Raw genomic sequence first — 57,671 nt, 5'->3', positions numbered from 1 at the left:
GGTGGCGCTATGGGACTTGGTAATTGGACACCATCAGTCGAGTTTAATATTTTTGTTGATCCTGAAGCCGCCAAGATCGTATTAAATGCGGGGATCCCATTGGTGATGGCACCGTTAAATGTGACTCATCAAGCACAGATCTTAGAAGATGAGATCAAACAAGTAGGACAGATCGATAATGAAGTAGCCAAAGCCTTTCATGGGTTACTGGAGTTCTTTGGAATTTACCATAAAGATCCTAAATGGGGCTTTGATGGCGCACCTTTACATGATCCATGTACGATCGCTTGGTTGATCGATGAGACGCTGTTTGAAACCAAGAAAATGAACGTGGATGTTGAAACAACGGGTGAATTGACTCGCGGTGAGACGGTTTGTGATTACTATGAGTTGACGGGTAAAGAAAAGAATACGGAAGTCATGTCAGGGATCGATCGGCCAAGATTTATCCAACTTATCATGGATTCATTGCGCTCATTTGGGTGAGTAAATCAGGTGGTGAAGTTAGAGCCCCCACCTTTTTTGCGCACTGTAATGAAGTCGTGCTCCGAATTGCAACTCCTAGGAAATAACAATATCTCATCCACGAGGCAAAAAGCGCCTCCTGACTGAGATATTGTTATTTCCTAGGAGTTTACCGCAATTCTTTACACTGTAATGGTATAATTGAGCTAATGACATTAACGGAGGAGATTTATTTTGGCAACTAAGCGGGAACAAGAAATTTTAGCACTGATCAAGCAAGATTCCTTGATCACGCAGGCACAATTGGCTGAAAAAACCGGAACGACGCGCTCAAATATCGGATCGCATATCTCTAACTTGATCAAAGAAGGCTTGATCGTTGGTCGGGGTTATGTCTTTCCAGCGGAAAATGAAGTAACTGTGATCGGAGCTGTCAATTTAGACGTATTGGGGGCTGCCAAAGCCCAAGTAAGTACTACAGGATCGACTCCGGGCCGAGTATATTCATTTATCGGAGGGATGGGCCGTAATATTGCTACGAACTTGGATAATCTAGGGCTCAAGACAAAGTTGATCACGGTGTATGGAAATGATACTAACGGTGATCTGTTCCAAGCTGAAGCCCAAAATAATGAGTTAGACCTAAGTGATGCTTTGCGGGTCGAACGTCCGACGGCTACGTATGTGTATTTAAATGATGTCGATGGTCGCCGGATCGCAGGGATCGATGATATGCAGATCAATGAATTATTGACACCGTAAGTGATCGTAAAGCGTTTGCCTAAGATAAATGCAGCTAAAGTAGTGGTGGTCGAGTCTAATTTACCAGCTGAAACTTTGAACTATATCTATGAAAACGTGACAGTTCCGATCTTTGCTAAAGCAGTAGGGATAGATAAAGTAAAAAATCTATTTAGTGCTAAAACTAAGATCGATACTTTAGTCATCAACGGTGTGGAAGCTAAATTGCTTACTAAGATCGAGATCACGGGTGAAAAACAAGCTCAAATGGTCGCAGATAAATTGCAGTCATGGGGCTGTGAACGTGTCTGTGTCTATGTCGATGGTCTAGGGATCTATTATCAAACCCCGACGGCAGCTAAGTTTATCGCCTACCATAAGGCAAAATTAGTCAACACAAACGGTACTGGCGCAGCGATCATGGCGGCTAGTGTCTACACTAAATTGCAGGCCAAAGATCTTGACCAAACACTAGCTCTGATGCAAAGCGCCGATGCACTTACAGTCCAAGTCAATGAGGCAGTGACACCTAAATTAAGTGAGATCATTGAAAATTAAGGATATTTTGGGGAATTTAACTTTTTGTAAAGTGAGGTCCTTAAAATTGTAAGCGTAATCACGTTTGGCGGATAATAAGGGTATAATACTAATGATGGAGGAAGTGCAGATGAGTGTAAATCGAATGATATTAAACGAGACTTCGTATTTTGGTAAGGGTGCGATCAAGGAAGTCGTGACCGAAGCCAACAAGAACCATTTTAAAAAGGCTCTGGTAGTGACTGATAAGGACCTCTTGAAATTCAACGTGGCAACGAAAGTGACGGCGATCTTAGATGAAGCCGGTCTTGAATATGAGATCTTTGACGAGATCGTGCCTAATCCAACGATCGAAGACGTCCAAGCTGGGGTCAAGGCCTGCCAAAGTGCTCAAGCCGATCATATCATCGCGATCGGTGGTGGTTCGGTGATCGATACAGCTAAAGCAATCGGAATCATTGTGACTAATCCCGAATTCAGTGATGTCTTGAGTTTAGAAGGGGTCGCTGATACTAAAAATAAGACGTTACCGATCCTTGCTGTTCCTACAACTTCGGGAACCGCAGCGGAAGTGACGATCAATTATGTGATCACAGATAAGGCTAATGAGCGTAAATTTGTCTGTGTTGATCCCCACGACATTCCAGTAGCTGCGTTTATCGATAGTGATATGATGCTGGGGATGCCTAAAGGATTGTGCGCAGCAACAGGGATGGATGCTTTGACCCATGCGATCGAAGGTTATATCACTAAAGGGGCTTGGGAAATGACAGATATGTTGCATCTGCAAGCAATTGAAGTGATCGCTAAATCTTTACGTGATTCGGTCGCTGGCTCAGAAAAAGGTCGTGAGCAGATGGCATTAGGGCAATATCTAGCCGGCATGGGCTTTTCCAATGTCGGTTTAGGTCTAGTTCATGGCATGGCGCATCCGTTATCAGCCCACTATGATACACCTCATGGGGTGGCTTGTGCGACATTATTGCCAAAGATCATGGATTACAACAAAGAATATACCGGTGAACGCTACCGTGAGATCGCGCGTCGTTTTGGAATCGCTGATGCTGATAAAATGCCATTGGACCAAGTACGTGAAGCTGCAGTTCAAGCGGTCAAACAATTAGGGATCGATGTTGGGATCCCACAGAATTTGCGTGAACTGGGAGTTAAGGAAGAAGATATTCTCCAAATCGCGGCTGATGCCTATCGTGACGTTTGTACTCCGGGTAATCCACGTGAGACGACGTTAGAAGAAATCAGCGAATTATATCGTTCAATGCTATAAGAAGTTAGTTGGATCAAGGCTACTAGTGTGTAGTTTTGATCCAATTTTTTTGTTGAGCATAAGTTTGTAACTAGTCAAAGTGCTTTTAGTATACTTAGGCTAGAAAGGACAGCGATGAAGATGGATAAGGCTTTACGACAAAAAGCTTACAGTTTAGTGAAGTTACTGGCAGATAGCTGTCAACAAACATTTGTCCCGACTAAGTACGAACGTGAGCTGCTAGAAATTTTGGCGGATACTTTAAAAATTTTGAATAATGATGGTGCCAGTTATAAGGCATCCGATTATGCATTGCTTCGGTTGTATAACTTGTTTACGAGGTTGATCGGTTTTAAGGCAGTGACCTTAGCTCCGGAAACAGAAGCTTGCTTTTTAAATTTGGAGACTTTTATCCAAGGTGAAGCCTTAGCTGATCTACGGGGTGTCGGTGGGCCAAAATTTTAATTGTTAACGGGGTAAACGAGTGCTATACTCCACTTAAATCAAAGAAGGTAAGTGGATGGATAAGTATCAAAGTTTACGGATCTGGAGCTATCAGCATCCTAACGAAGCACTTGAAAATGAGTATTTAGCACGTTTTAGGGGTGTGACGACTTTAAAAACGGGCTTATACTTGAATCCCATCAAACATGGACAGCGGACTTTACAAACATATGAGTTATTTTTAGTTCTACTTCCTAAAATACTGAAGATCCAAGATGAGATCTGGTTAAATTGGATAAGATTTATCAATGCTAAAAGTCTCCCGGAGCTTATGAAGGCCTTTATAGCCCACTACTATTTTGAATATATTCATCCATTCAAAGACGGAAATGGCCGGCTGGGCCGCTACTTGACTTGTGTTTATTTGGGACACGAATTAGATCCGCTGACGGCGATCACCTTTTCAAATGAAGTTGATCATGAGCGACCTAAGTATTATAAGGCTTTTGTCGAGGTAGAAGAACCCAAAAATCACGGTGAGATCACGTTTTTCGTGCGCGATATGATGCAGATCTTACTACAAGGTCAACAAAAAATGCTGACTGAGCTTGAAGAAAAATGGCAACTTTTAAATCACGGACAAGCTCAGATCACAAAAGATATCGATGATCCATTTATGCGCAAGCTCGTATTTTTATATTTGCAGGCTGCGTTATTTAAAGTGAATAATAGAGCACTTAAGGATGATGAAGTAAAACATTATCTAAAAGATGAAGTTTGGTCAAAAATATGTTCATCACTAGCTATTTTGACTAAACGTGGAATTTTGGTCAAAATAAAAAATGCTCCGTTGACGCGATGTTTAGCGGATAATTATTTGGATAAACTATTGGGTTAAAGCTGGCAAAAATGATTGAGATAGCACATAGATAAAAATACACGATCAGATACTATGCCTGGTCGTGTATTTTATTATATATCTAATTTATCTTTCAATGCTTCAGTTAATGTAGCGGAAAAATTGATTTGTTCATCCTTAGCTAATTCATTTAGGTATTTTAGGATCACTAGCGTTTTTTGAGCAAAATATTTTCTTCACGTTCCCGTGCTAAAGTTGTATCAACTTCGATCGGAATCAATAGCGAATTTTTGGGAACTGTGATTTTTCCAGGCGGGGTCGTAGGTGGCAGAGAGTCATCAAGATCTTCTAGGACTAGCAAGTAGCCACTCAAAGCATCGCGTGCCATTTTAAGGGCGTCAGACATATTATCCCTGCTCATTTTCTGTAAATAGTGCGTAATATAAATACTTCATAATAATTACCTCTTATTTTAGACCTACTTGTTTTATTCTTTAGAAAATATTAGGTTGAATTTGATAATAATGGCGATGATAACGAATTTTTAGTGTGACTATGATTTTATATTAACACTTGATCGATGGAAAAAAAGATATTTGCTTTTAAATGTCTTTTTGTTTAAATATCCACTTCTAGTGTAACTACCAACTAGTAGTTGCTTCAAACAATAATTGTGAGTAAACCCTCATTTACTGGTGATCAGATGAATTTGAACTAGTATCTAATTACACAAAATTTCGTTATTTAATCAAAAAATATAGTTAAAAGTGTACGAAAATAAAAAGAAAAAATGGCGGTGTAGCGGGGATAGAAGCCAAAATAAAAAGATAAAAAAAGAAAAACAGCGAAAAATAGCAAAAAAGGATGAAAAAAATAAATAATTTGATTTATATACCAAAATTAGCTAAAAAAGTAGGTAACTATGTATTAAAATACCATTGATTTCATGACCCAGGGAGCATATCACCGAATTCATTTTCAATATCTTTAGAGTGATAGCGGTAATGGCGCTCACCTTGGATCGAGTGAAGCAATCTTTGGGCTTCTTTAGCGCGTTCAACTGTGATCGTGACATCATCTTCAGCAGAAACTAAGAGTAGAGATCAATTGGAGCCGGTCCTTTTCACAGCGCCGTTTTTGCCGACTTTGTTTAAGTTTTTGGGCCAGATGATAACCAGTTTTTGGATCAAAATCGCTTAATTCGATAGTATGTAGATAATCTTGAAGAATGACTGAATCGGCGTATTTAACATCGTTTTTGAGAACATTTCTAAGCTCTGGCAGTACCATGATGATATGGGAAATATCATCGATCAGTGCTAAAAAATCAGCTTGATCCATTTGCAATAATTCGTTTAGTAATTCATCTTCAGGTGTTGGCTCTGAAATACTCAGCATCGTTTGGGTGAGGTCAAAATCTTCAATGTAATCGACACAGCCGACTTTCAGCTTAGGTAATGCTAAGATAGTTTGATTAGGTAAAGCTTTTTTATCCAAGGAGCGCAAAACTTTCTGAGCCTCTTTTTTCGTGTTCCACCGACTAGCCCGTTCAAGATCATCGATCAGTGTGAGATCTTTTTGGCGAAAATAGAAAGTTCCCCCGTCATCAGTTTGATAATAGATGACTTGTGTATTCAACATATATACTCCTCCATTTCTTACACTATCTATGATAGTTAATGGGATCAGGGAAATATTCCACCAAATTTAAAAATCTAGTGGCAAATTCTGCCACTGAGTTGTGGTAGAATCTATGCGTATTAGGAAATGAGGGGAAAATGATGACGATAGACAAAATAGTTTATAGTGAATATGGTTGGCTTGGGTCCGCTGAAGCTTACACATTGGATCTGGTTGAAGGATATATGGAAATAATTGAGGGCGAGAGTTTAGTTGATGATAAACCAATTATCACTAAAGTTACTATTTCAAATGGTCAATTTGAACAAATCAATACTGTTTTAGATAGGTTAGAGATAGATAAATTTCAAGAATACTATATCTTTCCTGGAGTATGTGATGGTACACAATGGTCATTTACTGCTTATTTAGCTAGTGGCAAAATCCTAGAGACAAGTGGGAGTAACGCTTGGCCAGAAGGTTTTGAAGAATTTATTCGTTTATTTAAAACTGTTAGGGAAGATAAAGAACTTTGTGAAGAAGATGATTGAAATATATTTTATGTTGCTTCATAAGGTAGTGGCATATTGATGAGAACACAAAATAATATATGGGGGAATATTTATGGATGGATCGATCGAAAAAAGCTCAATTACAAAATCGAAAAAAAACTGCAAAAAGTGTCCTTTCAGATGCAGGGTCATCACCAGATAATATGGAATTTGTGGATAAAAAGTGGGTATGACAGATCTAGTTTCATTGAGCAAAAGTATTCCAACCGTTACGGTAGATAATGAAAAAATACTGACAGATTTTCTATACGATGATGGGGGATATTAAATGGAGCCGTGCTCTGTGTTAGCAGACAGCGGTAATAATAGTGGGGAGAACGTTCTGCAAAAATGGGGATCCAACTGCTAAGATATGCCTAAAACTAATTGAGATCAAAGAATTAGTCCAAAAGTATTATTATATGTTAGTTGGTAGCGCTTTAGTGTAGAATAGGGACAGATGCAATAGAAGGTAGGAATATTGTTATGGATATTAAACTGATCGCGATCGATATTGATGGGACTTTGGTCAATTCTAAAGGGAAGCTAACGCCAAAAGTCAAAGAAACCATCAAGCAAGCCACTGCTCAAGGGATCAAAGTCGTCATTTGCACAGGACGTCCGTTAGCAGGAGTGACTGATTTCTTGGCCCAGCTAGATCTAGCGGACCAAGATGACCAATATGTAGTTTGTTTTGGTGGGGCAGTCGTTGAGACCACGAGTGGTAAGCTGATCTTCCAAAAAGGGATCAGCTACGACGAGACGATTTTGTCGATTTAGAAGCGATCGCTCGCAAATTGAATTTGCATTTCCAAGCGATCAATACCGAGCGAATCTATACGTGTAATAAGGATATTGGCTATTACACACTCTACGAAGCAAACTTGGTGTCGATGCCGGTCTCATATCGGACGCCCGAAGAAATGCGCGAGATCCCGCTTGTTAAAGCTATGTATATCGAAGATGCTGAAATTCTTGACCCTGCGATCGCCAAGCAGGAATATTTTGAACCTGTCAAAGATCGCTTAGACTTGATGAAGACAGCACAATTTTATTACGAAGCCTATGCAAAAGGCGTCAATAAGGGTAATGCACTTGTTAAATTGTGTGAGATCCTTGATTTGACGGCGGATAATGTGATGGCGATCGGGGATGAGGAAAATGATATCTCAATGCTCAAATTTGCAGGTACAGGTGTTGCAATGGGGAATGCGATCCCAGCGGTCAAAGAAGTTGCCACACACCATACCGTGGATAACGACCATGATGGAGTAGCCCAAGCAATCATGGAATTAGCACTGAAAAAATAACGATAAATAGAGGACTTAGACCTATGCTGAACGGTGTAGGTCTATTTTTGTTGTGCAAATTATAAAAAACATCGGATATTAGTGAGTCTTAGTGTGGATGAAACTTTATCTCAAACCAAAGATCTGGTCTAACTCTTTGAGTCACCAGTGAGCCAATTCGATACTGCATTAGGTTACGCTGATTATATTCAAAAACGCTATCCTAAAGCAAAGATAACTGTAAAAAGCATATGAACAGCAGCAAGAAGAGCTTGCCATGCTCGACCACAAGTTGGCCCAAATCTATTATGAGATAGCTGATGTGACCTATCAGTGTTTACGCCAAAACGATGCTGAGCCACAGGAGCTTTCAAAAGTGGAACGATTGCATGCAAGCTTAGCCGAAACCTCGCATGATGCTTATCGAACAAATCGCCAAAAATTAGAGCTTGAATGGGAAGAATACCGTGTGGACGATCGGAGGCAACAGGATAAATTAGAGGTGGAATTTTTACAGCAAAGGAGGCGGTCATGATGAACACTTTAGCTATCTAAATGGCACTTCAGACCCAGACTCAGCTGGTATACAAAGGAACTTTGGCCAATGATCATACGGTGGTCGCGACTGCGTTAAAACAGCTCAAAAAATTAGTACAACGTTTGATGATATTGGAAACTGTAGCTCCAAGCAAGCTAGCTAAGAAAGATACGCTTCTTGAAAAAGGGATGACTGAGCTCGATTCATATATCAATGAGATACAAGAAAATATTACCCATGACATTGAGATCTTGCCTGAAGCGATAGAAGGCGAGCTGGCCAAAGCTGTGAGCAAGTCGGCTAAGCAGATCTGCCGGGAATTTGGGGAAATAGCTTATTAAGAAATGCATCTTCAGTAATTGAAGGTGTATTTTTTAATATTTTTAGAAATAATATTTCGTAGTATAAAATAAAAATACTTTTTGTTTGAAATTATAATTCAAAAATCGTATAATGAAACCGCAAACATGAAATGATATTTCATTAGGAAGGAGTAAGCATGAACGGTTTTTCGATTTTTATGGACCAAGATCTCACCCCACAAACAGTAAAGTATATCGAACAGATGGCACAGGCGGGATTTGAAGGGATATTCACCTCGCTTAATTTGCCTGAAGATGATGCAACTAAATATGAAGCTAGACTGATGGCTTTGGGTGAGCTAGCCCAGCAAAATGGGCTAGCTCTGATGGTCGACATTTCAGGCCCAGCTCTGAAGCGAAGTGGGCTAGAGTTAGAACAAATGAAGCAATTTGGTGTTACCGGTCTGCGGGCTGATGATGAGCTCGAGCTAACAATGATCGCTAAATTAAGTCATGAGTTTACGATCGGTCTGAATGCCAGCACGATCACAGCAAATGATATTATAACTTTGACCAAAGCAGGGGCTGATTTTACTCGCCTAGAAGCTTGGCATAATTACTACCCGCGTCCAGAAACGGGACTAGCTAAAAATTATTTTTGCGAACAAAACGCATTTTTGAGAGCACATGGTTTGAAGATCAATGCCTTTATTGCTGGAGACAAAAATTTGAGATATCCCCTGTATCAAGGGTTGCCAACGCTAGAAAAACAGCGGTATCTTGATCCGTTGGTGGCTTGGGTCGAGTTGAAAAATTTAGGTGTTACTGGCGTCTACTTAGGTGATCCAGGACTCGAAGCCAATACACTGGAGCGCTTAAAGGTATATTTTGATAGACAGGTGATCACTTTGCGTATAAAACCAGAGATACCGCTGTGTCTTCAAGTTATGGGTGAGCATGAAAATCGGCGGGATGTAGCCGAGTTAGTCATTAGAAGTGCCAATGCGCGCAAACATGTGCTCACACAGATCGTCCCTGAAAATACGCATCCTCGTAGTCGTGGGAGCTTAACGATCGATAACTGTAAATATGGCCGTTATATAGGAGAAGTTCAACTGGTCAAACAAGATCTGCCAGCTGATCCTAAAGTTAATGTTTTAGGAAATGTAAGCGCTGGCTATTTAGGGCTGCTGGAATATATCGGTTCAGGACAAAAATTTAGATTAGTGGAGGAATAAGAAATGGATCTAGCAAAATTAACAACTGAAAGAAGAAACGAAGCGACTTTGCATTTGGATGAAATGAGTATCCAAGAAGCTTTACAAAAAATGAATCTGGAAGATCAAAAAGTAGCTTTGGCAGTCCAAAAAGTGTTACCGCAGATCGAACCTGTGATCAAAGCAGTTATAACAGCATTTAAAAATAAGGCACGTTTGATCTATTTGGGAGCTGGAACGAGTGGGCGTTTAGGCGTCTTAGATGCAGCTGAATGTGTGCCCACATTTGGGGTACCAGCCTCCCAAGTCGTTGGATTGATCGCTGGTGGAAAGAAGGCGATGACCCTAGCAGTCGAAGGGGCAGAAGATGATCGAGGATTGGCTAAAAATGATCTTAAAGCTTTAGATTTGACGGCAGATGATGTTGTTGTAGGGATCGCCGCAAGTGGGCGCACGCCATATGTGATCGGCGGTTTAGAATATGCCCAAAGCATCGGAGCAAAGACTGCCAGTTTAGCCTGCAATTTAGACGCCGAGATCTCTGAATATGCCGATTTTCCGATCGAGGTAGACTGTGGACCGGAATTTTTGACTGGCTCGACACGGTTAAAAGCCGGGACAGCTCAAAAATTGATCTTAAACATGATCTCAACGATCTCAATGATCAAGATCGGTAAAGTCTATAATAATTTGATGGTCGATGTTAGACCAACAAATGAAAAATTAGTTGAACGCAGTAAACGGATCATCATGCAGGCTACCGATTGTAATTATGAATTAGCTGAACAAAAATTTGCCGAAGCTGGGCAAAATGTTAAATTAGCGATCGTAATGATCTTGACGAATTGTTCGGCTAAAGCAGGGTTAGAGAAATTGCAACAAGCGGATGGTTTTGTCAAAGATACACTAGATAATTGATGAAAGGAAGTAAGCAAGATGACTGAAGATAAAGTAACGCGGATCGCCCGTGAGATCTATACTAATGTTGGCGGACCAGAAAATGTTTTAAAAGTGATCCACTGTATGACACGGGTCAGAATGACGATCATTGATAATTCTAAGGTAAATATAGCTGGTCTAAAACAGATCAAAGGGGTCATGGGTGTAGTTGAAGATGAAACTTTGCAAGTCGTTGTTGGCCCTGGAACCGTCAATAAAGTTGCCCAGGCAATGGTCGATATGGTCGGAGTAAAGCTAGGCGAAACATTTCCTCACGCTGATCAAGAGTCAATGGATGAATTGATGGCAAAAACTAAGGCTGATGCTAAAGCTAAGTACAATAAACCGTCTGAATTCAAAGCTTTGCTCAATACGATCTCTAAGATCTTTGTTCCTTTGATCCCAGCCTTTGTTGGGGCCGGTTTGATCGGGGGCTTGGCTTCGATCTTAGGAAATTTAGTCACAGCTGGAACGCTAGATGCAGCCACCTGGACTCAGATCATCACAGTACTCAAGATCATTCAAGGTGGGATCTTCACTTATTTAGCGATCTATGTCGGGTTGAATTCGGCACAAGAATTTGGTGCGACCCCAGCACTCGGGGGTGTCATCGGGGCCGTCTCCTTGTTGAGCGGGATGGATCCGAATGCACCACTGAAAAATGTTTTTAATGGTGCGGCGCTTTCCCCTGGACAAGGTGGGATCATTGGTGTTATTTTTGCAGTTTGGTTGCTATCATTATTTGAAAAACAAATGCATAAGCTCGTGCCTGAATCACTTGATATTATTATAACGCCAACTATCAGTCTATTAGTTTTAGGTTTGATCGAGATCTTCTTGATCATGCCAGTTGCAGGGGTGATCTCGGCCAGCTTAGTTGGAGCGATCAATTTTGTATTGAATGTTGGTGGTGGCATTTCCGGCTTTATCCTCGGGGCCTTGTTCTTGCCAATGGTAATGTTTGGATTACATCAGATTTTGACACCGATCCATTTAGAAATGATCTCTAAGACAGGTTCGACTCAATTATTGCCAGTTTTGGCAATGGCAGGGGCTGGTCAAGTCGGAGCAGCGATCGCTTTGTGGATCAGATTGCGCAAGGATAAAGAATTTGTTGAACGGGTCAAAGGTGCTTTACCCGTTGGGATCTTAGGGATCGGTGAACCTTTGATCTATGGGATCACTTTGCCATTAGGCCGACCGTTTGTAACGGCATGTATCGGTGGTGGTATCGGCGGTGCAGTCATCGGGGCTTTAGGCAATGCTGGTGCGATCGCGATCGGACCGTCTGGTGTAGCCTTGTTGCCTTTGATCGCTGATGGAAAATGGTGGATCTACTTATGTGGGTTACTAGGTGGTTATCTCGGTGGCTTTGTAGCAACTTATTTCTTCGGGATCCCAGCCGACGCAAAAATGAAAGCGGATAATTATGAAGCTGATGGCCCGCAAGAGATCATCGAACCAACATTGAAAGTTCAACGACCAGCTGATTTTGAAACAGCTAAAATCGTGGCACCAGTTGCCGGAGATGTTAAAGCATTAGCAAGTGTCAATGATCAAGTATTTTCTAGTGGTATGATGGGCGCTGGTGTAGCGATCGAACCAAGTACAGGTGAGATCTGTGCGCCTGTTTCTGGGACAATAACTTCACTGTTGCCAACTAAACATGCCGTCGGGATAACAAGTGATGCTGGAATCGAAATATTGATCCATGTCGGAATGGATACCGTCGAACTTCGGGGGCAAGGCTTTGAAAGCTTTGTCGCTGTAAATGATCATGTAAAAGTTGGCGATCTGTTGTTGAAAGTTGACCTTGAACTTTTAAAAGCTAAGGGCTTCGAAACGCTCACTCCGATCGTCATCCCTAATAGTAGTGAATATCAAGCAGTAGAAGTGGTGGCTGACCAAAATGTTACACAAGGAGCTGAGTTATTAGAGATCAAAGCGTGAGTTTGGGGAAATGGGACCGACTTTGATATAATCATGGGTAAAGAATGGAGACGAATCTATGGATGCTTTACTAGTGATCCGGCAAAATTATTCAAATTTTACGCCGGTCGAGAAAAAAATAGCGGATTATATCTTTGAAGTCGGCGATCAGATCTTAGATAAGAGTGCACAAGAAGTAGCCCAAGAGATCGGCAGTTCCTCAGCTGCTTTGGTCAGATTTTCCCGTCGTTTAGGCTACGATGGCTTTTCACAATTCAAGCAAAAATTAAGTGCGGCCTATATCGTGCATAATGATGACGGAAAATATTATGAGGAAGTCAGTGATACTGAGACGCCTAAGACGATCAAGAATAAGTTAAAAGTTCGGATCAATCATATGGTCGAGACGACAAATAATGCTTTAAATGACGAAACGGTCGCACAAGTAGCCAAACTGATCAAGCAAAAAGAGATGATCTTTGTTTTTGGTATCGGTGCTTCGGCGATCGTAGCCCAAGACATCTTGCAAAAATTCAGTCGGATCGGTAAAAAGGTGATTTTTTTACAAGACACACATCTATTTGTTTCAGCATTAGCGATCCATAAGACCGATACGATCTTCATCGCTATTTCGATGAAAGGTGAGACTAAAGAAGTCCTAGATCTTGCTGAGATCGCCCGACAGATGGAAGTTCCAGTGGTCGCGATCAGTTCCCGCGAGGACTCTAAGTTAGCCAGTTTGGCCGATCACTTATTATTCTCGTTGTCAGGTGAAGATTATCAGATGCGGACGGCTGCTACGATGAGTTTGATGTCACAATTGTATGTGGTGGATATTTTGTTTTACATGTATGTCTCTGATAATTTTTCCGAGAGCTACCAGAAGCTAGAACAGACGCGTGATGTGATCAGAATGTTGGAAGATAAGCATAAATGAGAAGGCCCCAGCGAGGTTGCTGGGGTCTTTTTGTGGTGAAAAATTAATATAAAAAACTCAACTTGTAAGTTGGGTTATTTTAGCTAGAATAAGGCTTGTGGTGACGAAGGAATGGATTGCTGTGGCGGTGAAGTTTTAGGTTGATGACATGAGTAACAAAAAATTCACACATAGTATAGTAAATGATTGACAATATTTCACAAAAAGTGATAGAGTGTAGATGAAAAGAGATCAATCCCTCCACATTGGAATTTGTAGCTTATGCTCAGAGACCGTACGTGGGGGTTTTTTATTTGGGGAGAAATTAAGATGAAAAAATATGAGCAATTGAGTTATAAAGAACAGCTAGAGTTGTTCCATAATAGAGGGATGAAGTTTGATTACAGCTTTAATGAATTAGATGAAACTTTGCCGGTGTACTTAAAGAATATACAAACTATTAGCACTTTGGGATATTATCAGTTGAAAGATTATGCTTATCCATATTTTGTCGATGGTAGGTACGATAATGTAGATTTTGCAAAAATTGTTGCCCGTTATTATCGAGATAAACACTTAAGAAATGCAGTAGAGCATGCAATCGAGGATATAGAAGCAACGTTAAATACACGAATTGCATATTTGTTGGGCGATAAATATGGTCCTTTTGGATATTTGGAATTTAGAAATTGGTGTCAAAAAGAAGGTAAGAACAAATATATTCGAAATAAAAAAGTTAACAAATATTATATTGCTAAGGAACAAAATAAATTTTTAGGGAAAATACCGGGGAAGGCGAGAAGATCAAGTTCAAGAGATGTTAAAGCATTTGATAAAAATGATGACGATCAGGTTTATATGCCAGTTTGGTTAATGATGAATGAATTAACATTAGGTGATTCAATTTATATTGTTAAGTTAATGTCAAATAGAAATAGAAGAGCCATTGCTGAAAAATTTGAATGTAGTGTTGATGAGTTGATCAGTTGGTTAGAATGTATAAATTTGGTGCGAAATATTTGTTGTCATAACGGCAACTTAGTTGATATCAAGTTAGTTACTCAGCCTAAATTGCCAAAAGATTTTGAAGATGTTTTGTATTTAAAAAGTGAGAAAGAAGACAGTGCAAACTATACAAATAGACTTGCCATTGTTATTTGTATAGTTGTTAAACTGATGAGTAGCATCAACATTCGGTATCGCTTTGGTAATTTAATAAATGCATTGAATCATTTATTAGATGAAACTAACACGCCCGAAGTATATGGATTTAGGGATAAAAAGGCAATATATGAATGTTTTAGCAAAGAAAGAGAACTGATTTTTAAGGAGTAACTTGGATCTCTTCTTTTGTTCGTGTAGGAGCATCGGCAGGTAATTCATAGATTTTCCTAATTAACAGGGGAAGCAAGGTTATGTCTTGTGCAATGTTTACTAAAGGAGCATAACAGTAAAAACTGTCCCTAACTCGCATTAAGCTAAGGATAGTAAAATTTTACTCTAAGCTATCTTTAGTATTAAATTGTTTTAGAAAAGTGATATATTAAGTCATAGTTATATTGCGCAAAATATTTGTTGATCAGTAGTGGTGTGTTGATTTACGAGGAGGAGTTGGATATGTTGAAATTAAGAACTCTTTTTTCATATGGCGCATTAATTTTTGTACAGTATTTGTTTTTTCTTTTAATGAAAATGTAAGCGCAAACGAATTGGGCAGAAGTAGTGATAACTCTCAAATATCGTATGAAGAGAAATTAGAGAAGAAAGTAACCATAGAAGAGACAAAAGAGCAGGGGATAGTTGTTACAAATGGAGAAACAGCCGACGTAGCTAGGTGGGATAGCACATGGAATTATACACACATTGCTGTGAGTACAGGTGTTCTAGCAAATGCGATCAATGCTGCGTTATATACTGGTATAGGGGCAACGATCAGTCCATTAGTCCCTATACCAGGTTGGGCTATTCATGGAATGTTACAAGCTGCTAGTTGGACAAAATTAGGTAGTAAACCTGGAGAAGCTGTGGCTAAGCAATGGGACACCAATAAAAATGGCTGGGTCGGTTTTTATTTTCAAAATGGCTATGACGCCCGAGAAAATGTTGTTGCAACAAGATATTCGACCCGCTAGATCGAGGTGATCATTGTGAAGAAAGATGAAGATTTCACGACAAAACACCCATATATCACAGCCTTATTGGCAGTGGTGATCGGTGGTATCTTTGGAATAACAATATCTCTAGTGTTTACGGGTGATTTTAACCGCGATGGTATCTATGCTTCGCTTTTTTCTATCATAATATTTTTTATCGGTATCAAGATAAGATCTTTGAAAAATAAAAAGAAATAGTTTGCAAGAGATCGCACCTGAGGAAGTCAGATATTTTTGGCTTCCTTTTTGTTTATTGCAGATAGTAAGGTCATAGATGATGAGCGCAAGGCCTTTATAAATTTTAAAAACAGTGTGGGACAAAGAGAAAGTTTTAGTAGCACTTTGCGAGCTTATCAAGTGACTTAAGGCGGATCGCACTCAAAAATGTGTCTAAATAGATAAGTCTGCCCCTAGGGGTCAGTGAATTTTGCTGAGATCGCATATAAGAAAGCAGTATTTATGGGGATGGAATCGTTGCAAGGGTACCGGCCTAAAAGCATGGCTGTGGAATAGAAAAAACTGCGCTGACTTCGGATGAAGTGCGCAGTTTTTTGTGTTAAATATAAGTGTCGCTCAACCCACAGTATGCATCAACTGGACTTGTGCCTCTAAAGCTATCTTCTCCTATCAATTTATCTACTAAACTTTCAAGTGTTTCTTGTTTTCCGTCGTAGGTGTTGATATAGGTCTTAACTTGTGGCACATCAGCTAAGTGGAATGGACATTGGACTGAAACAAAGATCGTTGGAATCTCATGGATATAAAATGGAATGTCTGGCGTCCCTTTACTTGCAGGCCAAACGATACGTTGCACTGTTCCTGGATTGACATTAGCCACATTGATGATCAGATCATACTTATCGGTCAATTCTTTGATCGGACGTTTAGCAGCATAGATACCGGCGATATTTTTGATTTTTTCTTCGGCTGAAAGTCCCTTGAGTGAATCTTCAGGCGAAACGTGTTTTTCAACTTCAAAGCCTTTTTCAAGTAAAAGATCTTTTAATAGATCGATCGCTTGTGGGCGATTGCCTGCAACTAGTTCTCCAAAACCACCTTTGACACCATGAACATCAACTAAGAGGATCCGAGGATATTTTTCCGGTGTGATCGGCCAGATAGCTTGTTTATCTTTTACTAAAGTGATCGCTTCATCAGCTACTTCACGGAATAACTTTTTGTTTTCTGGTAGACCGATCTGTTTCATAGCAACTTCTTTAGGCGGTAGAATTTTTTCTTTTGGCGTTTGATGGAAGCCAAGTTTAGTTTTTAAACCAAGGATCCGGCGTAAAGCATCGTGGAGACGTTCATCAGTAATGATCCCGTTTTTATAACCATCCAGCATGTATCCAAAATCTTCATCTGGATCATTGAAGAATAAGAAGAGGTCACACCCAGCTGCGATCGAAGTTGGTAAGAGTTCAGAGCGCTTCATTGCGCCAGTCAAGCCAAGCATATGACTAGCATCTGTGACGACTAGACCATTGAAATTTAATTTGCCTCGCAAAAGATCAGTGATCAGTTCCTTGGATAGGGTAGCTGGTAAGAAATCTTCATCTTTAAGCTCGGGATCAAAGTATTTAGAATATGCTGGCATATGGATATGCCCTGCCATGATCGAAGGTAAGCCTACATCTATCAAGCCTGAATATACCTTTCCAAAGGTCTTATCCCACTCTTCAGTTGAAAGGCTGTTGATGCTAAACGAGAGATGTTGGTCACGTTCATCGATACCATCACCAGGGAAATGCTTAGCTGCTGGTAGGATACCACTTTCTTGGATGCCTTTCATGTAGGCTAGACTTAAAGTTAAAACTTTATCAGGATCTTGGCCAAATGACCGACTAGAGATGATCGGGTTACGCCAATTGCGATCGATATCGACGATCGGGGCAAAACTCCAGTTACAACCGATAGCTGAGGCTTCTACACCTGAGACACGCCCCATTTCGTAGGCATATTTTTCATCATTGGTCGCGCCGATCTTGACCTCGACACCAACTTCGGTCCCATCGGTACATGCACCATTTCCACCTGCTTCGGTATTGGCTGCGATCAATAAAGGGATCTTGCTTTCTGTTTGTAAGATGTAGTTTTGATCGTAAACCTCTGTCGCTGTCCCGGGATTATAGCGGACTGCCCCAATATGATAGCGTTCGGCCATATCAGTCAAATACTGCTTATCGCGGCTAGATCCCATATTAACAAATAATTGGCCGATCTTTTCTTCGATGCTCATGTCAGCGATCGTCTGTTCTACCCAAGCGATTGCGGTTTGATCTAGGTTATAAGGTTTTTTGGTTAAATCAACTTTGGTGGGCATATTTTTTCTCCTTTACTTTGTTTGATCTAAGTTATTCCAAAATTTGGTGAGATAGTTGGCTTCAAGCTCACTACTTTGATGAACTAAAAATCGTGGTAAAAAAACTTCTTGTAGTTCTTGCCAGGACCGAGCTTCATGCCCGACTAAGATCGGATAGAAGTGAACATTATTTTGTTCTGCCGCGGTCAGATCTCCAGCAGCATCTCCGATCATTAAAGTGTTTTGTTCGGGATATCCTTCCAGTTTTAGTTGACGAATGATCTCGGCTTTTTTTCCGCGATCTTGACACCAGAGTTCATCAACAGCCACTAATAAGCCGTGACGTTCCCATTCCGCTTCGATCGCATCTCGATTGGCTGAACTAACTACCGCAACTTTACCATACTTTTTCAAAGCCTTTAGACCCGCAAGTGCATTTTCAAATGGGCGATCAAGGCCTTTTGTTTGATGGATCCCAGCGTTAACTTCTTTTGACCATTGGAGTGCTTTTTTTAGATCATCAGTCTGATATTTATAGATTTCATGTGCTAAAGCGCGCTCAGAAAATTCGGGGGTAGTTTGGACCCAAGTATCAAGTCTTTGGATCCCCTTGATCTTGTGTGCTTTGAGTGTCATCAATAAGCCCACGAAACGATTTACCCCGCGCGTTTTAGAATAGAGATTGATCTGGTTCCAACTCTTTAAAAAGCGTTGTGTCTCTTGTTTTGGGATTTCAAATATTTTTGCTGCTAAGGGGCCAAAAAACTGCTGATGTTTGTAAGTCATAGTGTCCATGACACAGCCATCAGAATCAACACAGAATAAATATTTTGTCATTTAGTTCACCGACTTTCTTTTTGCTTAGTAAGTTCAGCCACGATCTGGGCATGTTTTTCATCGGTAAGGTCATAACTAAAGTAAAAGATCACACAAGAGATCACAGCAGCAATCGCGGGGAATAAAAAGTAAACGGAGGTGATCCCGGCTAAGGTGCTAGCGCTTTGAGCTTGATTAGCTACATAACCGATCATAGAGAGTGCAAGCCCTGGGACAAAACCCGCGATACCTTGTGAGATTTTACGCACGAAACTGTAACCAGAATAGACGATCCCTTCTGAGCGGATCCCCGTTTTTAACTGATTATATTCGATCACGTCGCTGACAAAAGCGAAGTCAACTGTATTGCTAAAGCCAAGAAACGCAAACGAAAATGTATTAACGATGAGATAAGGGATCGTATTATGCCCAAAAATGAAGTAATTGAGAAGCTCAAAAAGCGCAAACCCTAAAGTTCCCATGATCGCGACGTTCTTTTTTCCGATCCAACCAACTAATTTAGTGGAAAACATAACGGCTGGAATGATCGATAGGGCACTAAGAATGCTTACCAGGGTAACGAGACCTTCATTTCCTAGCACATATTGGAAATAGTAAAGTTGCATCCCTGTTTTTAGAAACATTGCTCCAATACTTAATACTGTAAAAATAGATAGGATCAAGAACGGACGATTTGTAAAAAGGCTTTTGATCGAAGTAAGACCATCCCCTTTTTTAGCGGGAGTTGTATCGATAATATTTTCTTTTGTCCCTTTGTAGCAGAGGATCTGGGAGATCACACCTGCGATTGAAAAGAATGTGACTGTGATCAAATATCCTTTAGCAGGTGTGGCAAAAAGGCCGACCAATGGGATCACGGCAGCACCAGTGACGAAAGCATCAGTTTGGGCAGCTAAATTACGGAAAGCTGATAAGGAAGTCCGTTCTTCTGAATCCATATTCATCGCTGCGGCTAACGAGCCATAAGGGATGTTGACGATCGAATAGCAGATACCCATGACGTTGTATGAGATAAAAGCATAGATGATACGACCGTTTAGGCTTAAGTTAGGTGCTAAGAAACACGCTATCGTTGATATTCCAAGGAAAAATGAACCATATAGGATAAAAGGCCTGAATTTTCCTTTGGGACTGATCTTCTTTTGCGTGTCGACGTAAGTACCAACGCCAGCATATACAAAAGCATCAAAAAATTTAGTGACTAAAAAGATCAAGCCACCCCAATAAGCTGGGATCTGTAAAATATCCTTATAAAATTTTAATAGAAATAGCTGGGCAAGTTGAAACATCAAGCCGTTGCCCAGATCCCCTAAACCATAGGCGATCTTTTCTTTAGTTGTTAATTTTGCATCCATAATAAACTCTCCTTATCAAACGCCGGCATAAGCATTGAACCCACCATCGATCGGCAAAACGACACCATCAATAAAACTTGATAAATTGTGGTCAGCTAGGAAAAATACTCCACCCGTGAGTTCATCTGCTTTTCCAAAACGTCCCATCGGAGTATTACCCAAGATCTTTTTCGCCCTAGGAGTTGGTTGGTGCTGTTCATCAAAAAGTAAATTTCCATTTTGCTTTGTAACAAGAAATCCTGGTGCGATCGCATTACATCTGATATTCGTTTTGGCAAAGTGGACCGCTAACCAAGCAGTTAGATTGCTGATGGCAGCCTTAGCACCCGAATAGGCCGGAATCTTGGTCAAAGGCGTAAAAGCATTCATGCTGGAGATGTTGCTGATGGCAGCATGTTCTTTTGTTACCATATCTTGGGCAAAAACTTGGGTCGGTAGCAAGGTCCCTAAATAATTCAGGTTGAAGACAAATTCGATCCCCGCTGGATCAAGATCAAAGAAGGTTTTGGTCTCTTCGGGCAGGTCATTTTCATGAAATTCATTATCTGTTGTAGCTTTAGGGTTATTGCCCCCAGCACCATTGATCAAGATATCGCACGGGCCAAAATCTTTGTTTACTTCTTGGTGGACGTCTTGGAGATGATCTTTGTCTAAAACATTTGCTCGGTAACCTTTAGCGTGTCCACCAGCAGCTTTGATCTCACTGGCAAAGGCTTGAGCAGCTTCAAGATTTAAATCTAAAAGAGCAACTTTAGCTCCTTGTTTGCCAAAGGCTTTAGCGAGATCACCACAAATAACGCCTCCAGCACCTGTGATCACAACAACTTTATCTTTAAAATCAAAAATCATGTTTATCCCTCATTTCTTTGTTTTTGAGTAGCTTCCCATAATCCATTGAGATAAGTGGCACCAAGTGCCCGATCATATAGACCGTAGCCAGGTTTGCCAGTTTCACCCCAGATCATTCGGCCGTGGTCTGGTCTGATCGGACCATGGTAGTTAAAATCGCTTAAAGCTTTGATCACTTCGTACATATCGATCGACCCCGCACTGGAAAGGTGAGCTGCTTCTTGAAATGAACGTGGACCAACGAGCTTAACGTTACGCGCATGTACGAAATTGACCCGCTCCTTATCTAGGAAATAACGCAACATTTTAACAAAATCATTGCTTGCGATCGAACCTAGAGAACCTGAACACATCGTCAAACCGTTGTAAGGACTATCATAAAGCTGGATAAAACGTTCAAGGCTGTCTTGATCAGTGATGATCCGTGGAAGCCCAAAGATGCTAAATGGTGGGTCATCGGGATGGAGCGCCATTTTTACATCAGCCTCGGCTGCGACCGGGATGATTTTTTTAATAAAATATGCGAGATTTTCCCACAATTTTTCTTCATCAACGGCTTGATATTCATCTAGTAGTGCATTTAATTCGTCCTTAGTATAGCTAGTGTCCCAACCAGGAAGTTCAAGTTCACCTGTGCGTGGATCCATTTTTTGTGCGACTGCTTCTTCAAAGATCAAAGCATTTGACCCATCAGGTAAGTCAAAAGCTAGATCAGTACGCGTCCAATCAAAAACGGGCATAAAGTTATAACAAACGACTTTGATCCCTTCAGCTCCGAGATTGCGCAAAGTTTGTTGGTAATTTTCGATATATTTTTCACGGGTAGGGTTACCGAGCTTGATATCCTCATGTACGGGAACGCTTTCGATAACGGATAACTCAAGCCCATGTCGTTTGGTCGTTTCTTTTAGTTCCCGGATCGTTTCACGTGGCCAAACTTCGCCGACAGCAATATCATAAATTGCGGATACGATCCCTTTCATGCCGGGTATCTGACGGATATTTTCTAAGGTCACGGGATCACTTTTTCCGTACCATCTAAATATCATTTCCATTTTTATTTCCTCCAAAGTATGTTTGTGCATTGCGATATGAAATATTTTTAACTAACTCAAAGACTGTTTCGTCATGAGGTGCTTCGCCAGTTTCGACCCAATCGCCGACCAAGTTGCAAAGGATACGGCGAAAATAATCATGACGCGGATAGGAAAGAAAACTCCGTGAGTCGGTCAACATCCCAATAAAGTGAGCTAGAAGGCCCTGTTCCGCATAGGTCTCAAGTTGGTGTAACATTCCCCGTTTAGTATCGTTGAACCACCAAGCTGCGCCAAATTGAAGTTTTCCGGCGATGTTAGCTTCATTTGCTTGGAAATTAGCTAATGTATTAGCTAAAAGCTCGTTGTAGGCTGGGTTTAAATTATAAAAGATCATTTTGGGCAGTTTATCTTGGCTTGCTAGATCATCTAGTAAACGATTTAAAGTGGTTGCCAGCTCTGTTTGTTCGTTCATCGAATCAAATCCACTATCAACGCCTAATTGTTGGAAGAGGCGACGATAATTATTGCGCAAGGCCCCAAAGTGAACTTGTACAACAAGCTGATGTTGGTGATAGAGCGAGCAAAGATCAGCAAAAAGTTTACTTTGCCATTGAAGCTGTTCGGTCAAAGTCAGTTCTTGTCCCATTTTTAATTTTTCAAAAAGTAGCTGAGCGTGCTCAGGTTCTAAATGATAATGAGCTAAAGTTTGAAAGCTGTGATCACTAGCTAAACAACCATGGGCGATAAAGTATTCTAAGCGTTTATCAAGAGCAGCTAGAAGATCTTGGTAAGTGCTTATATTTAGTTCAGTTAACTTAGCTAATGTTTTCAAGCTGTCCTTAAATTTAGGAGTGGTATCAAAAAAGATATCTGGTCTAAAGGTCGGCACTACCACGGTAGAAAAACTAGGATCATTAGCGAGTTTTTCGTGATAACTCAGCGAGTCAAGGGGACCGTCTGTTGTTCCGATAAGTTCAACGTTGAAACTACTGATCAGTTTACGTGCTGAAAGTTGGTGCTCGTAAATGAAGTGATTCAGATAGTTGTAAGCTGCTTGCCAATTTCTATGTGAGAGGGGTCCTTCCCAACCAAAGACCTGTTTTAGTTCGAGATGAGTCCAATGATAAAGCGGATTACCAATTAAGTTTTCGACTGTGTCAGCCCAAGCGGCAAATTTCTCCTCAGGTGTACTGTTACCAGTGATCTTTGCTTCAGAGATCCCGTGAGCTCGCATTGCCCGCCATTTATAGTGATCACCTGCTAACCAAAGATCAACGATGTTATCAAACGGCCGATCTTCATAGATCTCTTTTGGAGATAAATGGTAGTGAAAATCAATGATCGGATCTTGACTGATACTTTGATAAAGTTCTTTTGCGGTCGGGGTGTGTAACATAAAATCGTCAGTAATAAATGTCATATTTCACAACTCCTTTATTTGAGCGACAAAGGCTTGAGCATTTTGGGTAACTGCGGGATAGCCTTTTGTTTCAATGCCAGAAACTAAAGTGTTCCCTAAACCAACAGCACTTACACCAGCGTTACACCAAACTTTAAGATTTTTGTGATCCACCCCACCAGAAGGCATGAGTTCTACATCTGGAAGAGGCCCCCGGAGATTTTTGATAAAGTCCGGCCCAAGAACGCCACCAGGGAAAATTTTGATCAATTTGATACCACTTTGCAGGGCTGTGATGACCTCTGTGGGTGTCATGCAACCTGGAAAATATAAGGTATCTTCTGCATGACAGACCTCATTGATCGCTTTAGAGAAATGAGGGCTAACGATGAACTTAGCACCGGCAGCAATGGCTTCTTTCGCTATTGTGGGTGTCAAAACGGTGCCAGCTCCAACGATCACATTTGGATCTGTTTGATATTTTTGGGACAAATGTTTAATGACGGCACTAGCATCTGGAGTGGTATAGGTTATTTCCAAGTTAAAGATCCCACCAGCCACACTAGCTTCAGCAATTTTTATCGCATCATCAGTACTATGTCCACGAATAACAGCAAAGAGAAAATTCTCTTTTAATTTTTTTAATAACATAATATTTCCTCCAGTAATAACAGCATTAGTAACGCTTTACATAATGATAAAATGTAACGTATAATTTTATATGGAATATATTTTCATTATTTGTAATATCTTGGTTTTTTTAGAAAGAAGTGAGCAAATACAATGGAAGAGAAGGGATATTTAGAACAACTACAATTAGCCCGCTTGATAAATTCATTGACAAATTTAAACGTTTTCTTAGTCCATGGTCGTAAAGTCGTTCTAATGTTAGAAGCGCATGTATATAGTCATAGTGATATCAAATTACCAACATTACTTGAGAAACTCGAACAAAATCCGATCGCAGTTGGAGTCCCATTTAGGCTCACAGTTGGTCAGGGGATGACCTACTGTATCATTAAACTTCCTTATCGAGAAAATCTAGGCGCTAGGCTTATAGTGGGACCTTTTTTGCTGAATGACCCCAAGCAGTTACCTAAAAAGCGTTCTTTGAAAAAGGAGCATTATAGCTTACCGGTATTAGAAACCATAAAATTAACTGATATTGAGCTTTTGATGGCCAATTTAGTAGCTAATCCATTAGTGAAAGTTGAAGCAATTGAAGTTCCTGAAGCAACTAGAACAGAGGAAAAGTCATCTCAAAACTATGAGATATCAGAAACTGATCTCTTGAGCATTGAGGCGCGATATAGTGAACAAGCTAAGATCCGGCATGCGATCGAAATAGGCGACCTCACTACTTATCTTGAAATGGCCGAAAAATTTGAGAATTATTATTTATTATTTAAAGATCGTATTGTCGGTAATCCGCTACGGGTGGCCAAAAATATTGCGATCATTGCTAATGTTTCTGATCGGATCGCAGCTGAATATGGTGGAGTGCATCCATTTTATTTAGATAGCATCTCTAAAAAATATGCAATTGAGATCGAGAAGTGCAATACTATCGAAATGTTGAATAACTTGAATCATGAAATGCCACTTGAATATTGTAAGTTAGTGCGTAAATACTCTAGTAAAGGTCATAGTCCCTTAGTGAATCGCATCATTGAATATATCTATTTGAATTTAGCTAAGCCGATAACTTTAGCTGAGATCGCCGAACACGTGAATTTGAATAAGACGTATATGTGTAAATTATTTAAAAAAGAATTGCAAACAACGATCACGAAGTTTATCACTGATGCGAAGTTAGGCGAAGCTGAATATCTGATCAAAGAAGGAAGTATGACCTTGAATGAAATTGCGTATAGTTTGGGATATTATGACTATGGCTATTTTTCAAAGGTGTTTAAGAAGAAGTTGGGGTATTCGCCTAAAGAATATTCAAAACAGTAATATCATATGTGTTAAGTCAGGCTATACTTTTTACCGCCATTTTACTTGGTCGATAGAAAAGCTATAATGGAAATTTTACAAACTACAAGGATAATATAAGTTTTTACCGTTGCTTTACCCCAATGCTTAAGATGACATAATAAAGGCATCCTCAGGGATAAAAAAATATTGCGAGGCATTTCAAAATAGCAACAAGTAAAATCGTAGTTAACACATGGTACATTATCGAGACATTTAGCTACGCGTGACATACTTCGACGCACCGCGTAATCTGAAGTCATTCGGACATATTCTTTTGAGGTGTATTGTGCTCCACGATCACTGTGTAATAACAGATCATCACCATTTAGTGTCTTAAAGGATTTCTCCAAAGTCCGCATGACAAGTGGATTATCATTATGTTTACCGATCTCAAAACTTACGATACCCCCATCGTATAAGTCTTTGATGGCACTTAGGTAAACCTTTTGAACCAAGCCATATTCCAAATAAGTTACATCAGTCACCCATTTTTGATTAAGGGCTTTCGCTGTAAAATCTCGATCTAAGATGTTTTTTTCATAGTTTGAATAATCTGTCTTAGTACAACCTTTGCGTTTTCTTCTGATCGGTGCTGCTAGACCTAATTTGCGCATTAAACGTTTGATGCGTTTTAGATTATAATGTTTACCGTATTTTCGCTCGATCAATATTTTGATATGCCGAGCCCCGTATATGCCCTTTAAAGCATGAAATTCCTTTTTGATGATCTCACTTAGCCCTCCGTTTTCTAGACATCGATTCGATTTAGGTGCACTTAAATAGCGATAATAGCCAGAACGAGAAACTTTTGATATTTTTACACAGTATTTTAACGTTTAGTTTGAGCTCATTATCTAAGACTTTCTTGATAGCTCTAAACCGAATCTTTTTAGGTACTTGAATTATCTCCTCCTTCCGAGCTCGTCCAATTTTTTAAGATGACATTTTCAGCTTCTAAATATTCGTTTCTTTCTTTTAGGTGTAAGATCTCCAGTTTGAGGCATTCAGTTTCGGATAGCGTTTCAAATTCACGATCCTTACCGCTCTTCAATCGTGTGTTTAGTACTTCTTTTAGACATTAAAAATCTCTCCTAGAATAGAATCACAGAATTTTTATTATTTCTGTGTCTACTCTAAGGGGATCATATCAAAATGTAGGAAGTGTTTTTTGTGAAAATACAATCAATTAGTAAAAAATTGATGACTTCTAAAGTCACAACAGCTCCGGCTTGGTAGCAGCATTCGAGTAGTACCTTTCGATCTTCCGGTTGAATAATTATATTTTTGATATAATATTTGATTTTTAAGTTGTAAATAGCTGTACCTAGCTCTAATTACCAAGAAGTTTGGTTAATTCAGTCAATTATCCCGAGTTTTTTCTTTAATATCTAACATTTTTAAGATAAAATAATTATAGGACATAAATGTCACACTCCTTTATTGATTGTTTGTGGTGAATTAATTGGATAACAGGAGGGCATCTAATGTCCTTTTTTTGCGCAAAAATTTTGCTTATATCTAAAAATGTACATCTAGATAAACAGGGGATGGAGGGCTTGAAGTGGCAACGTACACTGTAACAGCAGGAAATAGAATTGAAATAAATTTTAATGGTATTATTCCGGATGAAGTTACAAGAGATAAGATGAAAAGTGTTAAATTCAGATGGGATCCGGGGCGAGGACTATGGCATGGGCTGTATAATGTTGAAACATTGGCTATTGCAAAAGAAGTATGTGGTATTGAACCAGTAAAAGATTTTAGCGCGAGTAAATTTTTAAAAGGCTATGCTTTAAAGCTAAAGATAAGAGATATTATATCTGCTGATCAGAGGCAATTTGAAATATGGGTGAAAACGCTTAAAGATCATGTTAATGATGTGATGAGTGAGGATAACTCATCACGCACAGGTAATTCTGTAAGCCAAAGTCAGGAATCTGTATGGATGGATTGCTTTAAATTTATCGCACGTACACTGTCAGATTTGAATATAGCTGTTAAAGAATTTGAACTAGTCTTTGAATATAGTCTCCCAGGAGCAGTCCATGAAAGGCCAGATGTATTTTTACTTACTGATAAAAAGGTAATTTCTTTAGAATTCAAACGAAAACCTACTCCTCAGGTTGATGACAATAAAGATGATGTAGCTCAGGCTATTAGATACAAAGAATGGCTTATGAATCATCATAGAGTAACAATAGATAAAAATTTAGAAGTTAAAAGCTATCTCGTGTGTACGTATAGAGATGCTCAGCCTGGCGAATTGAGAGAAATAAATATTCTTACAGCTGATAATTTTTGCAGTACTATAGAGCAGGAACTTAATGGAGAACGCCCATGCCAATTTATTGAAGAATGACTTTCCTCTTCTAAGACTGAAATGCCCGATATGCTTAAGGCGATTGAAATAATGTATCGTGAAGGAAGAATTCCATATATTTCAGATGTTAATAAAAATTGTCTTAAGAAGGTACTTTGGTATATCAGTGGTGCAAGCAAGAAAAATAAAAAATTACTTATTTTGATAAATGGTGTACCAGGTGCTGGAAAGGCTGCGGTTGCTCAGAGCGTAGTCTATGAAGCAAATAAAAATGGAAAAGCTAATGCGGTATATATTTCTGGAAATGGCCCACTTATAGAAGTTCTTTAATATCAAATTAATCAGGTTGGAATTAATAGACATATGGGGGAGAATGCAATACAAGGTATGAAAGAATTTAAAGCGACCTTTTTTTCTCCTAAAGTAGCAGTCCCTGAGCAATCTATTCTTATTTTTGATGAGGCACAAAGAGCATGGGACGCTGAAAAACTTAAAAGGGGATTCACTGAACCAGAAGGTCTATTTGATATTGGTGAAAGAATTTATAGTAGGAGAGGCTATACGGTACTGATTGGTTTATATGGCAATGGACAGGTAATTTATACTGGAGAAGAAGCAGGGTTGTCATTATGGGAAGATGCGCTTAATAAACATAGCGATTGGATTGTACTAGCTTCTAAAGATTTAGCTGATAAGATTCAGGTAACTGGGGAAAGAAAGGTTGTTGATAATGATCCGTTTCTTCCAACATCTCTGAGAGCGGATTTTATTGATTGTAGTAAATGGGTAGAGGAGGCTATTTGCTATACTCATACTAATTTATCAAAAGCTAAATCAGAATTTAAAAAATTACAAAAAACATCAATGAGAATTTGTGTGACTCGTGATTTCTCCAAGATTCAGGAGCGAGCAGTAAATATTGATAAAGATCATCCAGAATGGAAGTATGGAATGTTGGTATCTAACTTTGCTGAGCAAAATATCATTAGTAAAGCGCTCCCGGGCTGGAATATTGGTTTTAACGGATCGAATGCTGTTTCTATGAGAGAGTATGGCCCTTGGTTTAATGGTGGTTGTAAAGAGTTAACTAAGGTATGTTCAGTATATGGAAATCAGGGATTGAAGCTTGATTGTCCGATTGTTGTATTTAGTGGTGATTATATCCGATATGGTAATAAGTGGATGACCAGAGGATATCAACGTAATAAGCAACAAGAAAAATACAAAGATATAGATACTATTGTTGAAAATAACTATAGAGTTCTACTAACTAGAGCACGTAAAGAAATGATTATATTTATCCCAAGAGATGAAATACTTGATGAGACATATCAATACTTCATTGATATGGGAATGGATGAATTGTAGTTGAATAATTTTATAGAAGCTCTATGAAGCTGGCTTAGGCCTATTTTCATGGAGTTTCTTGTTTTTACTAAGAGGTAGATCGATGTTTTCGATGCTTGAAATTGAGATAAATATAGGTGCTTGGCATAGATAAATGAAATTTGGCAAAGTCAAGGCGTATGTATTATATTTATACTAGAGTTAAGAACATATTTATGTATATATAGAAAGTGATTTTGAGGTGTAGAAAGTGCCAATAAAACATATCAAAGTAGTCGGTGCAGCGATCATCGACGGTAACAAAGTCCTAACAACCAAACGCAGCTCGGATCGAGTACTGGGCGATTTGTGGGAGTTCCCAGGTGGAAAGATTGAATCTGGCGAAACACCGCAACAAGCGCTAAAACGCGAGCTGGAAGAAGAGTTTAAGGACGAAATTTTAGTCGGGCCACAAGTTACTGAAACTGTAAAATATGAATATGAATTCGGTGTCGTTGAATTGACTGTGTTCTATGCAAAATTGCTAACAAACAACTTTGATTTGGTAGCTCATAGTGAAGTTAAGTGGCATACAGTTGATGAGTTGTCGCAACTTAATTGGGCCCCGGCTGATATCCCGGTTGAAAAAGCAATCGAAAAAGTTGATTTAAGGAGTATTAGTTTTGAATAGCCATTTAATTGATAACATTTCCAATACAGTGCTTAATAATTTTGTGGATCGGGATAAATACTCTGCCGTTGGTGGTTTGTCGGCATCATTAGTTGCCAATGAATCAGCCAACACTAATGTTTATCGAATTTTGAAAAATGAGTTACAAACGTGTGATGACTTCATTTTTGCAGTGGCTTTTATCACTAAGGCCGGTTTATCACAGTTTTTATCCGTTTTTCAAGATCTAGACAAACGCGGTGTACGTGGTAGAATTCTTACCTCAACTTATTTGTGGTTCAATCAGCCAGAAGTTTTTAAAATGTTAACCAATATTCCTAATATCGATGTTAGGATTTATACTGGTAAAGATCAAAAAACTGCTGAACCATTGCCATTCCATGCTAAGGGATACATGTTTTCCCACGAAAATGGCTATAATTCTGCAATTATCGGTAGTTCTAATCTCACAAGTAATGCAATTATGAAGAACTATGAATGGAATTTACGGGTTACTTCATTGGATAATGCCGAGATCACCAAAAATATCAGTGATCAGATTGAAGCCGAGTGGGATCGCGGAATTGAACTCACAGATGCTTGGATTGAAGAATACACCGAACTATATAAAAAGAATCATCCAAAATTGATCGCAGCCGCTGATGTAGCCGAAAGTACAGAAGTTTATCAAACTGATAGCAAAATTGTACCTAACAAGATGCAAAAAGCTGCTTTAGATCAGTTAACTGAATTGCGTCAAAGTGGTAAACAAAAAGGATTGATTATTTCTGCAACGGGGACAGGGAAGACTTATCTTGGTGCATTTGATGTACGGAGTTTTAAGCCTAAACGTTTTCTGTTTGTTGCCCATCGTGAGCAAATCTTGCAAAAATCATTAGAAAGTTTCTATAAAGTAATTGGTGGTAATCGCAATGATTACGGAATTTATAGTGGCAATAATCGTGAAGGCTTAAACAAGAAATATGTTTTTGCTACAGTTCAGACACTTTCCAAGCCAGAAAATTTAGCGTTATTTGCCAAAGATAGTTTTGACTATGTTCTATTTGACGAAGCACATCACCTAGGAGCTTCGATGCATCAACGGATTTTTGAGTATTTTACGCCAAAATTTTGCTTAGGGATGACTGCGACCCCAGAACGGACAGATAATTTTAATGTCTATAAACTATTTAATTACGATATTGCCTATGAGATTCGGCTGCAAGACGCTCTAGAAGAGAATATGCTTTGCCCATTCCACTACTATGGAGTTGAGGATTACGAATTAAATGGTGAGACAATTGACGATACTACCTCACTACAACGGCTAGTCAGTGAAGAACGTGCAAATTATATCGTTAGACAGACTAAGTATTATGGATATTCAGGCGACAAATTGTATGGGTTGGTATTTTGTAGTCGTAAAGATGAAGCTAAAGGTATTGCTGAATTATTGAGTAAACGCGGTTATAAGTCCATTGCATTAACTGGCGAAGATGGTATTGCTAGACGTGATGAAGTTGTCAGCCAACTTGAAGCAGGCGTGATTGATTATATCGTGACTGTGGATATCTTTAACGAAGGTATCGACATTCCTTGTGTTAATCAGGTTGTTATGCTACGTAATACTGAATCAAGCATTGTTTTTGTGCAACAATTAGGTCGTGGCTTGCGTAAATTCAAAGATAAGGAATACGTGACGATCATTGATTTTATTGGAAATTATAAGAATAACTATCTGATTCCAATCGCTTTGACTGGCGATAAATCGCACAGCAAGGATAGCGCGCGTGATTCTGTAGATCTTGAACCGATCTTTGGAACTTCAGTGATTAATTTCACTAAGATTGCTAAAGAGCGTATTTATAAATCAATTAGCCAGTCAAATTTAACTTTGAAGAAAAAGTTGCATGATGAGTATATGAATGTGAAAAATAAGCTTGGTCGTGTACCTTTAATGTGCGATTTGCAGCGTGACTCAATTGATCAAAGTGTTATTGCAAGTAAGTATAAGCAATATAATGCTTTCTTGTTAGCGATGGATGAAGAAGAATTTGTTTTAACACCTTTCCAAGAACAAGTTCTTTCTTTTGTGACGGTTGAGTTGAGTAATGGTTTACGTAAACATGAATTGTTGCTGTTAAATGCGCTGCTTCAAGGTGAACTGACTGATGAACAATATGTTCAAATTTTAAAAGAAGCAGGTTGCTACGTAAATGACGCAGTGTTAGGTTCAGTTGATCGAATTTTCTCGTTAGCGTTTTTTGATGATAAATCGAAGCCTAATAAAGTGAGCTATGGTGACACGGAGATTACTGAACATCATGCAGGTAGTTATCGTTTTAACGATAAAATCAAGGCAGAATTAACGAATAATGATTTTAAAGTATTGTTTGAAGATGCTATTAAAACCGGGTTACTTAAAGCAGAACAATATGATGCAAGTCAGCCCTTCACCATTGGTTGTCGCTATGAACGAAAAGATGCTTGTCGTTTGCTAAACTTCAACAAGCGTGTTCCAGGTCAAAACATTGGCGGATATTTTATTGACAAAGATCATGATACATGTCCAATTTTTATCACATATCATAAGAGTGAAAACATTAGCGAAACTATTCAATACGGTGATTATTTCAAGAATCCAAGTGTGATGCACATGTATTCAAAGAATAAGCGGCGAATAGAGGGAGCTGAAATCCAAAAACTCTATCGTGGTGTTGAAGAAGGCAAGCCGGCATTAGATATGCACATGTTTGTTAAAAAGTCTGATGATGAAGGGACATCTTTTATCTATTTAGGCCCATGTGAAATTATCAAGGGCTCAATGCAGCAAGAATTCTCTAGACGTCAGGATGGCAAGGAGGATCCGATTGTTTCAATGGATCTGAAATTAGCTGTCCCAGTTGATGCGGATAGATACTATATGTTGACAGAAAAATAAGCATTTAGGTAATGGATGGAATGTCCATGACTTTTTTATAGCATACAAATAAGGGCGGATACTCCATATAGTGGTAGCTATACGTCCTATTTGTGCTCTATATAAAAGGATGATTCCCGTAAATGATGCCACGCAACGCATTTGCATTGAGATCTTTGGTGAGAAGCCACCATCTTGGCATCATTATGGTGACTGGTTCAAATTCACAGGCTTTGATGTGTTGCATGACATTGACGCGAAGTGAAACAAAAAATGAATTTGGGACCGTCTTCTGTTTTTTAGCAATACTATCTAGCGTGGGTGGAACTGGTCTTCTAAGTTCTCGCCACTTCTTATCCGCGTGATATTCAAGGATAGCTGAAGCATAGGAAAGTGATTCTGCTAGATCCATTTTTTCAGTTCGGATGACTAGTTTTTGAATGTCTAAAACAAAAAAATCATAGCCTTCCTTGTCGTTAGCGACTGCAAAAGCTGGAAAATGGAGCACGACTTTAGGTTTTAGTGCCATATATATTTCCCCCTTTTATTTTATATTTAAGTAAATAGATTTACTTGGGACTTCACTGTAGCACTTTTAGTAAGTAAAAGGGGGATAATTAGTAATTTGTTATAATTTCTAGACTTTAGCTACAAGATTATGTTCAAGAAAATATAAAAGATGATAAAAAAGCAGAACTAAAAATGCTCAAATAATTGAACTAAAATTATGGGACTTGATATAATTTAAAGGAAAATGTTTTAGAAAAAAGATGCAACTTGATAAGACTAAGTAAAATTTATATAAGATAGGAAAATGTATTTTTTCGATCGAGAAAGTTGAATAGGTACTAAATGCGCAATATAGTATACGTTGAAAATCGGCAGGTAGTTACTGTCAAAAAGTATAGTCTTAGATTTTTTAATATGGTGACCAAAGAGGAACGGTTTATTCCGTTTGAAGATATTGACTATCTTATTTTTGATACAGGGAGTAGTTTATTTTCTGAAAAATTAGTTGAGAAATGTATTGAGAATAGGATATCATTACTGTTTTTGGATCGTAAGCATACTCCAGTTGCAGCGTATGAATCAATATATGGTCAAGAAAATAGATTAGATACATTAAAAAAACAATTTAAAGCTACTAGTCGTTTTAAAAGGCGCATATGGAGAAAAATAGTAATTGCAAAGATCCAAAATCAAGCAATTTGTATTGAGCAAAATTGCAATGATGAAGAAACTCCTTATTTATTACGAGATGTTAGTCAGAAAGTAACCGAAGGTGACGGTAAAGACTATGAATCGTATGCAGCAAGAAAGTATTTTCCGATTTTATTTGGAAAGAATTTTAAACGTGGAAGACATTCTGATATTGTAAATGCTGGGCTAAATTATGGATATGCGATTCTGAGATCAGTTATCAGAAATGAATTGATCATGCATGCATTGGAACCCAGTTTTGGTATTCATCACGTTTCGGTCAATAATCCTTATAACTTATCGGATGATTTGATTGAGCCCTTTCGTCCTTTTGTTGACAGTTTGGTATTTGAAAATATTTATGATAAGGGGACAAATGAATTGGATAAGAAAATGTTAGTAGGTGTTTTGATGGAACGCTGTGTTATTGACGGAAAAGTTTATCGTTTGGGTGATGCGATTCGAAAAACTGTGGAATCCTATTTGAGGTGTCTAAACACCAATGCGATATCTGATATCTTGTTACCACAGATGATAGAAGGTGGACGGTGATGATGTTACTTTTGTGTTTTGACCTGCCAAGAGATAGTAAGGAAGAGAGAAAACAAGCAGCTGAATATCGTAAACGACTGGTAGAATTGGGATTTTCCATGAAACAGTATAGTTTGTATGAGTGTGAAGTTAGATATAAAAGTACAAGGAACCGATTGATTGAAATCTTGAAATCAGAGTTGCCAGATAGTGGTAAAATTACGCTGTATTTACTACCGGATGAAATTAATAATAACCAAGTGACCATTTTGGGAAATAATATTAGTATTAATTATACTGATAAAGAACCTAAAGTCATTGTATTATGAACTTGTCCTTGATATGGTCTGTGGGAGTTTCGCTCCTTACAATATGAGGTGAATTTGAGGACAAGAATTATTTGTTAAATACGCGTATTGACGCTGATTTTTATGTATAGTATTTAAAACCTATCTCCGATGTAAGGAGACGAAAACCAACAGATAGAAATATCCTTGGTGTAGAGGGTCAAATTTAAAACCTACCTCCGACATAAGGGGACAAGAACATATCCTTGCGTGGAATACTGAAGATTCTTTATTTAGTTACAGTAGCACCAATTATTGATGGAAAATTCCTGTTTTCAATCATTATTTGAGTCGTGATTATTAGTTATGTAACTATAATTAAAAAATGATAAAATGTAGATAGAAACAAATAATTTTTAAGTAGTTTTAGGGAGCAATATTTAACGTATATAAGTAATGAGGTGACTTACTTAAGGGAGTGAGGATGATGAAACGAACTGAACGAGTGAGTTATGAAAAGGCTAATAAGCGAGAACGGATAATTTCTAGTATTGTTATTGGTATAGGAGTTGCTTGTGTATTAACACTTATTTTTATAGTAATGGTAAGAACCCAACAAAATAAGAGTAATAGAACTAGTGAGCAAGTTGTTAAACAGACAACAAGTGTTAGCAAAAGTATTGCAAGTAAGAGAACAGTGGTCGAAAATGATCGCCCACCTGCAGTTGCTACACAAATAGAAGCACCTGAAACAAGTCAGGCAGAAGTCACAGAAATAGTTTGTGATCACTGGTATATGCGTGAGGTAAATGATCTGATCTGTAGATATTGTGGACAGTCTAGCCCAGCAAATGATCCGGATGAGGGAAATCATGCAATGGGACAAGCCGGCGCAAATCAAGGACGAGGGCCTGATTATAGTAGTGAGGTATCTGATAGTAGTGAAGATGGAAGTATAGACAATGAACCTGAATATGTTCAAAGGATGTATGTAGAGTATTCTGAAACGGATAAAAACTGTGTGCATGAATGGAAACCATTAGCCACTTGGAAGAGTCAATGTGTCAAATGCGGTGGTTATAGAGAAGTTCCTATGGATGAAAATGGAAAGGCAAAATGATATCAAATATTTTCAAAGTTCTAAAAAAGCACCTGCATCAGTGAGTATCATACCCACAGATACAGGTGCTTTAAATTATTCTATCTCTTCCATAGCCAAAACATCTTCACTAACTTCAACACCACTAAAGCCACATAGTCTAAATGACAACGTGAAAGGTTCAAATTTAGTTCGATATTTGTCTAACTGCCATTGTCCGCATGAGTAACTGCCCAGTGCATTTTGTTTATAGTCAACATTTAAAACGATATAGTCACGTTTTTTCAGCTCAACTGTATGTTTAGCATTGTCTAGGTCTGTGTCTTCATAATGAGAAACACTAAAATTAAAAGTAGTTGGATCACTGAAGAAGAGACCTTCTCGGCGATCATCAGTTAAGGAGAGCCAATGGGTATCCATATGATTTCCATTAGCTTGTGGAACGACATAATTAGTGAAGAGTTCATCGACTTTAGCGTGATAAAGTCCAATTAGTCCTGCTTTTTTGAGTCACTGTAGTTTTCGTTTGGTCCACGTCCAAAATAATTTACAGCCTCTAGTTCATTATTTAATCGCAGTTTTACTCCTAAGCGTGGTAACATCTCTGGGGCAAGAGCTGTTTTTCCACCTGGAAGACCTTTAAGACTGAACATAATATCGCCTGATGGATAGATTCGATAGCGATAGTGACATTTATAATGCCAAGCACTATTAGTGGTGGAATTAAGTGTTTTGACATCAACTTGGAGGTAATTATCTGTTAACTGCCAGTCAAAGTTTCTAACGATCTCATGTTCTAAGTGTAAGAAATATTTTCCCTTTAACTCATCAATTATTTCCATATCATTACTGATCGGAGCCCGCCAAAGTGTGAATTGTGGTCCTTGTTTGAGCAAAACTTTGCCATTACGTTTTAAATTATGCAATGATCCCAATACAGTATCAAAATGACATGAGAAATTCGCTCCCGTGATAATTAACCGTGTTGACTCTTCCACTACGGTCAGCTTTCCGGTTGGTATAACTTTGAGTGCAGCCTCCTCGAGTGGCAATTTAAATTGAGCTGTAGCTAATTCATGGCCGGCCGATGCAAATAAAGTATCTTGTTTTAAACGATAGGAAATGTTCAAGTAATACGGTGTATTTGGTTTAGCAGTGATCTTAGTCAGGTCGTAGTTTAAATCTAGCACTGCAGTCTTTCGCGCGGGAACTGCTGGTAATTCTTGTGCCCCACTGGCAATGACTTTTCCGCCTGCAGTGATGCTGTAATGCAGATCAAATTGAGCGAGGCTCGCAAAATCATAGCGACTTAGCACTTCGAGTTTTCCTGTTCTAAGATCTAAAGCGGTCGTGTGGATCGGCTCGATCACTTTCTTATATTCATATAACCCGGGTGAAGGTGTTCGATCTGGCATCAACATTCCATCGATACAAAAATCACGGTTAGATGGGTCATCTCCAAAATCACCACCATAACGATAATAAGTTTGTCCATCTGGAGCTGTGGTTTGGATCCCATGATCGAACCATTCCCAGATAAAGTCTCCTTGAAGTTTATCATGGGCATAGAAAAGATCTTGATAATCTTTGAGATTGCCGGGGCTGTTTCCCATCGCATGAGCATATTCACATAGGATGTGAGGCTTAGTTGAGTTTTTTATAATATCTTGCATCAGTGGTTGTTTAGTTGGGTGCTCGAGCCAAGTATACATGGTGGAGTAAACATCGGTGACCTCAGCTTCAAAATCTCCTTCGTAGTGGACCAAACGAGTGGGGTCGACTTCTTTAGCCAATAGGGCCATTTTTTTGAAGTTATGTCCAAAGCCTGACTCGTTACCAAGTGACCAAAATAGGATCGAAGGATGATTTTTGTCCCGCATGATCATACGCAATAGGCGAGAGGTATATGCTAATTTCCAGCTAGGATCATCACTGATCCAATTATAGTTATCAGTTAGTTCGAAGCCGTGACACTCAACATCAGCTTCGGCGATCACATACATTCCGTATTCATCACATAAATCATAAAAGGCACGTTGAGTAGGATAGTGGCTAGTCCGGATCGCATTGATATTAAATTGCTTCATCAAAATGATATCTTGGCGGATCTCTTCTTTAGTGACTGTACGACCATTTTTAGGGTTATAGTCATGACGATTGATACCCTTAAGTTTGATCGCTACACCATTGACCAAAAATGTCTCACCGACTACTTCGATCGTTCTAAAGCCAACTTTTTGTGGAATAACTTCGATCAACTTGCCATCTTCGTAAACGCTGATGAATAATTGATAGAGATTTGGAAGTTCGGCACTCCAAGGCTCAATATCCAAGTGGGTCTGTTCAAAAGTAATATCTGCGTTATCAGAGAGGACTGTTTGATCTAGGATGATTTGTTGATCTTTATCTAATAATTCAAAGCGGATTTCCCGGGAAATAGCTTGTTCAAACTTAGTCTTGATCGTAAGATGACCATCAGCTTCAGCAGTGATAGTTAGGTCGCTAAGTCCAGTTGGTGGCACACCAATAAGCTCAACATCACGGAAGATACCACTGAGCCACCACATGTCTTGATCTTCAAGATAAGTACCGTCAGACCACTGATAGACACGAACAGTTAGATCATTTGAGTGCTCAAATTCGACGAATTCTGTAATGTCAAATTCGGCTTCATTACGCGCACCCTTACTATATCCGACCTCATTTCCATTGACCCAAACATGGTAAGCAGAATCGACTCCATTAAAGCGTAAAATGATCCGTTGCGCTTCAAAATTTGGTGTGACATTAAATGTTCTTTTATAAATACCTGTTGGATTTTTAGTTGGAACATATGGTGGATCTATTGGAAAATTATACCAGAGGTCGGAATAATGCATTTTCCCAAATCCTTGAGTTTGCCAGTTTCCGGGAACTGTGATCGTTTTCCAATCACTAGTATCAAAATTAGGTGAGAAAAAATTCTCAGGACTATACTCAGGTGCTTCTAAAAAACAAAACTTCCAGTTGCCATTTAAGCATTGGTAGGCATGAGTGTATTTATTTTCATTTAAGCTAGCTGCTTGTCTAGTTGGATAAGAGTTAAAACTAGCTCGAGGGGCTAGACGATCGATGTGGTCTAATTGATGATTTTCCCAAACTTTCATTTTTTATTCTCCTTTGCTTGTTTTTTCTCATAACGATGCCAGCAGACCAATGCAAAGCCCATAAAGATGATCAAGCCTAATAAGTTATAGAGCAAGATCCCGATCGGACTAGCTTGATCTTTAGAAAGGGTTCCTTGTAATTCTTGCATGATCAGTCTTGGTTCCGGAACGATAGACATGAAGAAGATAAACAAGAATAAGATCAAGAGTGCAACGCCAGCAAAGATGCCAAATGAGCGACTTCCAAAGCGGAAACTTCGTGGCAAGTCATCTTTTTTTAATCGGAGTCCGATATAGGCCAAGAGTAAGAATAAAACTGGCAAGAGTGAAGTTGAAGCCGTCATGTTGATCAACGTCTCCAAGAAACTATCCATATTGCCGATCCCTAAGGCAGGAATGATCAACAGGATCGTTACGATCACTCCTTGGACGATCAAGGCGTTGGTCGGATTGCCTTCATCATTAGTTTTAACGAGCCATTTTCCAAAGACACCAGCCGGGATCTCAGAGAAAAAGACTTTAACTGGGGCAGCTGTCCAAAGTGCTAATGAGCCAAGATTACCGATAAAGAGGATCAGTCCCACTAGCCGGACGGTTACCTCGGCGGGAATATTAAAGTTACTACCTAGAATTTTGAAAATATCAAAAATTCCGTTGGCAAAGTTACCATTGAGTGTGCTTTGAGGAACTACCAGGCCAACTGCGATTGCGCCTAAAATATACATGATACCAACGATGATAGTTGCGCCGATCATCGTTTTAACAAAAGTTTTATTACCGCCTTTGACGTCTTTAATATAAACACCGATACTTTCTCCACCACCGACAGCTTGTAAGATCCATGCCATCGTCATAAAAAACGTCCAATTAAAATGTGGAGTAATTGTCTTAAAGTTGAATTCTTGGGCAGGAGCTTTTCCCAAACCAAAAACAACAATAAAGGCTAAGACGATGAAGATCAGCCCCATGAACAAACGGGCGCTACCAGCAAAATTAGTTACTTTAGCGATCCAAGTCACACCTTTGATGCAGACATAGGTCATCAACCAAAAGACGATGATCAAGATAAAGGAAATGATCTTAGTGCTACTTTCGCCTTGGAAGACGTTACCACCAAAAACTGCATATGAGCCGTAGATCAAAGTATTGGGAAGTAACGAACAGAAGAAAAATAAATTAACGAAAAAGTATGACCAAGCCCCCAGAAAAGCCCATTTATCACCCAATACTGATTGTAACCAGCTATGAACTCCAGACTCTTTTTCTGAGTTAGCTGAGGCAAATTCAGCGATCATCAAGATAAAGGATAGAAAGTAAAAGACTGTACCAAAAAGATACCCGGGGATCGTGGTTAGGCCGATCTGGATACTATTATTGACGATGCTTGGAAAAGCAAAGACCGCTGAAAAAGTCATCAGCATCAGGGACAGTGGGCCTAAGCGTTGTCGTGTGTCCTTATCCATGTTAAGAACCTCCTTTTTATTGATTGGTATATCTTGATTTTAAAGTGTTTACATGATATATAAAATAAAGGATGTTTCCCAAAATTTGTCTTTTTGTTGACTGGAGGTGAATGGTGATGCAAATAAATGATGTTAGTATTTTAACGCAAAGAAAGTAGCCAGAGTCTGATTTTTCGCTTTGTGAAGTGGGGTATGAGAAATGTCGACCGACAAAGAAAATTGAATTTATTCCGATTGATTATTGGGTGTTGCACTATGTTACTGCTGGGCAAGGCTACTTTGGAATGCCGTCTTTTCCAACGACTAAACTAACGGCAGGAGATTTTTTCATAATTCCGGCTAATTGTCGTAATCGGTATTATCCCGATCCCAAAGATCCCTGGAGTTATCGGTGGATCGATTTTTCTGGAAAAGCTACATCTAAATATTTAGATCAAGTTGGATTAAATAAAGAAAATTGTGTTATTCGAAATGCTTTTGACAGTAAGATCGAGCATCAATTCTATCAAGTATATTGTGATTTTCGTGATCAAAATACATTTGCCTTATTGAGTGGGGCTTTCAGCATTTTCAATAGCCTAGCACATTTACACCAAGAAAAGATTGCAGCTTCGCAACCAGAATGGTTATTCAATGAAATCATTGCCTATATCAATACACATTTAAATGAACGGATAACAGTTGATGAACTAGCTCTGAAATATAATATTGATCGTACATATATTTATAAGCTATTTAAGCGTTACCATAAGTTGAGTCCAAGTACGTATATTCAACAAATAAAGCTACAGCAAGCATGTTCGCTTCTACGTAAGAGTTCGCTGAGTATCACGGAGATAAGTTATGAATTAGGCTTTGCAAGTTCAGCATACTTCTCGAAGTTTTTCTATAAATGGATGCAGTGTACTCCAACGGATTATCGGAGTAGATTTATTGTTGAAAGATAGTTTTACCTTAAAAATCAAGCATTTTTGTGGCGCTTAAATTATACAATGATAACTAATGGATGATAAAATATAGATATAAAACAATAATTTTTTAGGTATTATATTTGCTCTAGGGGGTGCTCAGATGCATGATTGGAAGGAAATTTTGCTAGCCTTTGCGGTGACGATCGGTTTAGGCTTGCTTATCGGAATGTTCCTACTGATCAATTCAACTAAAAGAGTTGATAAGACTCAACAAGTGATCCGCCAAGAAAAAGTTACGCAAGCCCAATCAGAGCGAAGTAGTGGATCTGGGGCGGGAGCTTCAAGTACTACAGTAGAAGTGCCGGAATATGATGTAGATGAAAGTGCTGTAGCTAGCAGTGATATATCCGATCAAATAGAAAATCATGATATGGGAGATTTTTATGAAGATCCTTATTGGAATGGTGGAGATCGAGCAAATGAGACCATGGACCAGGATGAGTATTCTAGGTACATGGTAGGTGATGAAATTTATACTGATAACAAGGGGATAATTTGGAATATAGTTTATTTTAGGCGACCAGGTACTGAAGCTTGGGGGCAAGCTTCTTTGAACCCACATCAGGATAATATAGAAGTTATGGAAAAGATACAGCGAAGTTCAGAATATCGGGAACATGGTTATATTAGTCGGCCGCAAATGTTGAAACAATATTTAGATAGTAAAAATTGGGATGAGGAATAGGAGAATGTATAAGGAGGTGCCTTCATGAATGGATGGAAAGAAGTATTAAGTATTTTTGCAGTGACGATTAGTGTTGGATTGCTCATTGGGATGCTACTTTTGATCAATTCAACTAAAAAGATCGACAAGAGCCAACAAGAGATCCGCCAAGAAAAAGTGACGCAAGCCCAATCGGAACGAAGCAGTGAGTCTAGATCAAAGGCATCAAGCACCACAGTAGAAGTGCCAGAAGCTGAGACGACTTATGATACGACCGAAGAAGTAGCGCCTGCCGTAGAGAATACAGGTGAATATGAGATTGTTGGTGATCCGATCGATTATACCGATGCACCAGGTCCCCAAGCGCCAGCGTGGTACTATGAGTGTGATGCCAAAAACCATCGGACGCAGTATATTGAGCGTATTCAATCAGACAAATCAACGGATGAAAGACCAGTCTATTGTGGTTCATTTATCTGTCATACAGACCATTTTTATCAAGATTTTGAGAATTTATTCTATATTTCCCCAGAAAAAGAAGCATATATTTCTTCACTGCAAGAATCTTATCGGCAAAGTAGTAGCGATTAAGGTTGTCCCATTTTTGAGAGGCAATTGGACAAACCTGTGTTACCCATACAACATATGTATGATATTAAATAAGGTCTACAGAAAATCTCGTTTTCTGTAGACCTTATAATTTTATCTCAATGAACGACGATAACCAGCTGCTTGCGCCTCGGCTTCAGTGTTGAAATAGACCGCATTTTCTGAGTTCATACGGTAGCCCCGTTGCCCGGGAACATGATAGATCATGCTTCGAGAATTACCGAAGATCGTTCCTTGTGCATTAGCATCAGCGGTGTTCATATCGCCATTGTTAACCGGTGCATTCCCAGCTTGGCTATTGTTGTCGTTATTGTTAGCTTGTGCTTGTTCAGCTTGAGCCTGAGCAGCGGCACTTTCACTAGCTCGACTTGCTTCTTCTTGCGCGATACGTTCACTTTCGGCTTCCTCACTCTCGGATTCGGCAATACTTTCTGACTCTTCACGTTCACTTTCAGCTTCTTCGCTAGCAGCCTTTTCGCTTTCTTCTTTAGCAATGCTTTCTGAATGTGCTTCAGCTTCTGAACTATCCTCGCTACCACTAGAGCAAGCTGTCAGAAATGAAAATGATAGAAAAATAATTGCGATAACACTCAATAAAGAGTGCTTTTTAGACGTTTTCTCCATAATGACATACCCCTTAGATTTATTTTTAAATATAATTTAATTTTACTGAAATAGTAGGGGTTTCACAAAAGGAGATCGCTGTATAAAACCGCTAATTTAGTGTGATCGTACTAAAAAAGAGCACGCTAGAAAAACGTACTCTTATCGGCTATCTGTAGGCTTTACGGTAACCAGCTACTTGGGCTTCAGCTTCGGTATTGAAATAGACCGCATTGGATGAATTCATACGGTAGCCTCGTTGGCCTGGGACATGATAGATCATGCTATTGGCATTGCCCACGATCACACCTTGTGCATTGGCATCTGCGGTATTCATGTCACCGTTATTGACGGGGTGACCGCCTCCATTTGAGGCAGCAGGCTCTACAGTAGAGCTTTGATCAGCTGCAGTTTGTGCAGCAGCGACGCTTTCTGACTCAGCTTGTGCCTGTACTTTAGCACTTTCGCTAGCTCGACTGGCTTCTTATTTTGCTACGCGTTCACTTTCTGCTCGGGCTAAACTTTCTGATGAAGCTTGTGCTTGAGCAATGCTTTCGGATGCTGCTTTGTTACTTTCAGCTTCTTCACGGGTTTTCTTTTCACTAGCAGCTTTTTTCTCTCTCGCTTTGCGTTTAGATTCAGCTTTAGCAGACGAGGCGATACTTTCGGAACGCTTTTTAGCTTCATCTGCTTTCTTTTTGAAACTCAAACTAGCCTGTGCTTCTGAACTATCAGCTTCTGTTTTAGTGGTTGGCGCAAAGGCTCCACATAAGATAAAGGCTAACACCGCAACGATGATGCTAGCTTTAGCGTGGCGTTTTTTTTGGCTTGAATTTCCAAAAATAAATACTACTGATGAGAGCGCATAAAAAGATAAATGCAAATAAACTACTCACTATCAAAACTCATTTATATGAAAAATAATAAAGCTTAATTTTATATTAAATCGTACGCAATACGCAACCACTTGCAAGCAGTGGGCGTAGATCTTGTCTATTTGTTGTACTACAACAGTCGTGTCTTAAGTGGACAACAAAAAAGAATACAGCAGGAAGAGTCTTTTTTTCGCCGAAAAATCCATATCTAAAAGCAAGTGAGTGGGGCTGGCTGATCGATGCTTTGCCAAAGGGTCGATCTGAGGATGGAGTAGAAATCTGGGGAGCGCCTACGCAAAGAATCACTTTATTGGTACCAAGACTGGATAAAACGGCAAAAATAAAATTTGCGCAACGCACCAATTCTAAAAAAAGTTTTGGTGCTTTTTGCGTATTTTATAAATAGAGCGTTCAAATCATTGACAAGCTAAAAACTTATGCATATTATAAGGGGGATCAAACGGATGCCTAATATGAAAATACCGCTATTTCACTGCAATCTTACGCCGATCGTAGCCGAACTTTTAGCGCTAAGATCGGTTGTAAGTAACCATCCAATGGACATCTATTGGGAAGGTGATGGGATGTATTTTTGGGATAATTTTGGTAATACTCGTTACTGGCAAATGCAAAAAGCTGGCCCAACTCAGATCGTCGAATGTAGTGTGGAATTTGATTACGAAAAAGATCTACTATATCTGACAGACCTTGAGCAAGAACGCGTATTGGCATTTAGTAGTTATTTAGCAGGCTTTTCCGAAACGACACCCGTAGGAATAAAAATCGATTATCTTTGTCAAAAAGCCAAGTTAAAAGTTGTTCGGGGATTTGGTAGATATGACAAGACACCCCAAACAACCGCTTTCCATGACAAATATGGAAATTTGAGTAATCGGATCAAAGTCATTTATTGTATTAAACCAGGGTATAATGAGCTATTACAAAGTGCAAGAATAGCAAGGGAGGAAGATCTATGGTCAAGTCAGTACGTGAGCGTTTAGATGAGCTAGCACGCCGATTAGAAGAAGATCCTGAGTTTCAAAAAGAATTTAGTACAGGATTTGTTCAATATGCTAATCAACGTCATGTTCGTCATGTTTATGGTATGGGACCATTAGTTGTCAGTGAGATCCATACTAATCAAGGTCCTGAGAGAACTGACTATCTTGAAAGTGGTGAATGTGGTCAAGGAGTAGTACGGGGGTGGCAACAATGGAAGCTAAAAATGTAGAGTTTCAAAAGTATCAGATCCATAAATTGGTATTTCAGCGCCAAGAAAAGGCCGAGATATTAGTTGCAGATAAGGGGAAAAATCTCGAAGTTAGCAGTATGATTAAAACAACGCCTGATAATAAAAATGCTCGGGTTGAATTGACGACCGTGTATCACGGAAAACGTGAAGAACTTTATTTAGAATTATGGGGGTATTTTACGCTTACGACCAAGCTCGAACGTAATGAGATCACCGATTATTTAGGCTTAAATGGGGTAGCGCTGTTATTGCCGTATGCTCGAAGTATTATCTCCATGGTCTCAGTTTTGGATGGTAAAGATGCGCTTTTGATGCCAACGGTCGATGTACTAGGCTTGCTAAAAAGTACCGAGACATTTGAAAATAGTCAAAAAACGTAACTTCACGCTAGCTCAGCGAAGTTACGTCAAAAGGAGGTTATTGTAAAATATAGCCGTCAGCGAGTTGGCAGAACTCGTTGACTTGTTTTTCTTCCCAAGCTTGATCTTTACCGAGCTCAGTTGCCATGATGTGAGCTACTTTAGGCGCCATTTCCTTTGCGACCCGAGCATCAAGATACAGGGCGCGGATCCGACGCGCTAACACATCGTCTAGCGTTTGTGCCATCTCTTCGCGCACTGCCCAGACTACTTGGGCTCCGGTAAATTCGTATTTAGGATGAAGTGGTAAGGTAAGTTCAGGCTCTTCTTCTTGTAGGCGTAAGATGGCTGCTTGGTCACTTCCGTAAACATAGCGCCAATCTTTGCGTTCGGCTTCGGTCGTCTGTTTAGCACCGTGGATCTTTAACTCACGAGTTACACAATCTTTTGGTGGGAGTTCGGCTACCTTGATGGCTAGATCAACTGTTTCTTCGGCCATTTGACGGTAAGTCGTCCATTTACCACCAGTGATCGTGATCAGCCCCGACTCATTTGAAAAGAGTTTGTGGCTTCGTGAGATCTCTTTAGTCTTATCGCCGTCACCATCTTTTGGTGCAGCTAATGGACGTAAGCCAGCATAAGCAGCCAAGACATCAGCCCGAGTTGGTTTGCGTTCGAGATATTCACCGGCTGTTTCAAGGATAAAATCGATCTCTTCATCCAGTGGCCGTGGCTCTAAGGTGAATTCTTTTAGTGGCGTGTCCGTTGTGCCTAAGATGACTTTATTATGCCATGGCACACAGAACAAGACCCGTCCATCAGAAGTTTTCGGGACCATGATCGCATCATTGCCCCCTAAAAATGATCCATCGACGATCAAGTGAACACCTTGCGAAGGTCGTACGGTAGCTTGATGATCTTTGGTATCCATCTCAAGGATCTGGTCAACAAAGATCCCGGTTGCATTGATGACAGCTTTACCACGTAGACTGAACTCTTCGCCGGTAAATTCATCTTTTACGGTGACACCAGCTACTTTAGCGAATTTCTTTTGGACCGAAGTCACTTTGACGTAATTGACCAAAGTTGCCCCGTATTCAGTCGCAGTCTGCATGAGATTGACAGCTAGTCGTGAATCGTCGAATTGACCATCATAGTACATCACACCACCGACCAATTTATTATGCTTGATCTGTGGGATCGCATCGATGACCTTTGCCTTGGAATATATCTTAGAGCGACCGATATTTAATTTACCGGCTAGGGCATCGTAGACTTTCATTCCAACACTGTAAAATGGCTGTTCCCACAACTTGTAGTTGGCGATGATGAATTTTTGGTTCTTGACCAAATGAGGTGCATTTCGTGCTAAGCGTCCCCGTTCATGTAAGGCTTCCCGCACTAAGCGGACATCACCTTGGGCTAAATAGCGTACCCCACCGTGGACGAGTTTGGTCGAACGGCTTGAGGTCGATTTAGCAAAGTCGCTTTGTTCTAATAAGACGGTCTTGTAACCACGTGAGGCTGCGTCGACAGCGACACCTAAGCCAGTTGCACCCCCACCGATAACGATCACGTCCCAGCCATCAGGATTGTTTTTTAGATATTCAATATTTTTTTGTCGTGAAATAGGCATCAAATCACTCCAATCTAATTGGATTATTCAAAGTAACGTGTTGCAGCGACTGCTTTTTGCCAACCGCCGTACAATTTATTGCGTCGTTTGTCATCCATTTGGACTTCAAACCGTTTGCCATCTTTGATAACTGCTTTGATCTCATCAAAGTCTTGCCAGTACCCCACGGCTAAACCAGCAAGGAAAGCTGCACCAAGAGCGGTCGTTTCCAAGTCACCTGCACGTTGGACTGGGGTATTTAAGATATCTGCTTGGAATTGCATCAAGTAGTCGTTGTTAGCGGCGCCCCCATCGACTTTGAGCACTGGAATATCGATCCCCGTATCTTCTTCCATTGCACCGAGGATATCGCGGACTTGGTAGGCGATGCCTTGTAAAGTTGCTTTGATGAAATCTTTTTCGGTCGTCCCCCGGGTTAAACCAAAGACCGCGCCCCGGGCATCTTGGTCCCAGTAAGGTGCACCTAGTCCAACGAAAGCAGGCACTACGTAAACTTCATCTTCATTTTTGGAAGCAAGTGCGGCAGCTTCTGATTGACTGGCTTTTTCGATGAGTTTTAGACCATCGCGCAACCATTGGATCGATGAACCGGCAACAAAGACCGAGCCTTCAAGCGCATAGTTGATCTCACCGTTGATCCCATAACCGATCGTGGTCAACAGGTTATTTTTAGATAATTGTGGATTGTTGCCGGTGTTCATCACGATAAATGAGCCAGTGCCATAGGTGTTTTTGACCATGCCAGGTTCAAATGCCATTTGGCCAAAGAGGGCGGCTTGTTGGTCACCAGCCATTCCGGCGATCGGAACTTTAGAACCGAAGAAATGATAAGTTTTAGTCAAGCCGTAGATCTCTGAGTTAGAAACGACTTTAGGTAACATTTCCCGGGGAATATTCAAAATATCCAAGATTTCTTGGTCCCATTCTAAGGTGTTGATATTAAAGAGCATCGTCCGACTGGCATTGGAGTAGTCGGTCACATGAACTTTACCGTCAGTTAATTTATAGACTAACCAGCTATCGATCGTCCCAAAGAGCAATTCGCCTTTTTCAGCGCGCTCTTGAGCTCCGGGAACATGATCGAGGATCCAGCGTATCTTGGTCGCTGAGAAGTAAGAGTCGATGATCAAGCCGGTCTTTTCATGAAAGAGATCTGAGTAGCCTTGTTCTTTCAGCTCATCGGCGATCTGAGCTGATTGGCGCGATTGCCAAACGATCGCATGGTAGATCGGTAGACCGGTTTCTTTATCCCAAACGACCGTAGTCTCACGTTGGTTGGTGATCCCGATCCCAGCGATCTGTTCTGGTTTGACCCCTGATTCGATAAAGGCACCTGCGATCACCGATTGGACGGAATTCCAGATCTCGTGTGCATCGTGTTCGACCCAACCAGCTTCAGGGAAATACTGGGTGAATTCTTTTTGACTGGTTCCAATGTGGTTACCTGCTTTATCGAAGATGATCGCCCGTGAGCTGGTAGTTCCTTGATCGATCGCCATAATATATTTTTCCATGTGGTCATCCTCCTTATTTGTAAACGTTTTCTTTGATGAGTGTATCGTGCACAATTAATAAAAGTCAATTACTTAGCTTAACCGTTGATCCAAACGTGGACAAAGCTTGCCAAGATCCCACCGCAAAGTGGTCCAACGATCGGTACCCAAGCATAGCCCCAGTTAGCATTAGCTTTATGGGGAACGGGTAGGATGCTGTAAGCCAGACGTGGCATCAGGTCACGGGCTGGATTCAAGGCAAAGCCAGTCGTTCCACCTAGACTTTGACCAACGACCATGATCAAAAGACCAACGATCAGCGGTTTAAGTCCAGTGGTGAAATTTCCCAGGTTAAGCAAGATCAAGATAAAGAAGAAAGTTGCGATGCATTCGTTCAAGACGTTAAAGAATGGGCGATCGATCGCAGGACCGGTGGCAAAGATGCCGACTGAGTTACCATCTTTGTTTGGGGTAGCTTGGAATTGAGGATAATAGTATAAAATAACGAGTGCTGCGCCGGCAAAGGCCCCGAGACCTTGACCTAAAAGATAAGGTAAGACCTCATTCCAAGAAAAGAGACCAGCACTAGCAAAACCTAGTGTTACAGCGGGATTTAAGTGTCCTTGCGAGCCCATTTGACCAGCGGCATAGACGCCAAAGGTCACCGCCATGCCCCAAGCAAGCGTGATAAACATCCAGTTTTGGCCCCGAGCATAATTATCTTTTAAATTAACACCGGCACCACAGCCGACCCCTAAGAGGATCAAGATCATGGTTCCGAAAAATTCACCTAAAAAGCCTGACATATTATCCATCTCCTTTTATTTGTAATAGTTCTAGTTGTTTTTCGATCTCGGGCAAGTCAACCCCAGCTTGGAGTAGGGAAGCTGCAACATAAGCCCCTTCGATCAAAGCTGTATCGTACAAGTGGACTGGCTTTGTGCTAAATTCGCCTGCCATTTCGAGATTCATCTTAGCACTACCAAGATCATAAAAGGCTAAGATCTCACTAGCTGAATTGTCTTCTAAAGCTGCGGTGATCTTATCAAGACTAGTACCGATCTCATGGTCATCGGTACCGCCAGCAAAAGTGATCGCAATATCGGGTGCAACTTGTTGGAGCAACTTAGGTACACCTTGGGCGATCTGTTCAACGTGTGAGACGATCAAGATCCCATAACTCATTTAAGCTCGCCCTCCGTTTCTAATAGTGCTTCAAAAAGGTAACCACTTGAAACTGCTCCGGGATCGAGGTGGCCCACTGAGCGTTCTCCTAAATAAGAAGCTCGCCCGCGTTTAGCAACGAGTTCTTTAGTTGCTTCGACTGCTTGAGCGATCTTTTCAGATGTCAGTTGCCCAGCTGTGTATTCGGGCACAACGACTTCCCAAACATCGACCATTGTTTTGTCACCAAGCTCAGCCCCACCACGTTGCTTGATGCCTAAGACTGCAGCCTCCAAGAGTTCACTGAGTTCAGCCGTCGTATTGCTCTTTTTGGCCATTTCTAAAAAGGCAGTTCCATACAAAGGTCCAGCAGCACCACCAACTTTACTGATCAAAGACATTGCGACTAATTTGAGTCCAGTGGTCAGATCGGCTGGATTTTTGGTCGCAAGTGCTTCAGTCACCACACGCATGCCTCGAGCCATATTATTGCCGTGGTCGCCATCGCCGATCGGGGTATCTAAGTCGCTGAGATAAGCTTTCTTAGCGGCGATCTTAGCTTCAAAATCATTCATCCAGGTAGTCAAAGTTTCAACTGTTAGTTCCATATCAAATTCCTCCTTACCAAGCGATCGTATCGACTTGATAGTTTAAATATTCGAGCCATTTTTCATCGGCCAATTCGAGGACGGTCAATGAGATCCCTGCCATTTCGAGCGAAGTCATATAGTTGCCAACTTTGCTGAAAACAGGGGTGCTATCTTTTGCTTTGAGCCAGTTAAAGACATCATTGCTGAAAATGTATTGTTCCATCAAAGGTGTTGCGCCCATACCGTTGATGAGCACAGCGTATTTTTTAGTAGCGTCAAACTGTAGAGCTTCGTCGAGTTTTGTGAGCATTTCTGCGACTAGCTCTTTAGAAGGTTGGAGTTTTTCACGACGATAACCAGGTTCACTGTGGATACCGACTCCATATTCGATCTCGTCATCGGCTAATTCAAAGCCTGGTTTGCCAACTTCAGGAACAGTTGCGGCACTCAAAGCCACCCCTAAAGTCTTGAGATGTGGCATGACTTCTTTAGCGAGGGCTTCGATCTCAGCTAGGTTCGCTCCTTGATCAGCAGCCGCTCCTAAGATCTTATGCATCAAAACTGTCCCTGCGACACCGCGTTTGCCTTGGGTGTAAAGACTATTTTCGACTGCGATATCATCATCGACAACGATCGAGCTGACTTTGATGTCGTCTAATTCGGCCATGTCTTTTGCCATCTCAAAATTCATCACATCACCCGAGTAGTTTTTGATGATCAAAAAGACACCAGCACCAGTATCACTTGCTTTGATCGCTTCATAGATCTGATCAGGTGTCGGTGAGGTGAAGACTTGGCCACAGACAGCGGCACTCAACATACCGTCACCAACAAAACCAGCATGAGCCGGCTCATGGCCACTACCGCCTCCACTGACGAGCCCAACTTTTCCCTGCATGGAAGCACGATCGGCCCGTACAACAGCTGTCGTTTCTGGCAGTTGCGTTAGGTAGGTCGGATAAGCTGAGACTAGGCCGGCGACCATCTCAGATACGACATTGCTTGGATCATTCATGATCTTTTTCATGTTATCATCCATCCTTTCTTTTATTGACAACTCTATTATATAATGTAAGCGTAAACATCGTAACGGACAGATTTTACGTTGTGTCCGACAAAGGTTTTGGGGATGCGCTAGAATTAAGGGGCGAGGTGATGAGATGGAATTACTGAATTCAAAGGGGCAGATCATAGATGACCTTAGACGTGGGGTACAGCTCGTTGCGCCTGATCTAAAACTTGTTTCCCAGACGACAGGTTTTATCGCTAAGAGCTTTGCCGATAAGACAGTTCCCGTGATCGCTTTAGGTGGGGCTGGGCATGAGCCGGCTGATTGGGGCTATGTAGGTGAGGGAATGCTGTGTGCTTCAGTCACAGGGATGCTGTTTAGCCCGCCAAGTGTAGCGGAGATCATTCGTGTAACTAAACAAGTGACTAAGCAAAAACAAGCCTTCTTTATTGTCAAAAATTTTCCAGCTGATGTAGAAAATTTCACTCAAGCTAGTGTGTGTTTGCAAAAAGAAGGCTGGCAAGTGGCTAGTTGTGTTGTTAATGATGATATTTCAGTTGATAGTGAGTTATTAGAAAAAGAACGCCGTGGGTTAGCCGGGGCTGTTTTAGTTGCTAAGATCTTGGGCTATTTGGCGCAACAAGGGGCGAATTTATCCCAGTTAAAGCAAACCTCAGAGCAGCTCGTGGCTAATTTGACGACACTGGGGGTCGCTTTTTATGGGTCCGAATTTCGGGTGACTTTGAAAAAGGAATTTTCCCTAAAAAAAGATGAGATTTATTATGGTGTCGGGATCCATGGAGAACCCGGGTATCGCAAGGAACGACTGTGCGCTTCAGAATTGATCGCGCGTGAATTGGTCAATAAGTTGCGGTTGAATCAGCGCTGGTATCCGCAAGAGCGCTATGCTGTTTTGATCAATGGACTAGGAAAGCTGACCGAGCTTGAAAAATTGATCTTTACCGCTGATGTGGTCGAATTGTTGCAAGTAGAAGGAATAGACTTACCCTTTATCAAGGTGGGCGATCTCTTCACTGCCAACGGGCTCGCGGGAGTTTCAGTCACATTGTTGAAATTACACGAGTCTTGGCTAGAAGCGCTTGAAGCCCCCGTCAAGACATACGCGTGGCATCAATAGTTACCAAAAGCAAATTCGATCGCATTACAAACTTTTTGGGCGAGTTCATCGTATTCTTTTGGTTCAGGCAAAAGAGATTATTGGTCATCGTGTAGGTCAGACCTAGACAATAAGTCTCCACAAAATCATAGGCTTGACGATTTTTGATCAGGCCTTTTTTGCGTAGGATGTGTAATAAGAGGATCTGGATATGCCACGCGATCTCCCGGACGACATCGACTTCGACCTGATTTTTAAGGACGCTTTTGTAAAATTTGGCATTTTCTTGTAGCTCAAAAAAGACTAGCGAAATGATCTCTTGCCACGGGAGATAATCGAGATTACTATCGATGATATCTTCCATTGTTGCTTGGATAGTCCAAGATAATAGGTCGTATTTATCGTCAAAGTTATCGTAAAATGACTGGCGCCGGATCTGGGCTTGGTGCATGATCTGTGCCACACTGACATGTTTGAAGCCCTTTTGCATGACATCTTGTCTAAATATTTGCGAAATCTTTTTTTGAGTGATATATGACATGATAAGCCCTTTCATTTTGAATATCTAAACTAATTATAACGTTTGCCTTTAAAGTTGTCACACGATAGCTCTGCGCGCCAGCAACTAAGCTTTATGTCAACACTGGGATCGGAATGACACGGATCTCGGCTAGGTTTGGGGTCATTCCTGAAATAACTGTATTTTATTGTTATGTATAAGTATTTAGCATTCAGTTGAGAGTTAGCTGGATGCATTTTTATAAATATAGTAATAAAAATCACAAGTGTAAGCGCTAACACGAAGGTGAATGTTGTGCTAAACTAAAGCTGTTAAAACGTTATAACAGTAAGGTTATTTGTTTGACCACGTATTTTTTCAGCAGCGATAAAACGGTGATCGTGATCAATCTTTTGCTCATGGGGACCTTGATCTATGCACCTTTAACGCTGGTCGGGTTGATGGTCAATGAAGTCGTACCGAAGTTTGCTGTAGGCTCTTCGACGGGTTTTATGGGCTTTTTCTAATATATTTTTGGCGAAACGCTTGCCACTGCTTTGATCGGGATCTTGGTCGCAAAATACGGTTGGATCGCTAGCAACACGGTCTTATATGTTGCCGCTGGCCTAGCTGTGTTATTATTGGTGTATATCATGATCCATGACAAAAACTCGAAAAGGGCGAAGCATAATGAAACTATTTAGACAGATCATCGTTGTTAGCATTTGTATCTGGGGCTTGCTCAGTTTTAGTGAGCCAGTCCATGCAAGTGGCTCTAAGACTGAGACGGTGACCTATAAGATCCGCTATCAAGGTAAAACTTATTCTAAAAAGGCTTTAGTCTATGTACCAGCTAATTATGATAAACAAAAGCAGTACGATGTGTTGTATTTCTTGCATGGTTCGGGGGATTCAGCAACTGGTTTTTATGAAAACAGTCACTACAAGCAGGTGTTAGATAAATTAGCTAAGCAAGGTAAGTTGCAGAATACTTTGGTCGTCTTTCCGACATTTTATCCAAGCCAAGCTTTTGTCACGGGTGATTATCAAAAAGATGATAAATTGAGTCGCTTTTTTGCGCGAACTGAGCTGATGGGGGCCTTAATACCTAAAGTTGAAGCTAAGTATAGCACATATGCTAAAAGTACTACCAAAAAAGAACTCCAGCAAACACGGGCACACCGGGCGATCGGTGGCTTTTCGATGGGTGCGATCACGAGTTGGTATGTTTTTGAAGAACAACTGCCATACTTTAAGACATTTGTTACCCTAGGCGGGGATAGTTGGGTCATCCAAGAAGATGGTGGTGGTACAGCAACCAAGCAGACCGCCAAAAAATTGGCCCAAACACCTAAGAAATACCCGGATCTAGATTTTAAGATCTTAGCCGGAGCGGGCAGTCGTGATCCCGCAGCTGAGCTTTTGCAAAAGCAGATCAGGGAAATGAAAAAGTATCGCGGTTTTAATGATACAGACCTTAAATACTATGAGTTACCGGGAGCACATCATACGTTAGAAGCAACGGTCACGCTGTTTGAGCATTATGCAAAACAGATATTTTAGGTGAACACTATGAAAGATAACTTTGACCAACGCATCAAAGCTCGGCAAGCATTAGTTCTGGTGGGAACTTTGGTCGTTGTCGGTGTGATACTGAGTTTAATAATGTAAGTAAAAACGATCGGATCAGTTTTTGATTCGATCGTTTTCTAGTTTATTCTTGTTTACGTTTGTTTAAGATAGCTCTGACCACTTTTTCGCGTGCAGTTATAGTTTCTTTTGCGTGGAGTTTCTCGTATTCATAGACTAAAACATCACCGATCAAAAGTTGTGATAGGCGCCCGACTAAGGAACCGCCATTCAAAAAATCATCAACTGCTGTCTGTAAAACTAAATCAGCCTGTGTTGCGATCGGGGAAGCAGGATAAGTCGTGATCGCGATGACCTTAGCCTGATTGTTTTTAGCGAGCTTAAGTGGCTCCAGTGTATCTTTAGTTCGCCCAGTCAGAGAAAATGCAATGATCAGATCAGACGAGTTTGTGACTGCAGCTAATTGGGCTTGGTAGTGAGGATCTGTCACGGCTTGGGCGCGGACACCGACCCGCAAAAGCATACTTTCTAAGGCATTACTGGAGAGCGCACTGCCTCCAACACCAAAAATATAGATCCGTTGCGCTTGATCTAACAAGGAGATAGCTTCTGTCAGCACATCTTTGTTTAGTTTATTTAAAGTAGTGCTGATCGTTTTAGTCAAAGCCGTTTCGATGCTTGCGTATGGAGAATGTGCTGTCTGGTGCACGTTGCTTGAATAATCTTCTTTGGCGACTTCGACTTTTAGATCAGAGAAACCATCGTAGCCTAATTTATGACAGAGTCGAACGATCGTGGCATCGCCAACATTGGTTTTTTGTTTGATATCATTCATTGTTTCATAGATGATATCAGTCCCAGCCCATAAAAAATGATCGGCAACTTTTTTTTCGGCTGGTGTTAGAGAAAAATAATTTTGGTGGATCTTTTCGCTTAATCTCATGTGAATGACCTCTTTCTATATCTATAACTATACACTTTTTCGGAGTGATTCTCCATATTTCTCCGAAAATGGATGAAAACGTTTACAAAAACCAACGGAGGTGTTATATTGTGGTTGGAGATATTCTCCCAAAAATATAAAAATGGAGTGAGGGGTATGGAAAAAGATGAATTTCTACGTGAGATCAAAGGTGGCTTGATCGTGTCATGTCAAGCTTTGCCGGGAGAACCACTGTATACGCCAAAGGGTGGAGTAATGCCACTATTGGCGCTGGCAGCTGAGCAAGCTGGAGCAGTCGGGATCAGAGCTAATTCAGTTCGAGATATTTTGGAGATCAAGGAAGTTGTTGATCTACCCATAATTGGAATTATTAAACGAGACTATCCGCCGAATGAACCATATATTACGGCAACGATGAAAGAGGTTGACGAATTGGTCGAGACAGGTGTTGAAGTCATTGCATTAGATTGTACTTTACGCGAGCGGTTTGATGGCTTGACGATCAATGAGTTTATTCAGCAAGTTAAGCAAAAGTATCCACAGCAATTATTGATGGCCGATATTTCTACTTTGGAAGAAGGAATAAATGCAGCTAAGGCGGGAGTTGATTTTATCGGGACGACTTTAGCTGGTTACACAGCAGAAAGTGTCAGTGTTGATGGCCCTAATTATCAGTTGATCAAAGGATTGGTCGAAGCCGGTCTAGATGTGATCGCAGAAGGTAAGATCCATACACCAGCGCAAGCAAAAAAAGTTCAAGAATTAGGGGTCGCAGGCATCGTTGTCGGAGGTGCAATCACTCGACCAAAAGAAATAGCGACCCGTTTTATCGATGAATTAAGGGGGTAATAAATATGTTTAAGAAATTTTCCCGCCTAGGACAGGCGTTTATGTTACCGATCTCTATTTTGCCAGTCGCAGGTCTTTTGCTAGGCCTAGGTGGAGCCTTGAGTAATGAAAGTGCGGTCAAAACTTATCCATTTTTAGACCAAGCTTGGCTCCAAACGATCTTAAAAGTTATGAGTTTTGCTGGCAATGCCGTCTTTGCTAACTTGGCGTTGATCTTTACGATCGGGATCGCAGTTGGTTTGGCGACCGCTGATAAAGGGACCGCTGGTTTAGCAGGTGGGGTCTCATTTCTAGTTTATACGGCAACGATCAGTGGCTTACTGGAATTATTTTCACCCAAAGGCACAACGATCGATACAGGCGTTGTCGGTGCGATCGTGATCGGTTGTACTGTCGCTTATTTGCATAATCATTATCGTAAAATACAGTTACCGCAATTTTTAGGCTTCTTTGGGGGCTCGCGTTTTATTCCGATAATTTCAGCTTTAGCTGCGATCGTGATCGGTGCCTTTTTCTATCTGATCTGGCCTCCGATCCAAGATTGGCTAAGATCAGCTGGTGAAAGTATTGCTCATATGGGAGCTTTTGGGACTTTCTTATATGGTTTCTTATTGCGCTTGACCGGAGCAGTTGGGCTACACCACACGATCTATCCGCTTTTCTGGTACACCTCATTAGGTGGGACCGAAGTTGTCGCCGGGCATACGATCTCAGGGGGCACAAAATATCTTTTTTGCACAGCTAGCTGATCCTAACCATACCGGGTTATTCACTTACGGTACTCGTTTCTTTGCCGGTCGGTTTGCAACGATGATGTTTGGTCTGCCAGCCGCAGCTTATGCGATGTATCGCTGCTTGCCAAAGAGAAATCGCCAAAAAGATGGTGGTTTGTATCTCAGCGGTGGCTTGACTTCATTTTTGACTGGGATCACGGAACCGATCGAATATACTTTCTTATTTGTC

Annotated in this window: 54 protein-coding genes and 7 pseudogenes (2 of these 61 cut by a window edge); 36 read left to right on the top strand and 25 right to left on the bottom strand. The window is 40.3% G+C overall.

Going from position 1 to position 57,671, the window contains the following annotated elements; all coding sequences use genetic code 11:
• The 5 genes and pseudogenes from rihA to FC30_RS01370 all read left to right on the top strand — a co-directional run.
• On the top strand, positions 1–486 hold the 3' portion of the coding sequence (rihA, locus tag FC30_RS01395) for a pyrimidine-specific ribonucleoside hydrolase RihA (RefSeq protein WP_010688354.1). It extends 453 nt beyond the left edge of the window; 486 of the gene's 939 nt are visible here — the last part of the coding sequence; its start codon lies beyond the left edge, outside the window; the stop codon is at positions 484–486.
• 213 nt (positions 487–699) lie between these two features.
• A pseudogene (locus FC30_RS09700) lies at positions 700–1,764 on the top strand (PfkB family carbohydrate kinase).
• 109 nt (positions 1,765–1,873) lie between these two features.
• On the top strand, positions 1,874–3,028 hold the full coding sequence (fucO, locus tag FC30_RS01380) for a lactaldehyde reductase (RefSeq protein WP_010688351.1): 1,155 nt from the start codon (positions 1,874–1,876) through the stop codon (positions 3,026–3,028).
• 114 nt (positions 3,029–3,142) lie between these two features.
• Positions 3,143–3,472, top strand: coding sequence for a hypothetical protein (locus FC30_RS01375; RefSeq protein WP_010688350.1), 330 nt, complete (start codon positions 3,143–3,145; stop codon positions 3,470–3,472).
• Between the two features lie 55 nt (positions 3,473–3,527).
• A complete protein-coding gene (locus FC30_RS01370) occupies positions 3,528–4,349 on the top strand; it encodes a Fic family protein (protein WP_010688349.1) in 822 nt (273 codons plus the stop codon).
• A gap of 169 nt (positions 4,350–4,518) precedes the next feature.
• Here FC30_RS01370 and FC30_RS09695 read toward each other — a convergent pair whose 3' ends face one another.
• Positions 4,519–4,716, bottom strand: a complete 198-nt coding sequence (locus FC30_RS09695) for a hypothetical protein (protein WP_010688348.1) — start codon at positions 4,714–4,716, stop codon at positions 4,519–4,521.
• A gap of 674 nt (positions 4,717–5,390) precedes the next feature.
• Positions 5,391–5,951: a hypothetical protein gene (locus tag FC30_RS01360; RefSeq protein WP_010688347.1), complete on the bottom strand. Its 561-nt coding sequence runs from the start codon at positions 5,949–5,951 to the stop codon at positions 5,391–5,393.
• 140 nt (positions 5,952–6,091) lie between these two features.
• On the opposite strand from FC30_RS01360, the gene FC30_RS01355 reads away from it, so the two are divergent.
• The 11 genes and pseudogenes from FC30_RS01355 to FC30_RS01300 all read left to right on the top strand — a co-directional run bounded on the left by FC30_RS01355 (position 6,092) and on the right by FC30_RS01300 (position 15,962).
• On the top strand, positions 6,092–6,481 hold the full coding sequence (locus FC30_RS01355) for a hypothetical protein (protein WP_010688346.1): 390 nt from the start codon (positions 6,092–6,094) through the stop codon (positions 6,479–6,481).
• A gap of 486 nt (positions 6,482–6,967) precedes the next feature.
• Positions 6,968–7,791 (top strand): annotated as a pseudogene (gene yidA, locus FC30_RS09860) (sugar-phosphatase).
• Positions 7,792–8,047: 256 nt separating this feature from the next.
• Complete coding sequence (locus tag FC30_RS01340) at positions 8,048–8,305, top strand: hypothetical protein (RefSeq protein ID WP_010688344.1); 258 nt, start codon at positions 8,048–8,050, stop codon at positions 8,303–8,305.
• Positions 8,306–8,325: 20 nt separating this feature from the next.
• A complete protein-coding gene (locus tag FC30_RS01335) occupies positions 8,326–8,649 on the top strand; it encodes a hypothetical protein (RefSeq protein ID WP_010688343.1) in 324 nt (107 codons plus the stop codon).
• Positions 8,650–8,807: 158 nt separating this feature from the next.
• The gene (locus FC30_RS01330) at positions 8,808–9,848 is read left to right on the top strand and encodes a MupG family TIM beta-alpha barrel fold protein (RefSeq protein WP_010688342.1); all 1,041 of its coding nucleotides are present in this window, start codon (positions 8,808–8,810) and stop codon (positions 9,846–9,848) included.
• 3 nt (positions 9,849–9,851) lie between these two features.
• Positions 9,852–10,745, top strand: a complete 894-nt coding sequence (murQ, locus tag FC30_RS01325; RefSeq protein ID WP_010688341.1) for an N-acetylmuramic acid 6-phosphate etherase — start codon at positions 9,852–9,854, stop codon at positions 10,743–10,745.
• Positions 10,746–10,763: 18 nt separating this feature from the next.
• Positions 10,764–12,716: a glucose PTS transporter subunit IIA gene (locus tag FC30_RS01320; protein ID WP_010688340.1), complete on the top strand. Its 1,953-nt coding sequence runs from the start codon at positions 10,764–10,766 to the stop codon at positions 12,714–12,716.
• A gap of 58 nt (positions 12,717–12,774) precedes the next feature.
• Positions 12,775–13,632, top strand: coding sequence for a MurR/RpiR family transcriptional regulator (locus tag FC30_RS01315; RefSeq protein WP_010688339.1), 858 nt, complete (start codon positions 12,775–12,777; stop codon positions 13,630–13,632).
• Between the two features lie 309 nt (positions 13,633–13,941).
• On the top strand, positions 13,942–14,946 hold the full coding sequence (locus tag FC30_RS01310; protein ID WP_010688338.1) for an Abi family protein: 1,005 nt from the start codon (positions 13,942–13,944) through the stop codon (positions 14,944–14,946).
• A 374-nt stretch (positions 14,947–15,320) separates the two neighbouring features.
• Entirely contained in the window at positions 15,321–15,743 is a 423-nt protein-coding gene (locus FC30_RS01305; protein ID WP_050778939.1) for a hypothetical protein, read from the top strand.
• Positions 15,744–15,758: 15 nt separating this feature from the next.
• Positions 15,759–15,962: a hypothetical protein gene (locus FC30_RS01300; RefSeq protein ID WP_010688336.1), complete on the top strand. Its 204-nt coding sequence runs from the start codon at positions 15,759–15,761 to the stop codon at positions 15,960–15,962.
• Between the two features lie 358 nt (positions 15,963–16,320).
• Here FC30_RS01300 and FC30_RS01295 read toward each other — a convergent pair whose 3' ends face one another.
• Genes FC30_RS01295 through FC30_RS01265 form a run of 7 tightly spaced genes read right to left on the bottom strand, consistent with a single transcriptional unit; the run spans position 16,321 to position 24,194 of the window.
• Positions 16,321–18,087: a glycoside hydrolase family 3 protein gene (locus tag FC30_RS01295; protein WP_010688335.1), complete on the bottom strand. Its 1,767-nt coding sequence runs from the start codon at positions 18,085–18,087 to the stop codon at positions 16,321–16,323.
• A 12-nt stretch (positions 18,088–18,099) separates the two neighbouring features.
• Positions 18,100–18,903 (bottom strand): HAD family hydrolase, encoded by an 804-nt coding sequence (locus tag FC30_RS01290; RefSeq protein WP_010688334.1) that lies wholly within the window; start codon positions 18,901–18,903, stop codon positions 18,100–18,102.
• Between the two features lie 5 nt (positions 18,904–18,908).
• Entirely contained in the window at positions 18,909–20,258 is a 1,350-nt protein-coding gene (locus tag FC30_RS01285) for a glycoside-pentoside-hexuronide (GPH):cation symporter (RefSeq protein WP_010688333.1), read from the bottom strand.
• A gap of 15 nt (positions 20,259–20,273) precedes the next feature.
• Entirely contained in the window at positions 20,274–21,107 is an 834-nt protein-coding gene (locus FC30_RS01280) for an SDR family oxidoreductase (RefSeq protein ID WP_010688332.1), read from the bottom strand.
• Positions 21,108–21,109: 2 nt separating this feature from the next.
• Positions 21,110–22,162, bottom strand: a complete 1,053-nt coding sequence (gene uxuA, locus FC30_RS01275) for a mannonate dehydratase (protein WP_010688331.1) — start codon at positions 22,160–22,162, stop codon at positions 21,110–21,112.
• On the bottom strand, positions 22,146–23,564 hold the full coding sequence (uxaC, locus tag FC30_RS01270) for a glucuronate isomerase (RefSeq protein WP_010688330.1): 1,419 nt from the start codon (positions 23,562–23,564) through the stop codon (positions 22,146–22,148). The genes uxuA and uxaC overlap by 17 nt, the downstream gene beginning before the upstream one ends.
• Positions 23,565–23,567: 3 nt before the next feature.
• Positions 23,568–24,194 carry a bifunctional 2-keto-4-hydroxyglutarate aldolase/2-keto-3-deoxy-6-phosphogluconate aldolase gene (locus FC30_RS01265; protein WP_056938453.1) on the bottom strand — a complete coding sequence of 209 codons (627 nt, stop codon included), beginning with the start codon at positions 24,192–24,194 and terminating at the stop codon, positions 23,568–23,570.
• A 132-nt stretch (positions 24,195–24,326) separates the two neighbouring features.
• On the opposite strand from FC30_RS01265, the gene FC30_RS01260 reads away from it, so the two are divergent.
• On the top strand, positions 24,327–25,502 hold the full coding sequence (locus tag FC30_RS01260; protein ID WP_010688328.1) for a helix-turn-helix domain-containing protein: 1,176 nt from the start codon (positions 24,327–24,329) through the stop codon (positions 25,500–25,502).
• A gap of 41 nt (positions 25,503–25,543) precedes the next feature.
• Here FC30_RS01260 and FC30_RS01255 read toward each other — a convergent pair whose 3' ends face one another.
• Together FC30_RS01255 and FC30_RS09420 are read right to left on the bottom strand one after the other, a co-directional pair.
• Complete coding sequence (locus FC30_RS01255) at positions 25,544–26,338, bottom strand: IS3 family transposase (protein WP_143828565.1); 795 nt, start codon at positions 26,336–26,338, stop codon at positions 25,544–25,546.
• Between the two features lie 74 nt (positions 26,339–26,412).
• Complete coding sequence (locus tag FC30_RS09420) at positions 26,413–26,574, bottom strand: coiled-coil domain-containing protein (RefSeq protein WP_010688326.1); 162 nt, start codon at positions 26,572–26,574, stop codon at positions 26,413–26,415.
• 510 nt (positions 26,575–27,084) lie between these two features.
• On the opposite strand from FC30_RS09420, the gene FC30_RS01250 reads away from it, so the two are divergent.
• The 4 genes and pseudogenes from FC30_RS01250 (at position 27,085) to FC30_RS01230 (ending at position 32,780) form a co-directional block, all read left to right on the top strand.
• Complete coding sequence (locus FC30_RS01250) at positions 27,085–27,882, top strand: hypothetical protein (RefSeq protein ID WP_010688325.1); 798 nt, start codon at positions 27,085–27,087, stop codon at positions 27,880–27,882.
• A gap of 21 nt (positions 27,883–27,903) precedes the next feature.
• Positions 27,904–29,211 (top strand): annotated as a pseudogene (locus tag FC30_RS01240) (DNA/RNA helicase domain-containing protein).
• Between the two features lie 229 nt (positions 29,212–29,440).
• Positions 29,441–29,860, top strand: a complete 420-nt coding sequence (locus tag FC30_RS01235; RefSeq protein ID WP_010688322.1) for a (deoxy)nucleoside triphosphate pyrophosphohydrolase — start codon at positions 29,441–29,443, stop codon at positions 29,858–29,860.
• On the top strand, positions 29,853–32,780 hold the full coding sequence (locus FC30_RS01230) for a DUF3427 domain-containing protein (protein WP_010688321.1): 2,928 nt from the start codon (positions 29,853–29,855) through the stop codon (positions 32,778–32,780). The genes FC30_RS01235 and FC30_RS01230 overlap by 8 nt, the downstream gene beginning before the upstream one ends.
• 97 nt (positions 32,781–32,877) lie before the next feature.
• Here the strand turns inward: FC30_RS01230 and FC30_RS01225 are convergent, their stop codons facing one another.
• On the bottom strand, positions 32,878–33,288 hold the full coding sequence (locus tag FC30_RS01225; protein ID WP_010688320.1) for a hypothetical protein: 411 nt from the start codon (positions 33,286–33,288) through the stop codon (positions 32,878–32,880).
• 323 nt (positions 33,289–33,611) lie between these two features.
• On the opposite strand from FC30_RS01225, the gene cas1 reads away from it, so the two are divergent.
• From cas1 to FC30_RS01210, 3 genes are all read left to right on the top strand, one after another.
• Positions 33,612–34,511, top strand: a complete 900-nt coding sequence (cas1, locus tag FC30_RS01220) for a type II CRISPR-associated endonuclease Cas1 (protein ID WP_010688319.1) — start codon at positions 33,612–33,614, stop codon at positions 34,509–34,511.
• A complete protein-coding gene (cas2, locus tag FC30_RS01215; RefSeq protein WP_010688318.1) occupies positions 34,511–34,819 on the top strand; it encodes a CRISPR-associated endonuclease Cas2 in 309 nt (102 codons plus the stop codon). Before cas1 ends, cas2 begins: the two co-directional genes overlap by 1 nt.
• Before the next feature lie 445 nt (positions 34,820–35,264).
• Positions 35,265–35,897 carry a hypothetical protein gene (locus FC30_RS01210; RefSeq protein WP_010688317.1) on the top strand — a complete coding sequence of 211 codons (633 nt, stop codon included), beginning with the start codon at positions 35,265–35,267 and terminating at the stop codon, positions 35,895–35,897.
• 75 nt (positions 35,898–35,972) lie between these two features.
• Here the strand turns inward: FC30_RS01210 and ebgA are convergent.
• Positions 35,973–39,022 (bottom strand): annotated as a pseudogene (gene ebgA / locus FC30_RS01205) (beta-galactosidase subunit alpha).
• Positions 39,019–40,485 (bottom strand): amino acid permease, encoded by a 1,467-nt coding sequence (locus FC30_RS01200; RefSeq protein WP_010688316.1) that lies wholly within the window; start codon positions 40,483–40,485, stop codon positions 39,019–39,021. Before FC30_RS01200 ends, ebgA begins: the two are co-directional and overlap by 4 nt.
• Positions 40,486–40,670: 185 nt before the next feature.
• Between FC30_RS01200 and FC30_RS01195 the strand changes: the two genes are divergently transcribed.
• From FC30_RS01195 to FC30_RS01185, 3 genes are all read left to right on the top strand, one after another.
• A complete protein-coding gene (locus FC30_RS01195; protein WP_258409059.1) occupies positions 40,671–41,432 on the top strand; it encodes an AraC family transcriptional regulator in 762 nt (253 codons plus the stop codon).
• A 124-nt stretch (positions 41,433–41,556) separates the two neighbouring features.
• Positions 41,557–42,141, top strand: coding sequence for a hypothetical protein (locus tag FC30_RS09690; RefSeq protein WP_010688314.1), 585 nt, complete (start codon positions 41,557–41,559; stop codon positions 42,139–42,141).
• A gap of 24 nt (positions 42,142–42,165) precedes the next feature.
• Complete coding sequence (locus FC30_RS01185; protein WP_010688313.1) at positions 42,166–42,711, top strand: hypothetical protein; 546 nt, start codon at positions 42,166–42,168, stop codon at positions 42,709–42,711.
• Positions 42,712–42,822: 111 nt separating this feature from the next.
• Here the strand turns inward: FC30_RS01185 and FC30_RS01180 are convergent, their stop codons facing one another.
• The 3 genes from FC30_RS01180 to FC30_RS01175 all read right to left on the bottom strand — a co-directional run bounded on the left by FC30_RS01180 (position 42,823) and on the right by FC30_RS01175 (position 44,215).
• A complete protein-coding gene (locus tag FC30_RS01180; protein ID WP_010688312.1) occupies positions 42,823–43,353 on the bottom strand; it encodes a sunset domain-containing protein in 531 nt (176 codons plus the stop codon).
• A 148-nt stretch (positions 43,354–43,501) separates the two neighbouring features.
• Complete coding sequence (locus tag FC30_RS09245) at positions 43,502–43,669, bottom strand: sunset domain-containing protein (RefSeq protein WP_010688311.1); 168 nt, start codon at positions 43,667–43,669, stop codon at positions 43,502–43,504.
• A 147-nt stretch (positions 43,670–43,816) separates the two neighbouring features.
• A complete protein-coding gene (locus tag FC30_RS01175; protein WP_010688310.1) occupies positions 43,817–44,215 on the bottom strand; it encodes a hypothetical protein in 399 nt (132 codons plus the stop codon).
• Between the two features lie 456 nt (positions 44,216–44,671).
• Here FC30_RS01175 and FC30_RS01170 point away from each other — a divergent pair, with 456 nt between their 5' ends.
• From FC30_RS01170 to FC30_RS01160, 3 genes are read left to right on the top strand one after another with little or no spacing between them, the layout of a single operon-like run.
• The gene (locus FC30_RS01170) at positions 44,672–45,208 is read left to right on the top strand and encodes a hypothetical protein (RefSeq protein ID WP_010688309.1); all 537 of its coding nucleotides are present in this window, start codon (positions 44,672–44,674) and stop codon (positions 45,206–45,208) included.
• Positions 45,181–45,438, top strand: coding sequence for a hypothetical protein (locus FC30_RS01165; protein ID WP_010688308.1), 258 nt, complete (start codon positions 45,181–45,183; stop codon positions 45,436–45,438). The genes FC30_RS01170 and FC30_RS01165 overlap by 28 nt, the downstream gene beginning before the upstream one ends.
• Entirely contained in the window at positions 45,420–45,839 is a 420-nt protein-coding gene (locus FC30_RS01160) for a protein-export chaperone SecB (RefSeq protein WP_010688307.1), read from the top strand. Before FC30_RS01165 ends, FC30_RS01160 begins: the two co-directional genes overlap by 19 nt.
• A 37-nt stretch (positions 45,840–45,876) precedes the next feature.
• Here the strand turns inward: FC30_RS01160 and FC30_RS01155 are convergent, their stop codons facing one another.
• The 6 genes from FC30_RS01155 to dhaK form a co-directional block, all read right to left on the bottom strand.
• Positions 45,877–47,454: a glycerol-3-phosphate dehydrogenase/oxidase gene (locus FC30_RS01155; RefSeq protein ID WP_010688306.1), complete on the bottom strand. Its 1,578-nt coding sequence runs from the start codon at positions 47,452–47,454 to the stop codon at positions 45,877–45,879.
• Between the two features lie 23 nt (positions 47,455–47,477).
• On the bottom strand, positions 47,478–48,968 hold the full coding sequence (gene glpK, locus FC30_RS01150) for a glycerol kinase GlpK (RefSeq protein WP_010688305.1): 1,491 nt from the start codon (positions 48,966–48,968) through the stop codon (positions 47,478–47,480).
• Positions 48,969–49,045: 77 nt separating this feature from the next.
• Positions 49,046–49,753, bottom strand: coding sequence for an MIP/aquaporin family protein (locus FC30_RS01145; protein WP_010688304.1), 708 nt, complete (start codon positions 49,751–49,753; stop codon positions 49,046–49,048).
• 1 nt (position 49,754) lies between these two features.
• Positions 49,755–50,132, bottom strand: a complete 378-nt coding sequence (dhaM, locus tag FC30_RS01140; RefSeq protein WP_010688303.1) for a dihydroxyacetone kinase phosphoryl donor subunit DhaM — start codon at positions 50,130–50,132, stop codon at positions 49,755–49,757.
• The gene (dhaL, locus tag FC30_RS01135; RefSeq protein ID WP_010688302.1) at positions 50,129–50,719 is read right to left on the bottom strand and encodes a dihydroxyacetone kinase subunit DhaL; all 591 of its coding nucleotides are present in this window, start codon (positions 50,717–50,719) and stop codon (positions 50,129–50,131) included. The genes dhaM and dhaL overlap by 4 nt, the downstream gene beginning before the upstream one ends.
• Before the next feature lie 13 nt (positions 50,720–50,732).
• A complete protein-coding gene (dhaK, locus tag FC30_RS01130) occupies positions 50,733–51,728 on the bottom strand; it encodes a dihydroxyacetone kinase subunit DhaK (protein ID WP_010688301.1) in 996 nt (331 codons plus the stop codon).
• Positions 51,729–51,861: 133 nt separating this feature from the next.
• On the opposite strand from dhaK, the gene FC30_RS01125 reads away from it, so the two are divergent.
• Positions 51,862–52,848, top strand: a complete 987-nt coding sequence (locus FC30_RS01125) for a dihydroxyacetone kinase subunit DhaK (protein WP_010688300.1) — start codon at positions 51,862–51,864, stop codon at positions 52,846–52,848.
• Here the strand turns inward: FC30_RS01125 and FC30_RS01120 are convergent.
• Entirely contained in the window at positions 52,823–53,368 is a 546-nt protein-coding gene (locus FC30_RS01120) for a TetR family transcriptional regulator (protein WP_010688299.1), read from the bottom strand. The two genes, FC30_RS01125 and FC30_RS01120, sit on opposite strands and share 26 nt — an antisense overlap.
• 83 nt (positions 53,369–53,451) lie before the next feature.
• Between FC30_RS01120 and FC30_RS09645 the strand changes: the two are divergent.
• The 3 genes and pseudogenes from FC30_RS09645 to FC30_RS01115 all read left to right on the top strand — a co-directional run.
• Positions 53,452–53,547: pseudogene (locus FC30_RS09645) on the top strand (metallophosphoesterase); the annotation flags it as partial.
• Positions 53,548–53,682: 135 nt separating this feature from the next.
• Positions 53,683–54,030, top strand: a pseudogene (locus FC30_RS09235) (MFS transporter); the annotation flags it as partial.
• Positions 54,017–54,889 (top strand): alpha/beta hydrolase, encoded by an 873-nt coding sequence (locus tag FC30_RS01115; protein ID WP_010688296.1) that lies wholly within the window; start codon positions 54,017–54,019, stop codon positions 54,887–54,889. The pseudogene FC30_RS09235 and the gene FC30_RS01115, both read left to right, overlap by 14 nt.
• 151 nt (positions 54,890–55,040) lie before the next feature.
• Here FC30_RS01115 and FC30_RS01110 read toward each other — a convergent pair whose 3' ends face one another.
• Positions 55,041–55,859 (bottom strand): MurR/RpiR family transcriptional regulator, encoded by an 819-nt coding sequence (locus FC30_RS01110; RefSeq protein WP_010688295.1) that lies wholly within the window; start codon positions 55,857–55,859, stop codon positions 55,041–55,043.
• Between the two features lie 156 nt (positions 55,860–56,015).
• Between FC30_RS01110 and FC30_RS01105 the strand changes: the two genes are divergently transcribed.
• Positions 56,016–56,708, top strand: coding sequence for an N-acetylmannosamine-6-phosphate 2-epimerase (locus FC30_RS01105; protein ID WP_029507279.1), 693 nt, complete (start codon positions 56,016–56,018; stop codon positions 56,706–56,708).
• Between the two features lie 5 nt (positions 56,709–56,713).
• Positions 56,714–57,671 (top strand): annotated as a pseudogene (locus FC30_RS09815) (PTS transporter subunit EIIC) (it continues 543 nt past the right edge of the window).

It is taken from the genome of Ligilactobacillus animalis KCTC 3501 = DSM 20602 (assembly GCF_001434535.1).
Classification (GTDB): Bacteria; Bacillota; Bacilli; order Lactobacillales; family Lactobacillaceae; genus Ligilactobacillus; species Ligilactobacillus animalis.
The sequence above is the reverse complement of the archived record's forward strand: the minus strand, read 5'-3'. Positions and strand labels throughout refer to the sequence as shown.

What these genes read in the sequence shown, in the direction of transcription:
- fucO (WP_010688351.1), top strand. Translation starts at nt 1,874, where the DNA reads ATGAGTGTAAATCGAATGATATTAAACGAGACTTCGTATTTTGGTAAG.
- FC30_RS01375 (WP_010688350.1), top strand. Translation starts at nt 3,143, where the DNA reads ATGAAGATGGATAAGGCTTTACGACAAAAAGCTTACAGTTTAGTGAAG.
- FC30_RS01370 (WP_010688349.1), top strand. Translation starts at nt 3,528, where the DNA reads ATGGATAAGTATCAAAGTTTACGGATCTGGAGCTATCAGCATCCTAAC.
- FC30_RS09695 (WP_010688348.1), bottom strand. Translation starts at nt 4,716, where the DNA reads ATGTCTGACGCCCTTAAAATGGCACGCGATGCTTTGAGTGGCTACTTG.
- FC30_RS01360 (WP_010688347.1), bottom strand. Translation starts at nt 5,951, where the DNA reads ATGTTGAATACACAAGTCATCTATTATCAAACTGATGACGGGGGAACT.
- FC30_RS01355 (WP_010688346.1), top strand. Translation starts at nt 6,092, where the DNA reads ATGACGATAGACAAAATAGTTTATAGTGAATATGGTTGGCTTGGGTCC.
- FC30_RS01340 (WP_010688344.1), top strand. Translation starts at nt 8,048, where the DNA reads ATGCTCGACCACAAGTTGGCCCAAATCTATTATGAGATAGCTGATGTG.
- FC30_RS01335 (WP_010688343.1), top strand. Translation starts at nt 8,326, where the DNA reads ATGGCACTTCAGACCCAGACTCAGCTGGTATACAAAGGAACTTTGGCC.
- FC30_RS01330 (WP_010688342.1), top strand. Translation starts at nt 8,808, where the DNA reads ATGAACGGTTTTTCGATTTTTATGGACCAAGATCTCACCCCACAAACA.
- murQ (WP_010688341.1), top strand. Translation starts at nt 9,852, where the DNA reads ATGGATCTAGCAAAATTAACAACTGAAAGAAGAAACGAAGCGACTTTG.
- FC30_RS01320 (WP_010688340.1), top strand. Translation starts at nt 10,764, where the DNA reads ATGACTGAAGATAAAGTAACGCGGATCGCCCGTGAGATCTATACTAAT.
- FC30_RS01315 (WP_010688339.1), top strand. Translation starts at nt 12,775, where the DNA reads ATGGATGCTTTACTAGTGATCCGGCAAAATTATTCAAATTTTACGCCG.
- FC30_RS01310 (WP_010688338.1), top strand. Translation starts at nt 13,942, where the DNA reads ATGAAAAAATATGAGCAATTGAGTTATAAAGAACAGCTAGAGTTGTTC.
- FC30_RS01295 (WP_010688335.1), bottom strand. Translation starts at nt 18,087, where the DNA reads ATGCCCACCAAAGTTGATTTAACCAAAAAACCTTATAACCTAGATCAA.
- FC30_RS01290 (WP_010688334.1), bottom strand. Translation starts at nt 18,903, where the DNA reads ATGACAAAATATTTATTCTGTGTTGATTCTGATGGCTGTGTCATGGAC.
- FC30_RS01285 (WP_010688333.1), bottom strand. Translation starts at nt 20,258, where the DNA reads ATGGATGCAAAATTAACAACTAAAGAAAAGATCGCCTATGGTTTAGGG.
- FC30_RS01280 (WP_010688332.1), bottom strand. Translation starts at nt 21,107, where the DNA reads ATGATTTTTGATTTTAAAGATAAAGTTGTTGTGATCACAGGTGCTGGA.
- uxuA (WP_010688331.1), bottom strand. Translation starts at nt 22,162, where the DNA reads ATGGAAATGATATTTAGATGGTACGGAAAAAGTGATCCCGTGACCTTA.
- uxaC (WP_010688330.1), bottom strand. Translation starts at nt 23,564, where the DNA reads ATGACATTTATTACTGACGATTTTATGTTACACACCCCGACCGCAAAA.
- FC30_RS01265 (WP_056938453.1), bottom strand. Translation starts at nt 24,194, where the DNA reads ATGTTATTAAAAAAATTAAAAGAGAATTTTCTCTTTGCTGTTATTCGT.
- FC30_RS01260 (WP_010688328.1), top strand. Translation starts at nt 24,327, where the DNA reads ATGGAAGAGAAGGGATATTTAGAACAACTACAATTAGCCCGCTTGATA.
- FC30_RS01225 (WP_010688320.1), bottom strand. Translation starts at nt 33,288, where the DNA reads ATGGCACTAAAACCTAAAGTCGTGCTCCATTTTCCAGCTTTTGCAGTC.
- cas1 (WP_010688319.1), top strand. Translation starts at nt 33,612, where the DNA reads ATGCGCAATATAGTATACGTTGAAAATCGGCAGGTAGTTACTGTCAAA.
- cas2 (WP_010688318.1), top strand. Translation starts at nt 34,511, where the DNA reads ATGATGTTACTTTTGTGTTTTGACCTGCCAAGAGATAGTAAGGAAGAG.
- FC30_RS01210 (WP_010688317.1), top strand. Translation starts at nt 35,265, where the DNA reads ATGAAACGAACTGAACGAGTGAGTTATGAAAAGGCTAATAAGCGAGAA.
- FC30_RS01200 (WP_010688316.1), bottom strand. Translation starts at nt 40,485, where the DNA reads ATGGATAAGGACACACGACAACGCTTAGGCCCACTGTCCCTGATGCTG.
- FC30_RS09690 (WP_010688314.1), top strand. Translation starts at nt 41,557, where the DNA reads ATGCATGATTGGAAGGAAATTTTGCTAGCCTTTGCGGTGACGATCGGT.
- FC30_RS01185 (WP_010688313.1), top strand. Translation starts at nt 42,166, where the DNA reads ATGAATGGATGGAAAGAAGTATTAAGTATTTTTGCAGTGACGATTAGT.
- FC30_RS01180 (WP_010688312.1), bottom strand. Translation starts at nt 43,353, where the DNA reads ATGGAGAAAACGTCTAAAAAGCACTCTTTATTGAGTGTTATCGCAATT.
- FC30_RS09245 (WP_010688311.1), bottom strand. Translation starts at nt 43,669, where the DNA reads ATGAATACCGCAGATGCCAATGCACAAGGTGTGATCGTGGGCAATGCC.
- FC30_RS01170 (WP_010688309.1), top strand. Translation starts at nt 44,672, where the DNA reads ATGCCTAATATGAAAATACCGCTATTTCACTGCAATCTTACGCCGATC.
- FC30_RS01165 (WP_010688308.1), top strand. Translation starts at nt 45,181, where the DNA reads ATGGTCAAGTCAGTACGTGAGCGTTTAGATGAGCTAGCACGCCGATTA.
- FC30_RS01160 (WP_010688307.1), top strand. Translation starts at nt 45,420, where the DNA reads ATGGAAGCTAAAAATGTAGAGTTTCAAAAGTATCAGATCCATAAATTG.
- FC30_RS01155 (WP_010688306.1), bottom strand. Translation starts at nt 47,454, where the DNA reads ATGCCTATTTCACGACAAAAAAATATTGAATATCTAAAAAACAATCCT.
- glpK (WP_010688305.1), bottom strand. Translation starts at nt 48,968, where the DNA reads ATGGAAAAATATATTATGGCGATCGATCAAGGAACTACCAGCTCACGG.
- FC30_RS01145 (WP_010688304.1), bottom strand. Translation starts at nt 49,753, where the DNA reads ATGTCAGGCTTTTTAGGTGAATTTTTCGGAACCATGATCTTGATCCTC.
- dhaM (WP_010688303.1), bottom strand. Translation starts at nt 50,132, where the DNA reads ATGAGTTATGGGATCTTGATCGTCTCACACGTTGAACAGATCGCCCAA.
- dhaL (WP_010688302.1), bottom strand. Translation starts at nt 50,719, where the DNA reads ATGGAACTAACAGTTGAAACTTTGACTACCTGGATGAATGATTTTGAA.
- dhaK (WP_010688301.1), bottom strand. Translation starts at nt 51,728, where the DNA reads ATGAAAAAGATCATGAATGATCCAAGCAATGTCGTATCTGAGATGGTC.
- FC30_RS01125 (WP_010688300.1), top strand. Translation starts at nt 51,862, where the DNA reads ATGGAATTACTGAATTCAAAGGGGCAGATCATAGATGACCTTAGACGT.
- FC30_RS01120 (WP_010688299.1), bottom strand. Translation starts at nt 53,368, where the DNA reads ATGTCATATATCACTCAAAAAAAGATTTCGCAAATATTTAGACAAGAT.
- FC30_RS01115 (WP_010688296.1), top strand. Translation starts at nt 54,017, where the DNA reads ATGAAACTATTTAGACAGATCATCGTTGTTAGCATTTGTATCTGGGGC.
- FC30_RS01110 (WP_010688295.1), bottom strand. Translation starts at nt 55,859, where the DNA reads ATGAGATTAAGCGAAAAGATCCACCAAAATTATTTTTCTCTAACACCA.
- FC30_RS01105 (WP_029507279.1), top strand. Translation starts at nt 56,016, where the DNA reads ATGGAAAAAGATGAATTTCTACGTGAGATCAAAGGTGGCTTGATCGTG.